Genomic DNA, 57,671 nt, shown 5'->3' on the forward strand with positions numbered 1-57,671 from the left:
CAAGAGCAAGACCACCATGATCAGGTCGGATAGCTCCGCTTGGCCAGTGCTGAAGCGATACAAGATAAACGCAGCCGATGCGAGAACGACGAGCGTACCCACGATAGAAACCAGACTTTCCGCGATGGATTTGCGCCGTTCAATGGTGAGATAGTCTTTGCGAACAGCCTTGCGGATATTCAAATATTGGGCGCGCAGATACGCTCCGATATCCCAGAGGCGGATCTCTTTTGCGAAAGGTTGTGATGTCATCACATAGTCCGCGTAGGATGCATGACGTTCCTTTTGCACAAGCTGACGCTGCAAGTGAAACCGCTCCCTGGTGAAACGGACTTGTACAACCAACATCATTGCAACCGCGATCAAACTTATCGGCAGCAGACGCCACTCAACGAAAAACAGCACGATAGCGATACCAAAAAGCATCATACCGCCCCGGAAAACGTTCAATGCGTTAGCAATCACCTGAGCAGGTCGCTGTGCGCCGGCCTGTCGTGCGCGTTCCAGACTGTCATAGTAAAGGGAACTATCATAGAAACTCAGATCCGCAGCAACGGCCCGTTCTTGTATGGCGCGGTTCACGTAGTCACTGACCACAAATCCCTGGGCAGCACGATAATAGTTTGCCACCGAATGCATGATACGTCCGCCAAGGAAAAGGCCGAGGACAACCACAACAGACCATAAAACACGACCCAGATCGACGGAACCGTCAGCGCTTGCGGCCTGTGCAATATCTTCTACAGCCAGCTTGACCGCAAAAAGCGCACCAAGTGTCAGAACGATTTCGAGCACTGAAGCCGCGAGCACGAAAACGCCGAGCTTCTTGTTGCTGAACTTCAACAGCTCGATCACTTTGCGCCACAAAACAAAAGAACGCGATAGCTTGCTGGTGAATGAGGAAGTTTTGGATAACATCGGGAGTGTGCCTTTCAGCAGCCTATTTAAGGCTGTGCTACCGGCAATACTACCGTCAATATTATGAGGGTTTGGCAAGTCTGAGCGACGGCGAATCCTATTGAAGCAGCAGTCGCAAAGGCGTTGTCGTGCTTCGGAATGGTATTACCGACCAGTTGCGCCCACGATTGACAGACCCGTCATCGCAATCAGGCGAATATCGGTAAACAGAGACACATCATTCGAGTAGTCGACGTCGAATTGCACCCGCTCCGAGTAGGATACGTCATTGCGACCGGATACTTGCCAAAGACCTGTGATCCCAGGCGTCATAGATAGATAAACAGGCCGATGAATCCCGTACTTGTGTAGTTCTACGCGCACAATTGGCCTAGGCCCCACAAAACTCATCTCGCCGCGGAAGACATTCCAAATTTGCGGTAGCTCATCCAGGCTTGTTTTGCGCATAAAACGGCCCAAACGAGTGATTCGCGGGTCATTTGCGAGTTTGTGATCTGTTGCCCACTCCGCTGCAGCCTCCGGATTCTCCTCCAGATGGGCGTGTAGCTTGGATTCCGCGTCCACAACCATGGTGCGGAGTTTCCAGCACCGAAACACTTTGCCATCCCGACCAACACGCCGATGCCCAAAAAATCCGCTTCCACCATCGCGGGTCGTCGCGAGCCATAAAATACCGATAATCGGCAGTAGCAAAGGGGTGATTAAGGCAGCCAGAAGCAGGTCAAAAAGCCGTTTTCCCGCGCGGCGATAGAGCGCAACACCACCGTCTAGTTTGGGGAAGGATTTGGAATTTTCCGTTTCTTCTAAGTGAAACACAGCCATAGTCACAAACTCCTAAAGATGATTCTCGCGCGCTTAATCATTCGTTAACTATATCTCGGCAAGTTCTCCCGTCAATGAAAGCAAAAAAACACTGATCTCGGAGAATCACGCAATTCGCGTTAAAGTGGTGACTAATTTTTAGGCACACTATTCGTGGCAACCCAGCCAGCGCTACCCGGTTACCGCGCCCGTATTCCCGAGGCTTTGAGCGCAAGCGGGGGCTGGTGGCGTTGGATTGCGTGTTAGGCCGCGCCAGATTTTTTGCCGGGCATAGGTAGTCTCCGCAAAACCGCTGCAGCCATCAGGAATCCCAAAAGCGCGCCAGAAGCTGGTACGGACACAGGTGCTAGCCCAGTGCCGGCAGGTTGGACGGATAGGATCGTCGCCTCTACGGACTGAATCACATCGGTTTCGTCAAGAAAATAAGCCGAGATAAAAGCACTGTTGAAGGTTTGAGGGAAAAGAGCCGGTAAATCTGTATTGCCCCAAGCCACGCTGTCGCGCTCATCTCAAACACCATATTCCAACCGTTCGGGTCCTCGGACACGAAACTCTGTGCAATGAAAGTGTCATTGTCATTGATGCTGGATATCGACGTTACCTGATTGTCGAGCACGAGAGAAAAACCCGCATCCGTCGAAATGCTCAGGGTCTCAAGTCCCGGTGCATAAATGTAGTCGCCGCCAAATTGCTGCGAGGGCGGAAAACTGTAGGTCATACGCGCCCTTAGCATACCGCCGACTGGCGTTTTCACAGTGTCTTCGGCAGGGCGCAAAAACGCGCTTTCAATCCGGGCAACAATATCGAAATCAAAAGTCGCAGACCAAGCAGAGTTCGCCATACAGACACTGCTGACAATTATACAAAACAAGCGGTTCATGTAACTCTTCCGAATATCAATAGCTTAACGAATAGCGCAATACAGGGGACTAATCCAAAGTTTTCACTTTCCAGCTTGGGTTCCGCTATGTGTATCATCGTCCAAACGCTGTCATCCAAACGGCATTCTAATCACTTTGCTGGCAATTGTGCTTCGATCTAGAATTGGTTTTGAGGCAACCTAGAATGCATCTTTTGCTTAGTGGACCGCTGCATGAACCTGACTTGCGGTTTAGTTTCAAAGACGCTTCTCTTTCTGGAACGCTCCTTTTTCAAGACAGTTTGCTTTTAAGATTTGGCATAGTTCTGCGAAGTGAGGCCCGACACGAAATTGCTGAACTAGGTCAACAGGAGTCAGACGCCTGCGCATTTTGAGGTTCTTGAAGCAAGTGGTTCCGCGCGAGAAACTTGAAGCACGACCCAATCAAGCCGGTAGCAGCGTTGGGGCACCCTCGAAGATCGTTCTGCCCTTGGGATCGTGGTGATCCCCATGGTAGGCGAATCATTATTTCATGGTGATGAGCCATCAGTCCTAGCCGCAACGCGAATCGACATTTTGACATACTTTTGATAGACGACTGCGGTTCTCAAGCCTCTCTCATCCCAACACCACCATCTGTGGCGCGCATCCAACCTGAGCAACTGCAATAGAAACTTTAGTACAGCTTTGCGCCCTCCCCAAAAAGCCCCGCTTCAACATGTTTCCAAAATAGACAAAAGCGAGGTTGGCGAAGTGGCGATACCGAGCCAGATCGTGATCACTTGCGAAATTGAAAATTGGAAGGTTGGATATTTCAATGCGACCTTCGGACGGAAAGTTCGGTGAGTCACCGCGCGTGACTATTCATCAGTCCACTCAGGCATAGCCGCCTTTTTCAGAAAAGCTTGGATGCCGTGTTCAGTGTCGCGGGCCATCATGTTTTCCGCCATCGTTTTGCCCGTGTATGCATAGGCCGCAGCAAGATCCATGTCCGCTTGTTCATAGAAAGCTTCCTTGCCCGTCCTAATCGCAACTGGTGCTTTGGCGACGATATTCTCTGCCATGGCGCGGGTGTGTTCACCCAGCGCATTCTCTGGAACGCTTCGGTTAATCAACCCGATCTCGACCGCGTGACTGGCAGTCTGGAATTCGCCAAGAAGCAACATCTCCATCGCCTGTTTGCGCGACACATTCCGTGACAATGCGACCATCGGTGTCGAGCAAAACAAACCGATATTTACGCCAGATGTGGCAAATGTGGCAGTCTCTGCGGCGATCGCCAGATCGCAAGTCGCAACCAACTGGCATCCTGCTGCTGTTGCAATGCCCTGAACCTCGGCAATCACCGGTTGCGGCAACTTCACGATGGACATCATCATTTTCGAACAGGTGGCAAAAAGCGTGTTGAAATAGGCGTGACCTCCATCGGCATCCTGTCGCCGCGCGGTCATTTCCTTCAGATTATGCCCGGCACAAAAATGTGCGCCTTGCCCGCGCAAAATTACTGCTTTCACTGAGCGGTCCTGAGAGACACGATCGAGTGAGGCCTGTAACGCCGCCAGCATTTCCTCGGAGAGTGCGTTCAGCGTCTGTGGCCGGTTCAAAGTTATTGTTGCTATGCCATCTGCGCGCTCCATGAGCACCGGCGCATTAGTATCCTGCATGATCGAAACTCCAAAGTTGATCAATCCTTTGGTTTACCAAAGCTGGAAACACGGGACGGCTGCAAGGAAAATCACAGATGTTCAATCAAGTATGCGGTTCTGAAACTGGATGCTCTGGCACTTTCAAAGCAGTACTGTTCCATAGGTTATGCGGCACGGGATCTTTTGCAGCCACCAGATAAAGACGCATAATTTGCAGATAGGACCGATAGGAATAGCCGCCGTTGCGCGCCAGAAATCCAGCCCGGTTTTCAGCGTAGAATTGCTGTAGTCTGTACCATGGCATCCCGGGATGTGCATGGTGTACCGCATGCAGGTTATTTCGCAAAAACAGGAATGACAGAATACCGCGATCTTCAATAATCACACTGCGACAGCGCGCTTTTTCATGTGCTCTATGCTCAAGAAATGTCCGGATTTTTAGGATCGAAAGGCTGCCATATGCGCAGATTAGATACACCCACACCGACATTTCTGACACCATCGCCCACCACATGCATACTGGTATCAAACCCAGAAAGTGAAAAAGGTATGCGTCTCTGACTTGGCTATTTTGCCTCCATATGTCGCTCCAGTCCTGACGATAAAAGGACCAAAGTGTGATCACCGGTCCAATCAGGATACGTCCCAAAAGCGTGTTGTTGAACTGATAGGTTAATCGCCGTGCAAAGCTCCAATGAGACCACACCGCAGGGTCGATAAAATTACTTTCCGGATCGTCATAGGGGTCTGTCAGGGACGGATCATGGTGATGTGCCAAATGCGTATCCCTGAACCGCATATAGGGGATAAAAAGACCAAGCGCCGGGAAGATCAACGCGGTATTCAGTCTGTCATTCTTGAACGGGTGACCGTGCAGAACTTCGTGATTGAGCGATGAATACAACGTCAACGAAAAGATCAAAACGGCGGAACTTACCCAAGGTCCGAAGAGGTGGTAAGCACCCGTGCTCACACCAAAACCGACGTAACAGATTGTCGCAATTACAATAGTGGGCCACTCTATGGACGGCCGTGGAAATGAATTGGGGATCTTCAAAACAGCGCTTTCGAACAACATATTTGGGTTTTTTAGGTCGCCTCTTAGTGTGACGGTTCGGCATGTTGTCGCAAGAGCGTGAATTTGTTATGATTACGTTACTTTTGTAATTATCCATCAAATCTGTAGTATATATACAATAATCGTGTAATTATACCACATGGATAAAAGAGAGCTATCTGCAGAGTTCAAAAACCGCCTTGAGACAATTGTATCGTCACATCCGGCGGGCAAGGGCCACTTTCTGCGTGAGGTCGGCATGGACCGCTCCGCTTTGAGCCAGTTTCTGAACCCTGATCTTGACCGATTGCCGCGTGCAGAAATGTTGAGGCGCATTGCCCGTGTCAGCGGTGTATCGGTGGACTGGTTGCTCTGTCTCGAAAACGCACCGGAAGGCCGTCAGCAAGTCGCGCAAAGTGTTCAGATCGAAAAAGCCGTGCAGCCTGATGGATCGACCCCGCTCGATCAATGGCGCCGCGCCGCGGCCGGTTTCAAATTGCGCTATGTGCCGTCGACACTGCCGGATATGGTAAGCCTTTCCTCCGAAACCGAAACGCAGATTTCTGATGCGCGCGGTGGCGGGGTGGAAAACGTCCTTGGTCGGATTTCGCTGGACGATATGGATGTGGAAATTGCGATGCCCGTTCAGACATTGCGCGACTTATCAGCCCGGACCGGGCTCTGGCGTGGCGTGGATGCAGACCAGTGCCGCGCCCAATTGCGTTATATGGCGCAGGTCTGCCAAGACAATTATCCAGCCCTGCGTCTGCACCTTTATGACGGGACCAAAACGTTTTCTGCACCCTTTACGGTTTTTGGAAAACAACGCGTCGCCCTCTACATTGGTGATGCCTACCTTGTGGTCAGTAGCCCCGATCAGATCAAAGGATTCGCCAAGCAGTTCGACCGGTTGGTACGGCGCGCAATTATTGGGGCAGACCAGGTACATGAAATGTTGAGTGAACTTGCTGACAAGGTACGCGGTTAATCCTGGTCTGCCAGAACGGCACGAGCGATGACGACTTTCTGGACGTCTGATGCGCCCTCATAGATCCGCAAAGCTCTGATCTCCCGGTACAGTTTCTCTGTTGTGCTGCCAACGCGTACACCTTCTCCACCGTGCAACTGCACTGCCTTATCGATAACTTGTTGTGCCTGATCCGTTGAGAAAAGCTTTGCCATGGCTGCTTCACGGCTGACCCGGGACGCCCCCATATCCTTGACCCAAGCCGCGCGGTAAACGAGCAATGCTGCGGCGTCCACGTCCAGCGCCATTTCCGCAATATGTCCCTGTACCATTTGAAGTTCCGACAGCGGGGCTCCGAACAATTCGCGCTCTTTTACTCTTGTTAGAGACACTTCCAGTGCTCGTCTCGCAAACCCAAGGGCCGCGGCCGCCACCGTTGAGCGAAAGACATCCAATACTGACATCGCTATTTTGAAACCGTCTCCCGGTGAACCTATCAAGGCGTCTGCATCCAGTTTTACGTCTTCAAAGGACAGGCGCGCCAACGGATGTGGTGCCATCACTTCAAGACGCTCAACCACTTTGAGTCCCGATGCGTCTGCAGGAACGAGGAAGGCAGATAACCCTTTGGCCCCCGGCGCCTCGCCGGTCCGGGCAAACACAGTGTAGATGTCTGCGATACCTCCGTTTGAAATCCACGTCTTTTCACCATTCAAACGATACCCACTGCCCGATTTCACCGCCGTCAGGGCCATGTTTGCGACATCTGAACCTGACTGTGGCTCGGATAAGGCAAAGGCTGAAAGCGCTTTTCCAGCCCGTGTTCTGGCCAACCATTTCTGTTGCGCCGCACTGCCAAACAGGGATACAGCACCTGTCCCCAAGCCCTGCATTGCAAAAGCAAAATCCGCAAGGCCATGATGCCGCGCAAGTGTTTCGCGAATCAAACAGAGGCTGCGCACGTCCAGCTTTCCCGGAGACATTGGATCAATCGCAGAGTAGTTGAGCCAACCCGCATCTCCCAGCAACGCCACCAAAGAAACACAAGCCCGGTCCGTGTCCGAATGGTCAACGCCGGTCAAATGATCCTTGCACCACGCATCCAGATCGCGCGCCAAAGCACGGTGGTGATCTTCAAAAAACGGCCAGCTTAAAAAGGATCTATCCGCCACGGTCTAATCCCCCTCAAAAACCGGCTTTTCCTTGGACACAAACGCATCATAGGCACGGCGGAAATCCTGCGTTTGCATACAAATCGCCTGCGCCTGTGCTTCCGCCTCTATCGCCTGATCCAACGTCATTGACCATTCCTGATTGAGCATTGTCTTGGTCATCATATGAGCGAAATTCGGGCCTTCAGAGATTTTTTGCGCTAAGGTCAGAGCCTCAGGGAGTAATTTTTCAACGGGCACAAGTCGGTTGAAGAAGCCCCAGCGCTCCCCTTCATCAGCGCTCATAACGCGCCCCGTAAAAAGAAGTTCCGCCGCGCGCCCTTGGCCAATGATCCGCGGCAGCATCGCACAGGCCCCCATATCACACCCGGCCAGTCCGACGCGGGAGAATAGAAAAGCGGTTTTTGCCTCCGCTGTCCCCAAACGCATATCGGACGCCATGGCGATGATTGCGCCTGCACCCACACAAACACCATCGACAGCTGAAATTATCGGTTTCCCGCAATGCAGCATCGCTTTGACAAGATCACCGGTCATGCGCGTAAAACGCAACAACCCTTTCATTTCCATGCTGACCAATGGGCCGATGATGTCATGCACGTCGCCGCCTGACGAAAAATTACCGCCATTTGACGCGATGACAACAGCCGTGGTGTCATCGTCATACTGTAGATCACGGAACCAATCACGCAATTCGGCGTAGCTTTCGAACGTCAGTGGATTTTTTCGTTCAGGCCTGTTTAAGGAAACAACTGTTACCGTGCCTTTGCGCTCAAGGTTGAAATGCTCAGGCATCATACGTTCCCCTCAAGCTTGTCCGAGATACGCGTCAATCGGGTTTGTACCGTATTGAGGCCCTGCGCACCGATCGGTGAAAACAACTCGTCGACCCAAAGCTCATGCACAGAGGCCATTTCATCAAACTTCCGGCGCCCGTCGGGTGTGAGCAGCACATGCATCGCGCGTCTGTCCCCCTTGACGCTTTTGCGGGCAACCAACCCGTCCGCCTCCAAGCGGTCAACAATACCGGTGACGTTCCCGTTGGAAACGCGCAGGACACCGGACAGATCACTCATTTTCATACCATCCTCTGCACGCCGGAGCGCGGCCATGACGTCAAACCGGGGTAGGGTAATATCCCAAGCCTGGCGCATGCGTTCACGCAACTCAGCCTCGATCATCCGTGTAACTTTCAGCATTCTAAGCCAAACACGCAGTCGGTCTTTGCTCAGATCAGACGGGATATCGCTTGTTTCACTCACATGACTTCTCCGCCGGAAATGGAAATAGATTGACCCGTGATCGCCCCAGCACCTGAACCTGCGAGCCATAACACCGTGTCGGCGACCTCAGCGGGTTGTACAAACCGACCCTGCGGGTTGGCTGCGCTCAAAGCCCGTTCGGCTTCTATTTGAGCACGGCCGGTTTTGACCATGATATTTTCAATCGAAGCGCGCAGCATCGGCGTTTCGGTAAATCCCGGACAGACAGTGTTTACGGTGATGTCTGTTTCTGCCAGCTCCAGGGCAAGGGATCGCGTTAATCCGATGACTGCGTGTTTGGCGGCACAATATGCGCTTACATAGGCATATCCTTTTAATCCCGCAGTGGAGGCCACAGATATCAACCGCCCTGCCCCCTTGGATTTCATCGGGGAAAGAGCGGCAGAAAAGATATTGAACACACCAAACAGATTGACAGACATCATCGCCTGCACATCCTCAGGTGTCATCTTGTGGAAAGGTTTGGACATCGAGGTGCCCGCGTTTGCAACCACGATGTCGGGGTCCGCCGCCGCGTCGATCATCGCCTTGCAATCCTGAGGCTGAGTAACATCTCCGACAACCATACGAATATGCGGGTTCTGCGATGCGATTGCTTCTAAGGGTGCGGCACGTCGTCCCGAAATCCAGACCCGTGCACCTTGATCGGCCAACATCTTTGCGATTACCGCGCCCACACCTGTACCGCCGCCAGTAACCAATGCGCGTTTTCCTGACAAATCGTTCATACTTTAATCTCTGATGCGAGGGCGTCTTTTTCCGCCAAACGCCAGGCCTGATCCCGGCCAGCATGGTAAGGGTCAGGCCATTTTTCGTGGCGATCCCCTAACTGCGTAGCCGCATGTAGGGTCCAATACGGATCCGCCAAATGCGGTCGCGCCAGACACACCAGATCAGCCCGGCCCGCCATCAGGATGGAGTTAACATGATCTGGTTCAAAGATATTCCCGACGGCCATTGTCGCCACGCCAGCTTCGTTGCGAATTCGATCCGAGAAAGGTGTCTGGAACATACGCCCATAGACAGGTCGCGCGTCAATTGACGTTTGGCCTGCGGAAACATCGCAGATGTCCACGCCATGCTCACGAAATGCACCGGCAATTTGAACCGCCTCTTGCGGGGTGATACCCAGATCGCCGACCCAGTCATTGGCAGAAATGCGTACAGCCATTGGACGGTCCTCAGGCCACACGGCACGCATGGCGTCAAACACCTCAAGCGGGTAACGCAGGCGGTTTTCAAGAGACCCCCCGTAGATGTCGTCTCGTTTGTTTTGCAGCGGCGTAATGAAGCTTGATATCAGATACCCATGGGCTGCATGCAACTCAATCATATCAAATCCTGCGCGCGCACCACGGCGGGTAGCCTCCACAAATTGTGCCTTCACCGCGTCCATGTCCTGTCGTGTCATCGCACGTGGTGTCGCGTTTCTAGGGGACCAGGCCACATCAGAGGCAGCAATCAAAGGCCAGTTTCCATCAGAAAGCGGCGCGTCCATTTCCTCCCACCCTACCTGCGTCGACCCTTTTGGGCCCGAATGACCCAGTTGAAGGCAGATCTTGGCAGAAGTTTCGTTATGCACGAACTCAACGACCCGCTTCCATGCGGCTTCCTGGCTGTCTGAATAGATCCCCGGGCACCCCGGCGTGATGCGCCCCGTCTCACTCACACATGTCATTTCTGTATAGACAAGACCGGCGCCCCCTTTGGCCCGCTCCGCGTAATGGATCAGATGCCAATCGGTGGGATCACCCTCCACGGCCTTGTATTGCGCCATGGGGGAAACCACGATCCGATTTTTCAGGCGCATGTTGCGCATGGCATAAGGTGCAAACATGGGATGGCGCACAGGATCGTTGCCCCCGGCGCCCGCCTGCGTCTGAAACCACTTTTCGGCCGATCCAAGCCATTCTGAATCCCGATCGCGCAGGTTTTCATGGCTAATCCGTTGCGAGCGCGTCAGCAGCGAATAATTGAACTGCACCGGGTCGAGGTCAAGATAACGCTCAACCTCCTCAAACCACTCAAGCGAATTTCGGGCGGCCGATTGCAATTTCAGGACTTCGACACGGCGTTCATCTTCATATTTCTCAAAGGCGTCCTGCAGGGTCGTTTCGCTGGTGACATAATCGGCCAAGGCAATCGCGGATTCGAGCGCCAGTTTGGTACCGGATCCAATGGAAAAATGGGCCGTGGCCGCGGCATCCCCCATCAGAACGATATTCTGATGATGCCATTTTTCACAAAGCACCCTGGGGAATTTGATCCACGCAGAGCCACGCACGTGATTGGCATTCGACATCAAAACATGACCATCCAGGTATTTGGCGAATATCTCTTCACAAGCAGAGATGCTTGCTGCCTTGGACATTTGCGCAAAGCCCCATTTGTCATAGGTGTCTTGTGAACACTCCACGATGAATGTCGCCGTATCAGGGTCGAATTGATAGGCGTGAGCCCAGACCCAGCCATGTTTTGTTTTCTCAAAAATAAACGTAAACGCGTCGTCGAATTTTTGCTGCGTGCCGAGCCATGTGAACTGGCATTTTCGCATGTCTACATCTGGCTTGAACTGGTCTTGAAACTCCATCCGTGTGCGGGAGTTCAACCCGTCTGAGGCGACGATCAGATCATAGCTTGTGGCCAGATCGGCGGCACTTTCGACTTTGGCTTCAAACCGCATGTCGACACCCAGTTCCCGGGCACGCTCCTGCAGAAGCAATAGCAGTTTTTTCCGGCCGATCCCGCAGAATCCATGCCCGGAGGAGACTGTGTGGTGCCCATCGTGAATCACCGCGATATCGTCCCAATAAGCAAAGTGCGCGCGGATCATTTCCGCGCTCTTTGGGTCGTTTTCCGCAAGGTTAGAGAGTGTTTCATCAGACAGCACAACGCCCCAGCCGAACGTGTCATCAGGTTTGTTCTGCTCCAAAATCACGACATCATGATCCGGGTTGCGCAGTTTCATGGATATCGCAAAATAGAGGCCCGCCGGACCGCCGCCCAAACACGCGATTTTCATTGGACACACCTATGATCTCTTCAGTTGTCCAAACCGTAGCGGAATGAAAATTTGTTTCAAGCTTAAAATTTTTAGGTATGAATTATTTGAGAGCGATCAAATATGTTTCCATGCGCGCGCGGATGGCGTCTGACCATGGCACCGGACGTCCTGTGGCCATGTGCACCGACACAAGAACCGGAGTCGCCGTCATGCGCAATTGTTCCGCACACATCGCCACAATTTTCAAATGGGCCGACGTGCGACCCAGTTTGGTTACCTCCAGCGACCATGTCAGAACGTCCCCCATGTGGCTGGGCGCGGTGAACTCTGCGCCGATGGATACCGTCGGGACGCCGTAACCAGATTCGAGATGCATTTGCGAGAATGAATGCTGCAGTCCCACCTCGTGCCATTCCTCAACAGTCTGATTTACCATCTCAAAATATCGCGGATAGAAAACGATGCCTGCGGGATCGCAGTGCTGAAACAGAACCTTGATCTTGTGTTGAAATCTTTGAGCCATGCGGGTGAAGGTGACACGTCTGACCCGCGCGTCAAGGGCAGGCGGCGTTAGGTCTCCGATGCAAGGTCGGCAAGAATGGGACAGTCTGGACGATCATTCCCCGCGCAAGCGTCGATCAGATGAGACAGCGTTTTGCGCATTTCCTCGAGTTCGGTTATCTTCTGATCAATCTCATTCAAATGTTCCTGCGCCAATGCTTTTACATCAGAGCTTGCTCTTGTTTGATCGTTGTAAAGCCTCAACAAGCCGCGGCAGGCTTCGATCCCAAACCCTAAAGACCGTGCGCGTCCCAAGAACGCCAACTTATGCAGATCAGAGTCTGAAAAATGCCTGTACCCATTTCCCGCACGTGCCGGGGCGATCAACCCGATATCTTCATAGTAACGGATGGTTTTCACCGGCAGCCCGATGCGTCTGGACACGTCTGAAATATTCATGTCGCCGTCCTGTTCAAGCCGCGCAACCGCAAAGCGTTGCTGAGTACGAAGAGGCTGGATAGGGCCATCGCCCCCGCCGCCAGTTCCGGAGACAACAAGAGGCCATAGCTTGCATATAAAACACCCGCCGCCACCGGAATCAGGGCAGTGTTATACCCAAAGGCCCAGAACAGGTTCTGTTTGATGTTCCGCATTGTGGCCCTGGACAGTTTCAATGCCGTCGATACTCCGCTCAGGTCCCCCGACATCAACACCACGTCAGCCGCGCCAATCGCGATGTCCGTTCCTGTACCAATTGCGATACCGACATCAGCCGAAGCAAGCACAGGCGCGTCGTTGATCCCGTCGCCGACAAACGCGACCTTTGGGTGTGTTGCCCGCAGGCGATCCATTGCTGCCACCTTGCCCGCGGGCATGACACCCGAAATGATGTGATTGACACCTATTTCCCGGCCAACCGCCTGTGCGGTTTCTTCCCTGTCTCCGGTGATCATGGCAACGTCGATGCCTTGCGACCTGAGTGCATCAATGGTGGCCGCGGCATTCGGTTTGATCTGATCGGAGACCGCGATCAGCCCCGCCAGCTGTTCATCAATCGCGGCAAAAAACACTGTCGCTCCGGATCGCGCCATCAACTCAGCCTGAGCGTTGAAACCTGCCACGTCAACGCTGTGTTTTTGCATCAGGCGCGCTGTTCCGACGATCACTTGGCGTCCGCAAACCTGCCCTGTAACGCCCATTCCACCCAGCGCCGAAACCTCAGTCGCGTTCTCCAATTTGATGCCTTCTGTTTCGGCAGCGTCCAAAATTGCATTTGCAATCGGGTGTTCGGCGCGGGCTTCGACACTGGCAATCAACCGCAAGAGATCCGTATTATTCCATCCGTCAACCGTCTCAAGCATGCTCAATTCCGGCTTGCCACGGGTCAGGGTTCCGGTCTTGTCAAAAGCAATCAGATCGACTGCGGCCAGGGATTGCAAAGCGTCACCCTTGCGAAACAACACGCCCAGTTCGGCTGCACGACCTGTAGCCACCATAATAGAAGTCGGCGTTGCCAATCCCATCGCGCAGGGGCAGGCGATGATCAAGACCGCAACGCCAGCAACCAGCGCATGGGAGAAAACCGGCGCAGGTCCAAAAACAAGCCACAGCAAAACAGTGGACGCGGCCAGCAATAGAACAACCGGCACAAACCAGAGTGTCACCCGGTCCACCAGAGCCTGTATCGGGAGTTTTGCGCCCTGCGCGTCCTGAACCATGCGCACAATTCCAGAGAGAATAGTATCCTCACCCACGCGCGTGGCCACAAGTATCAGGCTGCCCGTACCATTGATTGTCCCGGCAGTTACGGCACCGCCCAGCGATTTTTCAACCGGAAGCGGTTCACCTGTGATCATGCTTTCATCGACATGGCTTGTGCCCTCGGTCACGTCTGCGTCCACAGGTATGCGTTCTCCCGGCCGCAGCAGAATAAAGTCTCCCACGGCGATGTCCTCGACGGGGACGGTTTTCTCTTTGCCGTCGCATATGACGCGCGCTGTTTTCGGCCGTAGACCCAGAAGTGACTTGATCGCAGCACCCGTGCGCCCCTTGGCGCGCGCTTCCAGCCATCTGCCCAAAAGGATGAAAACCACAATGACCGCTGCCGCCTCGAAATAGACAGCTTGGGCATCTGCTGGAAGGAGATGCGGCAGAAACAGTACACAGACCGAAAAGCCATAGGCCGCAGAAGTTCCCAAGGCCACAAGACTATTCATATCCGGCGCGCGCTTGAAAAGCGCTGCGAAGCCTGTGGCGTAGAAATGTCGCCCCGGACCCGCAAGGAGGACCGTTGTCAGTACGAATTGAATCCACCAGCTGGTTTCGATTCCAATGGTTTGCATGATGAGGTGGTGAAATCCGGCGATCATATGCGCACCCATCTCAAGCACCACAACCGGTGCGGCCAAGAGCGCGGCAATCAAGGTTTGCTTGCCCAGATCGTGCGCCATGGTTTCACGCTTTTCGTTGGTCTTCTTTAGATCACGCGTATGAACGAGCGTTGCCGGATATCCCGCTTTTGTCACAGCAGAGATCAGGGACTGCGCATCCGTATGGGCGCCGTCAAGCGATACGGTGGCCTCTTCCGTGGCAAGATTGACCGAGACGTCCATCACGCCCGGCACAGCCGCCAAAGCCCTGTCGACGCGCCCAACACAGGACGCGCACGACATCTTTTCAACGCTTAGCGTTACTGTATGTGAATCAAGCACACCCGAAGCCTCCGAAAATCGGATCCAAGTGTAGATATAAGGGTTCCAGCTACTGGAAGGTCAAGAGCCTAGGCTTGTTTCGCTGTTTCCTGATTTTCCGAGTCAGGGGGTAGAATTTCCGCGTCCTCGATGCTGTCACTGATGGAAACATCCGCGTTGTTTGCGGGCGCATCACTGTCCTTCTCAAGCGCACCAACGATTAGAGGCAGCATTTGCACGCCTCCGGGCATAACCACTTCGGACGTGGGCGGATTTTTCCAGGCCAGCGTATCAAAGCTGTCACAGTTTTCACACATGGGGGCCCATTCGCCGTGGATGTGCTGGCAATTGTCGCAAATCCATTGAGGCCCGCGCGGGACGGACAAGGCACGCGCCAGCCAACCGCGCACAACCGAGTCTTCTGCACCTGCGCCACGTTCTATAGCCGCCATCAAGGTCACAGACCGCGCCGTCGGATCCGTCTCCACTAGATTGCCCAGCGCACGACGCGCTTCGGGGAAATCCTCGTTGGCGATATGCAATTCCGCCAGCAGCATACGCGTTTCCGGATCATCTATGTTCATGCGCGTTAACCCCACAAATCGCTTGATCCGTTGCGGCGGCGTTTCGTCCGGGGCAATGGCCGCAAAGGCCGCTGCCAGATCAGGGTGCGGTGAGGTCTCCCATGCCTTCGTCAGAAGCCGCGTTGCCAACCTGGGTTTGCCCTTCTCGATGTAGCTTTGGGCCGCCATCACCGCCGCCGGAATAAGATCGGGCGAAAGCTTGTTGGCCTCGATTGCCTTTTCCTGCGTCTCGATGGAATTGCCATCGTCGATGATGTCCTTTGCCTCTGACAATGCAAGCACCGCATCCCGGCGTTTATGAACATCGCGCGGCAGACTGCCGTGCTTGAGTTTGGCACTGAGCGTCTCGCGGGCACCAGACCAATCTTCGTTCTGGGCCTGCAATTTCAACAGGACATCTTGTACTTCTTCATGCTTGGGTTTGATCGCAAAAGCACGCTCCGCCAATTGCAATGCAGTCTCTGTGTCACCATCTGCCAGCTTTTGTTTCATGATGCCGCGCACACCAACAAACCGGGTTGCATCGTCGGCCACGAGCTTCTTGTAGGTTTCTTCCGCCTTGCGCCGATCGCCCGCCATCTCGGCCGCTTGAGCGGTCAAAAGATTCGTCAAACTGGGTTTATTAAGGTATTTGTCCGCCTTGGCCGCTTTGGCCATTGCCACGCGACCCTCTCCACTTGCCAAAGCCATCAACCCCTCAGACAAGGCATCAAAACCTTTGCGCTCGCGGTTTCGATCGAAATACCGCGACAGGGCTGTCTCATCGCCCGCCAGAAACCGCCATGTTGCCAAGAGCAGTGACAGTAATTTCAAAAGAATCCAGACGCCAACGACCAATACAATTACCGCGATCACGGACTGGATCGGACTGAATGTGTATTCACTGCCCATCACGGTGACCTGAACACCGCCTTCGCTTTCCAACAGGTATCCTGCCCCAAGCGCCAGCGCTGCAACAGCGACAACAAAAAGGACTATTTTAATCAAGGACCAAAGCATAATAGGTGTCTTTCTTAATTGACCGTCAGGCTATCCGCCAAATTCTGAGCAGCTTCGCGCGCGCTTTGACGCGCGTTGGCGTCCTCCAACCAGCTTTGCATGGCAGCTTTGGCTGGATCTGGCAGCGCATCAAGTTCCGTCAGCGCTTCTTGAAGGTTTCCACCGTTCACAGCTGCTTCTGCGCGCGACAGAACCGCGTCCGGGTCGCTGCCTTCACGCGGCGTCACAGAACGCACATTCAACTGACGGCGGAAGAAACCACCGATACCGGAAACCTCTGTTTCCGGCACCTCAGCCCGCGCGGCCGCCAGCGCTGCCCGCGCCGCATCGGGGAAATTTTCCCGCAACACAGACATACTGGGAACACCCTCGCTCGCAGCGGCCCTCAGTGCATCCGGAACCTCCACCGGGGCAACCTCTTGCAGCGCGCCCAAAGCCGGTTCAAAGGTCTCTCCGCTGTCAACAGCCGTTACCACGCGCGTCAGTGCGGCCTGCGCCAAAATGCGCTGGGCGTCGGATTTTGCCAGCGCCTCGTCGGCACTGATCTGTTCCTGCAGCGCCTGAACAGCTGCCTGCAACACTTCGATTTCTTCGCTGTTGTCGGGCGCTTCAACTGGCTGTTGTACGATGGTTTCGACGGTCTCAACGGGCCGGGCTTCAACGGTATCAACCCGCTGCGTCAGTTCCGACACGACTGCCGTCAGGCGATCAATTTCGGACATCGCCGATTGCATTGCCGCATCAGACGCCAGACCCGTCAAATCCGGAGGCGTTGTTTCTGGTACCTCGACAGTTTCGAGTGCCTCAATCCGTTCATTCAGTGCCGATGCCTGCGCCACCAAAGGCGCCAGATCGGTGGCTTCACGCTGCATAGATGCAGGCAAGTATGCATCTAACTGATCTGCACGGCCCGCAATGAACCCCAACATCGCGGCCACTACGCCGCCAAAAACGGCCGGCCAGACTGAACTTTTCTCCTGAACAGGCGGCGGCGGGGAAGGTTTTTCTTCGATGACCTCTTCTGCGACTTCGTCGGAAACTTCGTCTTTTGTCTCAACTACCGCTTCGGTGGCGTCGTCCAGTTGATCGTCCTTTTCATCCTCTTTCAGTTCTGGATCTTGTTCCAGATCATGTTCTAATACGTCTGCAATAGGATCTTGTTCAGATTGAAGATGCTCTTCAACAGGACCATAGGGCTCTGGATCTTCAGAAACATTTTCCACCGCGGCATCCGTTGCCTCGTCGATCAAGGTACCTTCAAGGATTTGATTTTCGTCCAGGGGCGAACTGGCAGAGTCTAGCAGCTTTTCTGACGTTTCCAGTTCGGTCTCACCGTCAGACAATTTGGCAGGGTCATCTGCCTTTTGTTTCTTTTCTTTCGCCAAATCACTCACCCTTTTCGAATCTGCCCATGGGGCACCCTCGATCAACCTTACTCGCGCATACCTCTCCCCTCAACCCAAGCTGACTCGCGCGAGTAGTTTTTCAAGACCATCCAACATCGCCCGTGCGTTTGGGGATGCTGCGACATCAAGTGATCTACTGTTCAGGATATGAAGCGGTTCAGCCACTGCATCGCTCAAGCAAAGCAGATTTGGCGTCGCTTTCTTTGGGCAATTCTGAGCGAACTGATGCGCCGTACGAGGAGAGAACAGCGGAACAATCACGCGCTGATCTGCCTGCAAAACCGCAAGTGCGTCGCGATTGAGCGGTAACAGCCTCTGATCATAAAGCGGTACTCGGCGCGCGGTCAGGCCCGCCGCAGCAAGCTTTTCAACAATCGCGCCGCGTGTGTGGAGGCCGGACAAGTGCCACAATTTTGCGTCCGGCGGCTGTGCAATCAACGCATCAACCAATCCCGCAGAGGTCTCGCCAAGACAACGACCGCTCCAGCCCATTCGTGCGGCAGCCTGCCGTGTTGCATCCCCGACGCAATAAGCATCCCTGCCCAAACCCTCAGGCGCAAACCGGACACCGTTTGCGGATGTGAAAATCACGGCATCGCGCGCGCCAATGTTCGGAACTGCGTCATGTTGCACGATCTCAATCAGTGGGCTGAGCACCGCATGGACGCACCGCCGCATATCAACGGGCATCGCATCAAGGAACCGAGCATTGGATCCCTCCGGGCGAGTCATGATCACTGGTATCCGGGCAACGCTCATCAATGACCCTCAGGATTGTTTGCAACCATTTACGGTGTTACCTCCCGCCTCAGGCGCATGCAACGGGATCTCAACTTGGCACATTCATTTACAGTTCTTGGTTTGGAAAGCAGCTGCGATGATACTGCCGCGGCGCTTTTGCGGTGCGATGCGAAAGGCAAGGCGACGATTCTGTCGAGCATTGTGCATGGTCAATCAAGCCTGCATGCCCGGTTTGGCGGCGTCGTGCCGGAGATTGCCGCGCGTGCGCATGCTGAAATGCTTGATTTCTGCGTTGAAGAGGCTTTGAGCGAGGCCAACGTCTCTTTGAACGACATCAATGCCATCGCCGTGACGGCAGGTCCGGGACTTATCGGTGGGGTTGTGTCTGGCGTGATGTGCGCCAAAGGATTATCCATGGCTACAGGCGCGCCGCTTTACGGAATAAACCACCTCGCCGGTCACGCTCTGACCCCGCGCATGACAGATGACGTTGCGTATCCCTACTTAATGCTCTTGGTGTCAGGTGGGCATTGCCAGTTCCTGATCGTTCATGGGCCGCATCATTTCGAACGTTTGGGCGGCACCATTGACGATGCGCCCGGGGAAGCTTTTGACAAAGTCGCAAGGCTTGTGGGTTTACCACAACCCGGTGGGCCCTCTGTGGAGCAGGAATCGCTGCAAGGTGATGCGACGATTTACAGTTTGCCGCGGCCCCTTTTGGATAGGCCGGGTTGTGATCTGTCCTTTTCCGGGCTGAAAACAGCCGTATTGCGCACGCGCAACAAGATCATGGAAGAGCACGGCGGTCTTCCGCGACAGGCACGCTCAGATCTTTGTGCCGGGTTTCAGGCCGCAGTCGTCGACGTTCTTGCGGAAAAAACGGAGCGCGCCTTGGAGCTTTATTTGCAGAGCAAACCAACAAGACCCGCTTTATGTGTGGCAGGTGGCGTGGCTGCAAACAGCGCCATTCGGTCTAGGTTAGAGATTGTTTCACAGCAGTTGGGATCAGAGTTCATTGCGCCACCTCTCGTGCTTTGTACCGACAATGCAGCAATGATCGCCTTTGCAGCGCTGGAACAAATGGGGAGTCGCGAGGCGGACGATCTGACGCTTTCGGCACGGCCCCGATGGCCATTGGATGAAAAAAGCCCGGCAATGCTTGGCAGCGGCAAGAAAGGCGCCAAGGCGTGAGCGTTACGGTTTTGGGGGCGGGTGCTTTTGGCACCGCATTGGCGATTTGCTTGTCTAAAACCACACCAGTCACACTGTGGTGTCGGAACAACGAGCATGCAAAGGCGATGACTGAGCAGAAGCAGAACCGCGCGCGTCTGCCAGATTGTGCCTTTCCGGATCAACTGAGCGTCACCGCTTCATTGGCACAGGCTTGCAAGGCCGACGTTGTTTTGCTGGCCGTGCCTATGCAACAACTGCGCAGCTTCGTGGCGGCCAATGCCGAACACCTGCAACAAAAAACATTGGTCGCCTGCTGCAAAGGGATCGACCTTGAATCCGGCCTGGGTCCGTTGGAAATCCTGTCAAAAAGCCTGCGCGATACCACGAGCGCCCTGCTCACAGGCCCGAGTTTTGCACGCGATATCGCCAATGGCCTGCCCACAGGCCTGACACTCGCATGTGCAAACGACGAGGCAGGTCACAGATTGCAACACATGCTGTCCACACCAACCCTGCGCTTGTATCGAACACAAGATACTGTCGGCGCGGCACTTGGCGGCGCTCTGAAAAACGTCATCGCCATTGCCTGTGGCGCGGCAATTGGTGCGGGTTTGGGCGAAAGCGCACGGGCTGCCGTTCTGACCCGCGGATTTGCTGAAATGCAGCGCCTGGCCTTAAAGCGAGGTGCTGAACCAAACACGCTGTCGGGATTGTCCGGTTTTGGGGATCTGGTGCTGACCTGCACGTCTCTCCAATCCCGCAATTACAGACTGGGTGTTTCGTTGGGTGAGGGCGCCAAATTTGACCCCGAGACAACAGTCGAAGGCGCTGCAACCGCCCTTGCGGCACATAGGATGGCCGAAAAAGAAGGTCTCGACATGCCCATCACATCGGCAGTTGCGGGTTTGATCGAAAAGCGTTTGGATGTGAAGGAGGCCATGCATGGCCTTTTGTCTCGTAGCCTGAAGGAAGAATAAATGCTTGTTGCTCTCATCGCTCACGACAAACCTGGCGCTTTGCCGATCCGTCAGGAAAATCGCCCCGCGCATGTTGCCTATCTGAAATCGGGCGATGCGGTTCAACAAGCCGGACCTTTGCTGGACGATCAGGGCGAAATGGCTGGATCACTGATCATTCTGGATGTTGCTGATATGGAGTCTGCTCAGGCTTGGGTCGACGGAGATCCCTATGGCAAAGCAGGATTGTTCGCCTCCGTCCGGCTTGTCCAATGGAACCGGGTGATCGGCTGATGGCTTATTGGCTTTTCAAATCGGAACCCTCGACATGGAGTTGGGAAGATCAAATCGCCAAAGGAGACATTGGCGAGGAATGGGATGGAGTTCGCAACTATCAGGCGCGCAATTTCATGCGAGATATGAAAGTCGGGGATCTGGGCTTCTTTTACCATTCACAAAAAGAGCGCGCGATCGTCGGCATTGTCGAGGTCAGTACTGAGGCGCATGCAGACAGCACAACCGACGACCCCCGGTGGGAATGTGTGGATATCAAGGCGGTGACGTCTGTGAAAACACCTATAACGCTCGATGATGTAAAAGCAGACGAGCGCCTGTCCGATATGGTGCTGGTCCGAAATTCAAGATTGTCTGTGCAGCCCGTCACAGCACGGGAATGGCAGATCATTTGCGAGATGGCCGGCGTGCCGCAATAACGCGGCTGGCGCATCAAAGGCAGCTTACAACCCATAAAGGAGAGATCGTCATGGAATTTCTGAGCGTCGCAATCGCCGGAGTCGCTGGTTTTGTCTTTGGCGCTGTGTGGTACACTGGTTTTGCCCACAAATGGATGGTTGCCTCCGGAGTACCCCTAAACGAGGAGGGCGTTCCCGCAAACAGGTCAGACCCCGTACCTTACATCACCAGCTTGCTGGGCGCGATATTGGTGGCCGGCATGATGCGGCACGTGTTTGAGTTGAGCGGTATTGATACCATCGGCAAGGGGCTGGTATCCGGTTTCGGAATCGGACTGTTTTTGGTAAGTCCTTGGATCGCAACTTTTTACAGCTTTGGCGCGCGTCCGAAAACGCTGATCCTGATAGATGGTGGATACGCAACTTTCGGATGCACCGTGATTGGCACAGTCCTCATGCTGTTCTAAGCGCGCTTTTTTGTCGTAGAAAAAGATGAAGGGTCCCGACAATATGCCAGAACCCTTCTTCACCCCACGTGCACTTCACCCACTGCACGAGATCAAAACTGGTCCTGGCCATGCTGGCCGGATGAGTTAGTGATACATGCAAAGGCTTGGAAGCACAAACTTTCAATAGTTTAAAAGCCCGACAAAAATGAAACGCTTCCTTAGGAAGAGGAAGCGTTTCCAGGTAAATTCAGCTGTTGTCAGCCGTATACGGTTTCTTTGCCAAAGTGCTTTGTCAGCATATAATACACGACTGCCCGATACTTGTTACGCTCGGATTTGCCGTAAGTTTCAATGGTTTTTTCAATCGCCGCAGAAAGCTCCGGACCGTCGGACAATCCAAGCTTCTTAATCAGGAAATTGTTTTTTACCGTCTCTATTTCGCTGGCTTGGCTGCTTGCAACTGTCGCCGCATCTGCATCATAAATCGACGGACCACACCCAATGGTCACTTTGGTCAACAAATCCATATCCGGTGTCATCCCGCATTTTTTCGTCAGATCGTCTGCATATTGCGCGATCAAATCGTCTCTCTTACCCATAAATAGTCCCCGTCATTTAAAAATATGGCCGTTTTGGGCCTTCACAGAAAAAAGCGTAGCAATCAAAGTGTTTTGGAAAAAGGGGGAAATTTTTCCCGGACGCCTCTCGGCGGAATTGACCCATCAACAGGAGATACGCCGCTGAAAGCTGATCAGCAGCAGCACCTCCCGTCGCCGACCACGTGCCCTCGACTACACCGGTGTGGCAATCAGTTGATTGCCAATTGTGACAAGCTCGCAAGCGCGGGCGTTTATCGGAATTCAATCCACAGATTCACGAAATTTCTATCTTGCATTGCAAGTGGCAAAGTCATGTGTAAGGTCGCATTTCAGTGTCCGCCAGAAGCGCATAAATCATAGGCCGCATGTTCTGTTTTCGCGGCCTTCATTTCAATCGGCACCGAACCCGCCTCAAATTCCAAGTTAAATGACGATCAGATCTGAAACGCAAAGCTGCTCGAAGGCTATTTGTCAAACCTGCGAAACTGCCCGGAATCATTGAAAGCCCGTCCGGAAAAGATGACAGCGACTGCTTGGAGACAAGCAATTAGGTTTCCTCCCAATGCCCAGAAGCCAGCAGCTTAACCAACGCAGACCAAAGGGTTTTGGGAGGAAAAAATGCTGTGATCAGTAGCGATAATGCTCCGGCTTGAACGGGCCTTCTGGGGCAACGCCGATGTAGGCCGCTTGATCAGCATCCAGTTTGCTCAACTTCACACCGATCCGATCAAGGTGCAGCCGCGCAACTTTTTCATCCAGATGCTTGGGCAAGATGTAGACATCATTCTTATACTCATCGCCTTTGGTCCACAGCTCGATCTGAGCCAGAACCTGATTGGTGAAGGATGCAGACATCACAAAAGATGGGTGACCTGTTGCGTTCCCAAGGTTCAGCAAACGCCCTTCGGAAAGCAGAATCAAGCGATTGCCATTTGGCATCTCGATCATGTCTACTTGTTCTTTGATATTGGTCCATTTGTGATTTTTCAGGGCGGCAACCTGAATTTCGTTGTCAAAGTGTCCAATGTTGCCGACGATGGCCATGTCTTTCATCTCGCGCATATGCTCGATACGGATAACGTCTTTGTTGCCCGTGGTCGTGATGAAAATATCGGCCGATCCCACCACATCTTCTAGCAACACAACCTCAAAACCATCCATGGCGGCCTGAAGCGCGCAAATCGGATCAACCTCGGTCACCTTGACGCGCGCGCCAGCCCCGCGCAATGAGGCCGCAGAGCCTTTGCCCACATCACCGTAGCCCATTACCACGGCGACTTTGCCTGCCATCATTGTGTCCGTCGCGCGGCGAATGCCGTCGACCAGCGACTCTTTACAACCGTATTTATTGTCGAACTTTGATTTGGTGACAGAATCGTTCACGTTGATCGCCGGGAAGGGCAACTGGCCATCTCGCACCAATTCATAAAGGCGGTGCACACCAGTCGTTGTTTCCTCGGAAACGCCTACAATCTGGTTGCGCATTTTGGTGAACCAACCAGGACTGGCCTCAAGACGCTTTTTGATCTGTGCCTTAATGGCGACTTCTTCTTCAGAGCCTGGCACCGGAATGACTTCCTCACCCGCCTCAGCACGAGCACCCAAAAGAATATAGAGCGTGGCGTCACCCCCATCATCAAGGATCAGGTTGGGGCCTTCCTCGAACATGAAGGATTTGTCCAGGTAGTCCCAATGCTCCTCCAAAGTCTGACCTTTGATCGCGAAAACAGGAGTACCGCCCGCTGCGATCGCCGCTGCGGCGTGATCCTGGGTAGAAAAAATATTACAGGACGCCCAGCGCACATCCGCGCCCAACGCAACCAGTGTTTCAATCAGAACTGCAGTCTGGATAGTCATGTGCAAAGAGCCAACGATGCGTGAACCCTTGAGCGGCTTGCTCTCACCATATTCATCGCGCAGAGCCATCAACCCCGGCATTTCAGTTTCCGCAATGTTAAGCTCTTTGCGCCCGTATTCAGCAAGTGCTATGTCTTTTACAATATAGTCGTTAGTCATGAGATCAGATTCCTATCTGCGCGATTTGCAGCGCAGATAGCACCCGCGATAGCATGAAACAATCCTTCAGGTTGAATCTCTATGAACTCATCGTTTATTTTTGCGCGTTGAAGCAATTTCGCCCCGCAGAACAGCCTATCCAAAACACGAAGTCAGAGCGTTTTAATCCCCACCCGAATGGTCCATTTTGACCGCCTGACATGTCAGTAACGGGTGGCGATCCAACATCAGATGCGTTTAGTTGCAGATCTGACGTATGACGAAGAAATCGAGCGGTTAGAATATGGCAAAACCGAAACGCGCGTGGCAGCGAATGTTATCGGGTCGCAGGCTTGATCTGCTGGATCCGACACCTGTCGATATTGAAATCGAAGATATTGCGCATGGGCTGGCCTTTGTGGCGCGTTGGAATGGTCAAACAAGTGGGGACTACGCATATTCTGTAGCTGAGCATTCCTTATTGGTGGAAACCCTTTTCAGCCGGATTTCGCCAAAGGCGCCCGCCAAATGGCGACTTGCAGCGCTGCTTCATGATGCACCCGAATATGTGATCGGTGACATGATTTCTCCGGTTAAGGCAGCCGTTGGCCCGGGATACGGCGCATTGGATGACCGTCTCACTGCGGCTGTGCACATCCGCTTTGGCTTACCGGCTGCAGTACCGGCACCGGTCAAGAAGCAGGTCAAAAAGGCAGATAGGATTAGTGCCTGGATGGAGGCGACACAAATTGCGGGATTCTCCGTCACCGAAGCAAACAGATTATTTGGCGCACCCGATACGGCGATTGTCGACGGTTTGAAAATTGTGCTGCGACCGCCTTTGGAGACCAGAAATGCGTTTACTCATCGGCACGATGAACTTTTGAAGGCCATCGGATGATTCAGGTTCGACCGGCAATGGCATTGGACAGCGGATCAATGGCCAAGCTCCTCAATGCCATTATTGAAAGGGGCGGAACAACAGCCCTCACCCGCCCGGTCACCGCAACAGACATCACAGAATGGATGAACGCTGCACCGGGCCGGTCAGCCTGGCATGTGGCGGTCAATGAACGAGAAGAGGTTGTCGGATTTCAATGGATCGCACCGCATGTCTTGTTACCGCCCCAGGCCGTTGATGTCGCCACATTCGTTCAGATTGGACAGTCCGGCCTTGGCATAGGCTCGGCGCTGTTTGAAGCGACGTCGAAGGCGGCCAAAGCGCTGGGTTACGACTGGATCAACGCGACGATTCGCGCGGACAATGAGGGCGGATTGACATATTATCAAAGCCGTGGGTTCAGAGACTGGCATTTCGACGAAGGCGTTGTGCTCGACAGCGGCCAGGTCGTGAACAAGATCAGCAAACGATTTGATGTCTAGTTGGTCAAGATGGCCAGAAGCCGTTCTTGGATAAGACATTAACGTGGTGAACGCTTAGCCAAAATGCGCTGTAAAGTCCGGCGATGCATGTTGAGCCGCCGCGCCGTTTCGCTGACATTTCGATCACATAGCTCGAACACGCGTTGAATATGCTCCCAACGCACGCGATCAGCGCTCATCGGGTTTTCAGGAGGCGGCGGAAGATCATCACCGCGCGCCAACAGAGCATTCACGATGTCCGCCGCATCCGCTGGTTTTGACAAATAATCCGTCGCCCCGATTTTTACGGCCGCAACAGCGGTTGCAATAGCACCGTATCCAGTCAGAACCACCACCCTTACATCCGGGCGATGCTCGCGCAGAACTTCCACAACGTCGAGACCATTTCCATCTTCAAGTCGCAGATCTATGACCGCGAACGCCGGTGGCCGGGCTGTCGCAATTGCCTTACCAGCAGCGACGGAATCCGCCATCTCGACCGAAAAACCACGTTTTTCCATTGCTTTTGCAAGACGACGCAAAAATGGTTCGTCATCATCCACCAATAACAGGCTGGTGTCATCTCCAAGTTTCAGTTCTGCTGCATCCTGCATCGGAAGCCTTCCTTAGCGCACTCAATATGATCACTTATATGTTTCAGTAAGGGGGCTTCGTCAAATTTCCCGGACATACGCAGGAAGAATCACGCGTTTTCAGCAAAGCAGGATACGGTTTTCACCATATCATCTACAGAGGTCTCTCGGCGGAAAAACTCCACGAACCCATGTTCAGGTAACACCAGATAACTAAAGGTGGAGTGATCGACGAGGTAGTATTCATCATCGTCGTCATGTGCCTTGTAATACGTGCGATATGCCTCGCTGGCAGCTTTCACCTGCTCGGGTGATCCAGTCAGGCCAATCATACGTTCATGCAGGTTTTCAGCAAAATCCCCGACAACTTCTGGCGTGTCTCTTTTGGGATCGATTGAGATAAATACTGGCGTGACGGAGATGTTATTCTCTGCCAGAACATCCACAGCTTCCGCGTTGCGCGCCGTATCGATCGGGCAGACGTCAGGACAAAAAGTGTACCCAAAGTACACAATAGAAGGCTCAGTGATCACATCCGTGTCCGTTACAGTTTCTCCCCGGCTGTTGACCAATTCGAATGGACCACCAATGGACCCGGCGCCACCGGCCACCTGGCTTGCGCGACATTGGGCAAACTGATCGTTTCCCTGCGACGATTGAGAGGCATACCAGATACCGCCAAGAAGTCCGGCAATTGCGAGGGCAGAAATCGAGGCAATATAGCGCATGGGTTTCGCTTCTCCTGAAGTGCGTTAGGGTATCATTATCAAATTGAAGACCTAACGTCCTGCGACATCTATGCAACTCAACAAGCGGTGAGCAGAATGCCCCAAACCGACCTCAGACCTCTGAGCGGCGACACCCGCGCAAACTGGATCCGGCTTCGGACCATGATTTTACTGCGCTGGTTCGCCATTGGGGGTCAGTTAACGGCGATTGTTGTTGCGCAATACTGGTACGGCTTACAGCTTGAAATCGGCCTGTGTTATTTCGTTGTTGGTGCGTCAGTCATTGCCAATCTCGTCGCCATTTTCGTGTTTCCAGAAAACAAACGTCTGAGCGAAGTTGAAAACATGCTGATGGTCATGTTCGATTTGTTGCAATTGAGCGCTCTTTTGTTCCTGACAGGCGGACTTCACAACCCGTTTGCGCTTCTGATGTTGGGGCCGGTTACCATTTCAGCCGCCGTGTTGACGTTAAGATCGACGGTCGTGCTCGGCAGTACAGCGATCATCATGGTGTCATTGCTGTCTCGACTCTACTTGCCGCTTCAAACAGAAAACGGGACCGTCCTTGAATTCCCTCAGCTTTTTGTGTTCGGGAACTGGATCGCCTTGATCATTGCAATTGTTTTCATCAGCGCCTATTCGGTCCGTGTCACATCAGAAATACACTCAATGTCAGACGCTTTGGCGGCGACACAAATGGCGCTGGCGCGTGAACAGAAACTGACGGACCTTGGGGGCGTGGTTGCAGCCGCCGCACATGAGCTTGGCACCCCTCTTGCGACCATCAAGCTGGCAAGTGGTGAACTCTACGAGGAGCTTTCCGACAGCCCTGACTTACGCGAAGATGCAGCTTTGATCCGCGAGCAGGCGGACCGTTGCAGGGACATCTTGCGTGATATGGGGCGCGCCGGGAAAGACGATCTTCATCTGCGCCGTGCGCCTTTGATGGCTTTGGTCGAAGAGGCGGCAGAACCGCATATGGAGCGCGGTAAGCCGGTGCATTTCATCCACCTCGATGATCCGGTTCTTCAGCCCGTTATTCACAGAGAACCCGAAATAATCCACGGGTTGCGAAATTTGATCCAGAATGCAGTCGACTTTGCCGCAAGCGAAGTCTGGATTGAAGCGGGCTGGAACGAAGATACTGTTTCCCTTCGAATCATGGATGACGGCTGTGGATTCCCAGCCCACTTGTTAGGCAGGATCGGGGATCCTTTTATGCGGCGCAGACCATCAGTATCGCATAATGACCTGCGTCCTGAATATGAAGGTATGGGTCTGGGCTTGTTCATCGCCAAGACACTTCTGGAACGTTCAGGTGCCGAGTTGCAGTTTGCCAATGGGCGCGACCCGATCGGTCGACCGGTCGAAACTTCGCTCAGCTTGGGCGCGGTTGTCAAAGTTACCTGGCCCCGGAGCAGAATCGAAGTACGTAAAGACTTTGACTCAGTTGGATTGGGTGAAAACCGCCCCATAACCGCCTGATCAGAGCTCAAAGTTAACCTGGAATTAACTAAGCTGAGTGAACAGTAAACTTAACTTCAATCAGGATAGGAAATTAAGGCTTATGCCTTTGTGGGACATTGCTGCCATTTTGGGAGCTGCTGGGTTGAGCGCCGCAGCCGGGTTGCTTTGGATCAGCCGGTCTTCGCAAAAACCAATGAATGTCGCGCCGTCAAACCTTTCCGGAAAAAAACCGGATGGCATCTCCTTTCTGTTTGATCAGGAAGATTTGCACCACGCTTCTGAAACCGCTCAACAGTTGTATCAGGTCTCCCCGGGAGAAGACGACTGGCAGACATGGCGTGACCGGATGTTGAACCGATTTCCCGCTTTGCCGGAAAAACCTCATCTAAATCAAATCGATGGCATGACGATCGAAGCGCGCCATGCCGAAGACATTGCCACCCTGAAACTCACGCACAAGGGCCAGTTCACACAGGTTCAGATGAACGACGACCGGATGGTCAATGCGGCGCAATCGCAGAAACTGCGTACCATTCACCGTGAGCTTGCCGATCTGCGGCGCGCCAGTGACACGACTCCACATGCGGTTTGGCAAATCGACGCACAGGGTCAAGTAACATGGTTCAACCTCGCTTACGAAGACCTGTATGACAAGCTGCACAGGTCAGCACCACAGCCCGAAAAGCCAGTTTTTGAAGTCGCAAACTCAAAGACCGCAAAGGTCGGCCGGCAACGAGTGTCCACTCAGTCGAGCATAGACGGCAACAAGGACTGGTACGATGTAAGCGCCGTGACGGTCGGCGACATCACGATTTTCCACGCGGTTGACGTAAATGCGGTGGTCAAATCTGAGGCTGCCCAGCGCAATTTCGTCCAGACATTGGCCAAGACTTTTGCGCAGCTCGCAATCGGGTTGGCCATTTTTGACCGAAACGGTCAGTTAGTGCTGTTTAATCCAGCCCTGATTGACCTGACGGACCTGCCTGCTGAATTCCTGAGCGGCCGGCCGACGCTTTTGTCGTTCTTTGATCGGATGCGCGAAAATCGTCGCATGCCGGAGCCAAAGAACTACCACTCCTGGCGCCAGGAAATTTCCGAGGTGATAGCCGCTGCGACTGACGGCCGCTATCAGGAAACATGGACCCTTGAAACCGGTCAAACTTACCGCGTCCGTGGACGGCCCCATCCAGACGGAGCCATTGCTTTTTTAATTGAGGACATCAGCGCGGAAGTCTCTCTGACGCGCAATTTCCGTGCGGAACTGGAACTTGGCCAATCCCTGATGGACACCTTCGATGAAGGCCTCGTTGTGTTTTCCTCGACCGGGGTACTCACGTTTTGCAACCTTGCCTACCGGGAACTCTGGGGTCTGGACCCCGACAACTCCTTCGCAGACGTCACAGTTTTGGACTCAGTCGAGGCATGGAAACAGCAATGCAAATCGGGTGCGCGCTGGGCGGCTCTGACCGATTTTGTCCGAAACATAAGCGAGCGCACATCCTGGGAAATGCCCGTCACATTGCATGACGGCGCGCTATTGTCCTGCACCGTCTCGCGCATAGCGTCCGGGGCGACCGTCATTCGCTTTATCAAAACCGAAACCCCCATTGCAAAGCTTGAAGCACCCAAACTGGATTCGCGCACCCTATAGGTCGGGTTAAACCTTGCAGCCACAGCCCTGCGCGGTAAGCATGGGTTATGGCGGAAAACTCCCTTTCTCTGGTGTTACGGTCTGGTGACGCAACGGCATCTGCGGCAGCGCTTTTGGCCAGCCAGCTTCGGTCCGGTGATACGATCCTGCTCCACGGTACGATAGGTGCGGGGAAAACGCATTTCGCCCGTGCGATTGTACAGTCGCTTCTGACCGCCCCAGAAGACGTGCCATCGCCAACGTTTACTCTTGTGCAAACCTATCAGACCCGATTTGGCCCACTTTGGCATTCCGACCTCTACCGCATTGGAGCAATGGATGAAATTGAGGAGCTTGGTCTGCTGGATGCTTTCGATGTTGCGATTTGTCTGGTTGAATGGCCGGATCGTCTGGGAACCTTATGCCCGGCCTCTGCCTTGAACATTTGGCTGGAAGATGGAACCAACGAGGACGAAAGAAAACTGACCGCGACCTGGGTCGATACGCGCTGGGACCCAAAAATGACATGTTGGACTAAGCTATGAGTCGCGAAAACGACCTAAAGGACTTCGTGGAATGCGCCGGATGGGGGCATGCAAAAATCACACCGCTCGCCGGAGATGCGTCCAATCGCAGGTATGACCGATTACATCTGCCAGACGGGCAAAGCGCGGTGCTGATGGACGCTTCGCCTTTCAAAGGCGAAGACACGCGCCCTTTTGTCCACATTGCGACCTACCTGCACGAGATCGGCCTGAGTGCGCCGCAGATCCATTATTCGGATTTAGAAAACGGGTTCTTATTGATTGAGGATCTGGGAGATGACCTCTTTGCGCGTATCATTTCTGTCAATCCTAAACTGGAACTTCCGCTATATGAGTGCGCGGTCGATGTTCTTTCGCACCTGCACCGGTCGCCTCCGCCCGATCTGAAACCCTACAATGCAGCCATAATGACACCATTGGCAGCTCTGGCTTTTGACTGGTATCAATTCGGTGCCCAAGGTCGCATGGATGTGCCCGCGCGCGACATATTTTCAGACGTTTTTGCAAAGCTGCTCGCACCGCTGGACGCCCAGCCACAGGTGTTGATCCAAAGAGACTATCATGCGGAAAACCTTCTCTGGCTACCGCATCGCAAAAGTGTCGCGCGGGTGGGTTTGTTGGACTTCCAGGACGCAATGCTGGGCCACACTGCCTATGATCTGGTCTCGGTGCTACAAGATGCCCGCAGGGACGTCCCGGCGCAGCTCGAGAAAGCCATGATTGACCGGTTTCTGGAGCAAAATCCGCAAGACGGCGATCAGTTTCTGTCGGCTTACGCCATTCTTGGCACACAACGTAACCTGCGTATTCTGGGTGTTTTCTCGCGCTTGTGCCTGAAGGCAGGCAAAACGCATTACATTGATCTCATTCCTCGTGTCTGGGGTCATATCCAGACAAATCTGAAACATCCCGACCTGCATGACATCGCCAGGCTGGTAAACCAATTACTGCCACCACCAACGCCCGATATACTGGACAGACTGAGATCAAAATGCGCGACTTTCCCGGATCGTTGATGCTGTTTGCCGCCGGCTTTGGCGCTCGCATGAAACCACTTACAAACAATCAGCCCAAACCAATGGTCAATGTCGCAGGCAAGCCCTTGATTGAACACGCTTTGGATCAGGCGACCGGGGTCGCGATTGATCACATCGTTGCCAATGTGCACTACAAACCTGAGCCGCTTGTCCGACACCTTGAAGGTACCGCCGTACAAACCGTTCTGGAAGCACCTGAGATTCTCGATACTGGCGGTGGTTTGCGAAATGCCTTGCCGCTGCTGGGACCGGATCCGGTTTTCACACTGAACACCGATGCTGTATGGGTCGGACCAAGCCCGCTTGGACTGTTGCGTGATGCATGGAAGCCTAACGATATGGATGCTTTGCTGATGTGCATCCCCGTCTCCAACGCCCATGCTTATCAGGGACAGGGCGATTTCGCGATCGGCGATCAAGCGCAACTCGCGCGCGGGCCGGGGTATGTCTATGGTGGTGCCCAAATCATTAAAACGGATCAGTTGAAAGACATCGACGAGTCAAAATTCTCCCTCAATGTTTTGTGGGACCGGATGCTCAAGGGAAACCGGCTTTTTGGGCTAAGCTATCCCGGCCAGTGGTGTGACGTCGGTCATCCGGCAGGCATCAGTATTGCGGAAGACCTTTTGGCAAACTCAGATGTTTGACGACGCGACCACGCACAGGCTTTTTGGCATCGCGCCAGGGATTGATTTTCCGCGTGAGCTTGCAAATGGTCTGGCGTCGCGATTGGCCGGGCATCCCCCAGAAGCAATGGCGCGGGTACAGCTGATCGTGAACACCCGCCGGATGCAGCGCAGGCTGCACAATCTTTTTGCCGAAGGCCCGGCGCTGCTGCTGCCGCAAATCAGGTTGATTACCGAACTTGACGGAATAGACCCTGGCGTTGGCGTGCCGCAAGCCGTGCACCCTTTGCGGCGCCGTTTGGAATTGATCGCCTTGGTCTCTCAACTCCTGAACCAGCAAAAAGATCTCGCGCCGCGCTCTTCGCTCTATGACCTTACCGATAGTCTGGCCTCCTTGATGGACGAAATGCAGGGAGAAGGTGTCACGGCTGATGTCATCGCAAATCTTGATGTCACAGACCAATCTGGTCACTGGCAACGCGCCTTGCGTTTCATTCAAATCGCACAAGAATACCTCAATAATGCCAGCACTTTACCTGATAACGAGGCGCGTCAGCGTTCCATCGTGACGGCACTTGCGGCAAAATGGGATCTCGAGCCCCCAGAAAACCCGGTGATCATTGCGGGTTCGACAGGATCGCGCGGCACCACGATGTTGCTGATGAAAGCCGTCGCGCGTTTGCCGCAGGGCGCGCTGGTCATGCCGGGGTTTGACTTTGAGATGCCCGCTGCAATCTGGTCGCACCTTGAGGATGCGCTGTTGTCCGAGGATCATCCGCAATTTCGCTTTCACAAGCTGATGTCAGAACTTGGCGCGTCCCGCGGCGATGTCAAAAATTGGCACCACACCCAGCCGCCGTCACGCGCGCGCAATGCGCTTGTTTCACTGTCACTGCGCCCGGCACCTGTAACGGATGCATGGCTGACCGAAGGTACAGATCTGAAGGATGTCCGGGGGGCGACGGGCGATGTAACCCTTTTGGAAGCACCAAGCCCGCGAGATGAAGCATTGGCAATTGCCCTGCGGCTCCGTCAGGCGGCAGAATTTGGTGAAACCGCGGCGTTGATTACCCCAGATCGGGTTTTGACCCGGCAGGTCAGTGCCGCACTTGATCAATGGACGATCCTGCCAGATGATTCCGCCGGGACGCCGTTGCATCTGTCGCCACCGGGCCGTTTTCTGCGTCACATTGCAGGTCTGTTTGTGCGACGCCTTGACGCCGAGGCTTTACTGACACTCCTCAAGCATCCGCTTTCACACAGTGGATCAGGTCGTGGGCCGCATGTACTGAATACGCAACGGCTGGAACTGAGGGTGCGTCGGAAAGGTCTGCCGTATCCTGATGCAAGTGGCATTGCTCAATTGCTGCAAAAAGCCGTGACAAAATCAGAGGATCAAGCGAAAATTGATGCATGGGCGCAGTGGGTTGGTGCCGTTTTTTGCGGCCATCTGAGTGATGAAATACGCCCTTTGTCAGAGTGGGTCGAGAGGCATATCGCCCTTGCAGAAGCTATTTCAGCGGGTGGGGATAGCGATGATCCCGGGGAGTTGTGGCAAAAGAAAGCGGGCCAGAAAGCGCAGGAGGTCATGCGTAATCTGACGCAACAGGCGGGTTTTAGCACGATCATGACCGCGTCTGATTACAGCGATCTGGTTGGTGCACTGCTGTCTGGCGAAGAGATCCGCGACCGGGATGCACCGCACCCCAACATCATGATCTGGGGTACGTTGGAAGCCCGCGTTCAGGGCGCGGATCTTGTGATTTTGGCCGGTCTCAATGATGGTACCTGGCCCGAAGCGCCACCCCCGGACCCTTGGCTCAACAGGGCGTTGCGACATCAGGCGGGTCTGTTATTGCCCGAACGACGCATTGGGTTGTCCGCGCATGACTACCAACAGGCTATCGGTGCGAAAGAGGTTTGGCTGACACGCTCGATCCGATCTGATGATGCCGAAACAGTGGCCTCGCGCTGGGTGAACAGATTGCGGAATTTGCTTGCGGGGTTGCGCGATCAAGGTGGTCCACAGGCCTTGAGCGACATGCTCGCGCGCGGTGATTTATGGCTCGCAAAGGTTCGCGCGTTTGAGCAGGTAGAGCGAACCGAGCCTGCCAAACGACCCTCTCCACGGCCCCCAATTGGTGCCCGTCCGCGCGATCTTTCTGTTACTGAAATCAAACGCCTGATCCGCGATCCCTACGCAGTTTATGCCAGACATGTGTTGAAACTAAATCGCCTTGGCCCGCTGGTACAAAGTCCGGACGCGCTTATGCGAGGAACCGTGGCCCATGACATTATGGAACGCTTCGTCAAAGAGACACTGGCGGATCCTACCCTGTTGAGCGCAAAGCATCTAAGCCATGTCGCCCAAACAGTCATGACCCAAGAAGTCCCATGGCCCGCCGCCCGCGCGATGTGGTTGGCCCGCATCGACAGAATCGCCCAATGGTTTGTGGATCGTGAACAAGACAGGCGCACCTATTCCACTCCGGTCGCCTTTGAAGGTCAGGCGAAGGGCAAGCTGGTCTGGCCAGAAATTGGATTTACGCTGACCGCCCGTGCGGATCGGATAGATCAATCTACAGACGGTGATGCGCTGCTTTACGATTATAAGACCGGAAAGCCACCAAGTGCCAAACAGCAAGGCACTTTTGACAAACAGCTCTTGATTGAAGCCGCCATGATCGAAGAGGGAGCCTTTGAAACACTTGGCGTACACCACGTTGCAATGGCCATATTCATTGGATTAGGGTCGAATCCAGAGGAAATCCCAGCGCCATTGGACAACGAGCCCCCGCGTGAAGTTCTCACAAACCTACGCAAATTGATCGACACCTATCTGAGTGCGGAGCAAGGCTTTACCGCCCGTCGCATGATGCAGGAAGATAAAATTGCGGGCGATTACGATTTGCTCGCCCGATTTGGGGAATGGGACGCCACCGATGATCCGATCCCAGAGGATCTGAAATGATGCAGCGCGATGAGGCAAGTGAAGCGCAGGTCAGGGCGGCACGACCCGATGCCTCGACGTGGCTGGCGGCAAATGCAGGATCCGGCAAGACGCGCGTACTGACCGACCGCGTCGCGCGACTGCTGCTTGATGGCGTACAACCACAACACATTCTATGTTTGACCTACACCAAAGCCGCCGCGTCAGAGATGCAAAACCGGTTGTTCAAGCGTCTTGGAGCCTGGGCAATGTTGCCAGCAGAGGAGCTCGCAGCATCATTGCAGGATCTAGGTATTGAAGGACAGATCAGCACGGACCGGCTGCGTGATGCCAGAACGCTTTTTGCCCGTGCTATTGAGACCCCTGGCGGTTTGAAAATCCAAACGATCCACTCGTTTTGCGCGTCTTTGTTGCGACGGTTTCCCCTGGAAGCCCAGGTCAGCCCGCAGTTCACAGAAATCGAAGACCGGGCCGCGGAGTTATTGCGCGCCGAGATTGTCGACCAAATGGCGGACGGGCCTGATGCCGCGCTGATCGATGGCATCGCGCAGCATTACACCGGCGAGGATTTCAGCAAATTGACGCGGACGGTGATCACTCACCGCGAAGCGCTACGTGAACCCTTGAATTTGCCTAAGGTCCTAGGGATTTTCGATCAGCCACCAGATTTGACACAGCAAGGTGTCGCGAATTCTGTCTTTCTGGGCGGAGAAGAAAACCTTATCGCCAACATCATTCCAGCGCTGCTTGAGAAAGGCGGCAACGACGCGAAAGCGGGCGAAAAACTTACGAACTTGGGCGTTTTGGGTTTTGACGCTTTATCCAGGCTGGAAGGTGTTTTTCTGACTGGCGGATCGGCCAAATTACCTTTTTCTGCTAAGATCGGGAGCTTTCCAACCAAACCCACACAGACGATCCTGACTGATCACATGGACGCGCTCAATGCGTTTATGTCTCGGGTTGAGACCGCGCGCGACGCACGCTTGTCGCTGAATGCAGCGGTGAAAACGCAAGCGCTCTATGAGTTTGCGGCACGATTTATCAAACACTACGAGGGTCAAAAACTGCAACGTGGCTGGCTGGATTTCGATGACCTGATCCTGAAGGCGCGCGATCTTTTGAACGACCCCGCCGTGGCAGCATGGGTGTTGTTCCGGATCGACGGAGGGATCGATCACATATTGGTAGATGAGGCGCAGGATACCAGCCCGGCACAATGGGATGTCATCCGAAAACTAGCCGCCGAATTTTCCAGCGGTGAAGGTGCGCATAAAGACACCGCGAGAACCCTTTTCGTCGTTGGGGACAAAAAACAATCGATCTATTCCTTTCAAGGGGCCGACCCAAAAGAATTCGACCGGATGCAAGCGGAATTCAAATCGAAATTGGAAGCCGCGACGCAGGAATTTCAGAGCCTAACACTGGCCTATTCCTTCCGATCTTCCGACGCCATTCTCAAAGTAGTTGACGCCGCCTTTGAACATCAAAGTGAAGCGGGCTTTGCGCAGGACGCAAAACACATTGCGTTCAAGAACGACCTCCCCGGACGGGTCGATATTTGGCCCTTCGTTGAAAAACAAAAAGACGAGGATGATCGGCTCTGGTACGAACCGCTGGATCGACGCGGCGCGCGGCATCATGCAGTCATCCTTGCGCAACAGATTGCGAGCCAAATCAAGCAAATGATCGCGGATAAACAAACGATCCCGGTGGATGTCCCAAATAGCATTTCGCAAGCAAAACGGCCGGTGACACCGGGTGATTTTTTGATCCTGGTCCAGCGACGATCTGAATTGTTTGCTGAGATCATCCGAGCTTGTAAAGCGCACGACCTGCCAATCGCTGGCGCAGACAGGCTCAAGGTCGGTGGCGAATTGGCAGTGCGCGACCTAGCTGCGCTTTTGTCCTTTCTGGCGGTGGCAGAAGATTCCCTCTCGCTCGCCACAGCGCTCAAATCGCCGTTGTTTGCGTGGTCAGAGCAGGACCTTTATAAGTTGGCACAAGGGCGTAGCGAAGAACATCTATGGCAGACTCTGCGCAATCAGGCAGAGGCCTATCCGCAAACCATGGCGGTTCTGAACGACCTGCGGGCGAACGTCGATTTTTTACGTCCCTACGACCTGATTGAACGTATTCTGACACGCCATCGAGGACGTCGAAATCTTCTGTCACGCTTGGGGAACGAGGCGGAGGATGGGATCAACGCGCTGCTCTCGCAGGCCTTGGCGTATGAGCGCAATGCAATTCCCAGCCTCACCGGTTTTCTGGTCTGGATGGAAACCGATGATCTTGAAATCAAACGCCAGATCGACAGCGCCTCTGATCAGATCCGCGTCATGACCGTGCATGGCGCCAAAGGGTTGGAAGCGCCCATCGTCATCTTACCGGATACCGGTAAACGCGATATCCAAATCAAGGATGATATCGTGAAAATGAACGGGCATGCGGTTTGGAAAACCAATTCGGCCGACATGCCGAGCGTCATGTCCAACACAATTGACGCATTGAAGGCAACCCAGTTTGAAGAACGTCTCAGGCTGCTGTATGTGGCTCTAACGCGGGCTGAAAAGTGGCTTATCATCGCCGCAGGCGGTGAGCTATCCAAGAAATACGACAGTTGGTATCAGATCGTGGACGCCGCGCTGGAACAGTCGGGCGCGCGCGAAATCCAGTTTCAGGGTCTGGGCATCAAACGCCATTCTTACGCAGATTGGGATGCACTTCCATTTGCACAGGACGTTTCCCAAATAGACGAAACCGTCATGTTGGATGAGTTTTACAAAACCCTGCCACCAGCCATTCCAGAAAGTTTGGAAACCCTGTCCCCGTCTGATCTTGGCGGCGCAAAGGCCTTATCAGGCGAACAAGGTCGAAGCGAAGAAGCCGCGAAAGCCTATGGCACCTTGGTCCATAAGTATCTTGAACTTCTGAGCACAGTGCCAAGCCAAAAGTGGCCTGACATGATAACTTCGCTGCGCGCCGCTGATCCGGATAATGCTGATCACGACGACGCCGAAACCGAAGCATGTCGGGTATTGAAAGCGGATGCTCTTGCGGCCCTTTTTGCTGATAATTCACTTGGCGAGGTCACTGTATCCGCGCCGTTTGGGAATGCACATCTGTCAGGTGTCATTGACCGGTTGGTTGTAACCAACGACCGGGTTCTCGCCTTAGATTTTAAAACAAACCAAACCGTGCCCTCCCGCCCGGAGGATTGCCCCGAAGGAATTTTGCGTCAGATGGGCGCCTATGCCCACGCATTGGGCCAAATCTATCCAACACATCACATCGAAACCGCAATTGTTTGGACGAACTCGGCGACGCTCATGTATCTGCCGCACGAAACTGTGACGAGAGCGTTACAAAGCACGCTACATCTTGACGTGGGAGAGGCGGCTACATAGGTTCACGGTCCAAGCATAGCCTGTCAGGAGAGCACGATGGCCACCCTTGCTGTAACCGACGAAACCTTCGACACCGAAGTGAAGAATTCAGACATCCCCGTCGTGGTGGATTTCTGGGCCGAGTGGTGTGGCCCTTGCAAGCAGATTGGACCATCACTTGAAGAGTTGTCCAATGAGATGGACGGCAAAGTGAAGATCGTCAAAGTCAATGTTGACGACAACCCGAATTCGCCTGCGCAAATGGGCGTACGCGGAATTCCAGCGCTGTTCATCTTCAAAGACGGCCAGGTCGTTTCCAACATGGCCGGCGCCAAGCCTAAAGCTGCCCTGCAAAGCTGGATCGAAGAGTCGATCTAAGGTACGCGACTGTCTGAGACCCGGGGCGTTCCAATGGAGCGCCCTTTCTTTTTGCCTTCCTCTTTTGACAGAACTTGCGATGTGTGGGCGCCAGGCGGGCTTGTACCCTCAATGACGGCGCGCCATATAGAGGATCACCAATAAGGAGGCCAAAATGGCACGAGAAGAGTTCCCCGGCTGGCATGGCACCACCATCATCGGCGTAAAGAAGGCAGGCGAGGTGGTCATAGCAGGCGATGGGCAGGTTTCTCTGGGTCAGACCGTCATCAAGGGCACCGCGCGAAAAGTGCGCCGACTGAGCCCGGGTGGATTTGACGTCGTAGCCGGATTTGCCGGGTCTACGGCGGATGCCTTCACTTTGCTGGAACGGTTGGAAACCAAACTCGAAGCCACGCCAGGCCAATTGGCCCGCGCCAGTGTTGAATTGGCCAAAGATTGGCGCACTGACAAATACCTCCAAAAGCTGGAAGCAATGCTGATTGTGTCTGATGGCAAGGATATCTTTGTGATAACGGGTGCTGGCGATGTGCTGGAACCCGAACATGACGTTGCCGCGATCGGGTCAGGCGGGAATTATGCATTAGCCGCCGCGCGCGGGTTGATGGACAGTGACCGTTCCGCCGAAGATGTCGCGCGCGATGCCATGGCAATTGCCGCGGATATTTGCGTTTATACCAATGGCAATCTGACCGTGGAAAAGATCACCGCATGATTGGCCAGGACGATCTGCGCGCCTCCGTCAGCGCCGGGATCGTGACCGAGGCGCAGGCCGCCGCCCTGATGAGCCTTGCGCACAGTCGCAGCGGTGCCCGCGAAAACCTGGACCCCGGAGATGAACCTTTTGAGCTGTTCAAGGGGTTCAATGAAATCTTCATTGTCGTAGGCATGGTTATTCTTGCCATGGGGTGGGTCGGCGTTGTGACGTTTGCTGTGACAAATGATCCTTTGAATCTGAAGAATACACTTATTTTCTCCAGCCTTTTTGCAGCCGCCGCACTCTGGGCTCTGTCTGAGTATTTCATTCGCCGCCGCCGCATGGTGGCGCCCGCCATCGCGCTTGCGGTGATGTTTGCAATCAATGCCGCCTATGGATTCGCGGGTGCCTTTTCAGAACTTTTCATGGTCGCGCAGGGCGATAACAGCAGCTTGCCAATACCCTTCGCTCTCGCGACCCTTATCCTCTTTGTCTATTGGTTTCGCTTCCGTGTACCATTTGTTTTGGCGCTCATCGCGCTTGCGGCATTTGGCGTTGCCATCCTGATTGCTGCCAACAGCAGCGGATCACCGGGATCGACAGAGGAGCTTTTCCTTTTGTCGGCTGGAGGTCCCTTCGCATGGATCACACTTGCTCTTGGGCTAATCGTGTTCGGCGTCGCCATGATGTTTGACATGTCCGATCCGCACCGTGTCACCCGACGCTCCGCCAACGGGTTCTGGCTGCATGTTGTCGCTGCGCCCGCTTTGGTCAACACCATCGCACTTTCCTTGCTGGATAGTGATCAGGATTGGTCCAATTCCTTGCTGGTGGCCGTTCTGACCCTGTTTGCTTTGGTCGCGATCATCATTGATCGACGATCCTTTCTGATCGCTGCAATCGGCTACACCGTGATTCTGACAGCGACGATTTTCGATGGGGATGGCGCCGTGTTTACCGTCTTCTTCCTTGGCATCGTTTTACTTTTCCTAGGTGCGCGCTGGGAACACATCCGCGCCCGCCTTCTGGCAATGATGCCCCGGTTCATCCCGCTGCACAAATTGCCGCCCTCCCATGTTACAAAGGCTACTTCATGACCGACCTGACCCCCCGCGAAATTGTCTCCGAGCTTGACCGGTTCATCATTGGCCAGAAAGATGCCAAACGCGCGGTTGCGGTAGCCCTGCGCAATCGCTGGCGGCGTAAACAGCTCAGTGATGACTTGCGCGATGAGGTCTACCCAAAAAACATCCTGATGATCGGACCCACAGGTGTTGGCAAAACCGAGATCAGCCGACGTCTGGCGAAACTGGCGCGCGCACCATTCCTGAAAGTCGAAGCTACCAAATTTACGGAAGTCGGTTATGTCGGCCGTGATGTGGAGCAGATCATCCGCGACCTCGTGGACAGCGCCATTGCCATGACCCGCGATCATATGCGCGAAGACGTCAAGACCAACGCACGCCATGCCGCCGAAGAGCGTGTAATTGATGCGATTGCTGGTGCAGATGCCCGCGAAGGCACACGCGACATGTTTCGCAAAAAGCTCAAGGCCGGCGAGCTGGATGACGAAATGATTGATCTGGAGGTCGCCGATACCTCCAATCCGTTTCCAACAATGGATATTCCAGGCCAGCAGGGCGGTATGGGCATGATGAATCTCGGCGATCTGTTCGGCAAAGCGCTCGGAGGGCGCACAACCAGAAAAAGGCTGTCAGTTTCAGAAAGCTATGATGTGCTGATCTCCGAAGAGGCGGACAAGCTGCTGGATGATGAAACTGTCACCCGCGCCGCCATTGATGCGGTGGAGCAAAACGGCATCGTTTTTCTGGACGAGATCGACAAGGTTTGCGCACGATCAGATGCGCGCGGCGGGGATGTGAGCCGCGAAGGGGTGCAGCGCGATTTACTGCCGCTGATCGAAGGCACCACGGTCAGCACCAAACACGGGCCAGTCAAAACAGACCACGTGCTATTCATTGCATCAGGCGCTTTTCACATCGCAAAACCGTCGGATTTATTGCCGGAGCTTCAGGGCCGCCTGCCGATCCGCGTGGAGTTGCGGGCCCTCACCGAAGAGGATTTCGTCCGTATTCTGACAGAAACCGACAACGCGCTGACCCTGCAATACACCGCCTTGATGGGTACCGAGAAAGTCACCGTCAGTTTTGAACCCGATGGCATCGCCGCCCTCGCAAAGATCGCAGCAGACGTCAATCAATCGGTGGAAAACATCGGTGCCCGGCGCTTGTACACGGTCATGGAACGGGTGTTTGAAGAACTGTCCTTCGATGCGCCGGATCAGGCGGGCATAGAGGTGGTCGTGAATGCAGAGTTTGTTGAGAAAAACCTCGGTGAATTGACGCGTTCCACAGATATCAGCCGTTACGTGCTTTAAGGCTTTCAATCCAGCCACACGCCTGTAACACCGGGCACATGGGATATCTTCGCTTCCTGATCGAAAACCGGCTGTTTCTGATCGCCGGGTTTTTGCTCACCTTTACCTCGTCCTTCGGGCAGACCTATTTCATTTCGCTCTTCGCGGGTGAAATCAAGACAGCGTTTGCACTCAGCGATGGCGGCTGGGGTGGTGTCTATACGGTTGGTACAACGCTGTCAGCAGTCGCAATGATATGGGCTGGCGCGCTGACGGATAGATTTCGTGTCAAACAGCTGTCGCTTGGTGTCATGGTTTTACTCGCGGCTTCCTGCGTCGCGATGGCCGCAGTTCATCATTGGCTGTTGCTGATCCTTGTGGTTCTTGCGCTGCGCCTGACCGGGCAGGGGATGATGTCACAACTTGGCGCAGTCGCGATGTCGCGCTGGTTTGTGGCCACCCGTGGACGTGCGATTTCCATCTCCTCAATGGGTTTCGCCGCAGGTCAGGCTTTACTGCCCATCGCCGCAGTAGCATTGCTTGCGGTTTTTGACTGGCGGTTTCTTTGGGTTCTGGCAGCGGTTTGCGTCCTTGCTTTCATTCCGATCATGCAATTCCTGCTGCGACAGGAACGCACACCGCAATCGATGGCCGATAGCACCCAGCGTTTTGGCATGGGCGCAAAACACTGGACTCGCCAGGAGCTATTGAGGCATCCGTTGTTTTACATTCTGATACCTCTGATCCTTGGTCCCGCCGCTTTTGGAACGGCACTGTTTTTTCATCAGGTCCATTTGACGGAAATCAAGGGTTGGACCCTCGCGTCCTATGTTGCGCTGATGCCGATCTACACGGTGGCGGCGATTGCTTTTACCTTTGTCACAGGGTGGGCCATCGATCGCTTTGGCGTGAAATGGATCGTTCCGTTTCAGCTGCTTCCCTTTGGGTTATCCTTTCTGGTGCTGGCCTCTGCCGATACCATTTTTGCGGCCGGTACCGGACTGGTGATCTTTGGCATCGGACAAGGAATACAAGGCCCGGCAATTACTGCATTCTGGGCTGTTTTTTACGGCACAAAACACCTGGGCGCGATCAAGGCGGCGGCGGCCGCTCTTATGGTCTTTGGCTCTGCGATTGGACCCGGCCTGACAGGCGCGCTAATTGATATTGGAATTGATTTTCCTGATCAAATGTTTCCAATCGCTTTCTTCTATTTCCTGGGCGCGGGTCTCGCCAGTCTGGGCATCCTGCGCTACCAACGTGACCTGCCTAGCGACGCCGCCTGAGATAGACGTAGTAGGCTCCGCCACCCCCATGGCTAATATGTGCTTCGCTTACTTGCATCACAGCAGATGCCAAGGGCGGTGCGCTCAGCCATTGTGGCACCTGATGGCGCAACACGCCAAACCGGACGGGGATGGGCCCCCCTTCGTTCCGGTTTTTACCTTTTCCCGTAATGACCAGAACGAGGCGCTTGCCAGAACCACTCGCGCTCAGAATGAATTTGCTTAACGCCGAATGCGCGCGATCCAGTGTCATGCCGTGCAAATCTATACGGCCTTCCGGCTTGATCTTGCCCCGGTTCATTTTGCCAAAGGTCTTGCGGTCCATTTGAACCGGCGCGTGGCGCAATTGATCCGGCAAAGAGGGAGCGAGATTTATGGTGTTTTTGCGGGGCTGAGGTTTTGGTGGAAAACCTTCGTTCAACTTTGTGAAGTCAACTTTTTGCCTCAAATTGGCTGGTCCCGCAGATTGCGGGGCGTAGGCTTCCGGATCAAATGTGCTGCGATTGCTCAGAGCTTCGGTTCGCTCTGTCACCTTGCGCCAAAGGGCCACTTCGTCCTCGGACAAGTTTCGCCGTTTCACAGCGCATCCTCGGGCGCCATTGCATAAGCGCGCTGGATTGGCAGCAGTAGAATCATGCGCCCGGGATCTTTCAGCTTTCCGGCTGCGCGGCCTGCCTCGTCGCCGGTCCCAAAGAAAATGTCGGCGCGCTGCGCGCCCTTGATGGCGGATCCTGTATCCTGTGCCATCATCAATCGACGAAGCGGGTTTGCGCCATCCTTTTCAATCCAGACCGGCGCGCCCAACGGCGTATAAGCGGGATCCACTGCAATCGTACGCATTTCAGTAACGGATCGGTTCATCGCCCCGAGCGGGCCCAGATGAGCCGGGACTTCACTCACTTCGCGGAAAAAGACATAGGATGGATTGTGAAACAGCAACTCGCGCCCCTCGACAGGGTTGCGCCGTACCCAGTTTTTGATGACTTCGGCGCTGACCTGATGGCTCTCATAGGTCCCACGGCGCACCAATTCCGCCCCAATCGAACGATATGTATGGCCATTCGCACCAGCATATCCAACGCGCAGTTTTTTTCCGTTCGGAAGGTTCACTCGCCCCGAACCTTGAATCTGTAAAAAGAAAAGCTCAACTGGATCATCGACCCAGGCTATTTCCAATCCACGACCTTCCAGAACACCGCCATCCAAAATCTGGCGACGCGAATACCACAACTCCGTGCTTTTGGCCTCCGCCGGCATTGCGTGAATCGGATATTTGAACCGGGTGGTTTTATACCGCGAACCGGTAAGTTCTGGTTCAAAATACCCGGTAAACAACATCGGGTTGCCATCTTCGATCAGGACGGGGCGAAACAGCAGCTCAAAAAACGCCTTGGGATCTGGTTTGGAGGTCGCATAGGCGCACACAGCGCGCCAATCCGGGTCGTCCATGTCCAGACAGGTGTTTTGAAAAACGTCAAAGGCGGCCGCGTGGTCATCTTTGTGCCACCCGTCCAAGTCCTCAAAGGAAAGTACTTTTACTTGCGTGTCGGCTCCTGCAGGGCTGATCATACTGAGCGCCCCCGCCAGAACCGCCACCACAACGCCCGGTTTCATGCGTCCGTGGAAACCAGCAACCAATTCGGGTCATCCGACCCCATATCACGCGCGAAGGTCCATGTATCTTTCTGACGTTTCAACTCGGTTGTGCTGCCGTCTACGATCTCACCCTCGCTGTCACGTACGGCAGAAGTCAGTTCCGCAACAAACCGAATGGTCAATTCGGCTTCCTGGGTGTCGTCATCGAATGTCGCATCCATCAGTTTCAGTTCACTTACGCCGATGAAGTTTGCCTCAACTGTCAGGCCCTGATCTTCGCGCGCGGCAATGCCGTCAACAAACGATTCATAGATATCTTCGGCTAGAAAGGGCTGGATTTCGGATAGCTCGCCGCTCTCGTATCCCATCACAATCATTTCATACGCACCGCGCGCACCGCCCAGAAAATCGGTCACGCTGAAGGAAGGTTCCACACGTTTCATAGAGGCCAGCGCTGTTGCCGCGTCGCTGTTTTCATCCACGTGATCCACGATATCGAGATCCGGCCCACCTTCGATTACTTCAAAATCGTGCTTTTTCTCATTTTGGCTGGGCGGTAATTTGGCGGGAGGCCCTTCGAACCCATCCCGCGTTCCCAGCACGTTTTTCAGACGTAGAATCAGAAAAACAGCAATGCCGGCCAGCACCAAAAGCTGTATCAGGGGCGAATTCATAGGAACCTCATATGGGGTAAATCATGGAAACAGGTGTATAGTACTCTTATGTAGGTGTCAGATGGGCTCAAGTCCACTGCAGGCTCGACGAAAGGAAGTACCAAAATGTGGCTATTTATCGCTTTTCTTGCGGTACCACTGATTGAAATAGCGTTATTTATCCAGATTGGTGGCGCAATCGGCTTGGGCTGGACGCTGTTTACTGTGGTTTTGACCGCAATCATCGGAACGTGGTTGGTGCGGAATCAGGGCCTGATGGCGATGAATCAGGTCAAATCATCCTTTTCGGACCTGCGTGATCCTACCGAACCTCTGGCCCATGGTGCGATGATCCTTTTTTCCGGTGCTTTGCTGCTAACGCCAGGCTTTTTTACAGATGCCGTTGGGTTTTTACTGCTTGTGCCCGGCTTTAGGACGGCGGTGTACAAAGCCATCCGCGCGCGGGTCAACATACAGTCCTTTGAGGCCGGCCCAAGACAACCCAGGCAGAGCGGCGATGTCATTGATGGTGAGTTTTCGGAGGTCAAGCAGGAGCATAATGAAAACAAGGGCCCTTCAAAGTGGTCAGACCATTGAGTACCCAAACCCAAACTGTTAAGGCTCGCGCGATTTAATTTTGCTCATAAGGGAGGCACTGATGGCCGAAGCCGAAGCACAACCACAAGGGCCGCAAATGCGTGTCCTCGGACAATTTATTCGTGATATGTCTTTTGAAAACATCATGGCCCAGAAAGGCGCGCCGGCTGATGTAACGCCCGATGTGCAGGTTCAGGTCAATCTGGATGCGAAAAAGCGCAGCGCAGACAACCAGTATGAAACGTCGATCAAGCTGAATGTGACATCCAAAGCGAAAGACGGCGATACGACGCTGTTTGTTCTCGAAATAGACTATGCCGGTATTTTCCACATCGACAACGTTCCCGAGGATCAGCTGCACCCGTTCTTGTTGATCGAATGCCCACGGATGATCTTTCCATTCCTGCGACGCGTGGTCAGTGACATAACACGTGATGGCGGCTTCCCGCCCCTCAATCTGGAGAACATCGACTTCCTGTCGCTCTACCGCAATGAGCTGGCCCGTCGCCAGACCGAAGAAGCACCACGCGCGGACGCGTGACCCTCAGGATTTAAGCCACAATGCGCCGTCGCCCAGCTTTGCCACAAATTCGGCATGGGCGGCGGCCTCTTTTTGCGTGATGCGTGATTTTAGTGGTGTGGCGCGCGGGCGCGGCGTCCATTCCTGCCCATCGGCTCCGTTTTTGTTCTGGGATTTCATGGAAAGCCCGAAATTCGGCTGTCGACCCCCGATCAGCTCTAAATAGACTTCAGCCAGAATTTCACTGTCCAACAGCGCGCCGTGCAAGGTGCGCGATGCATTGTCGATATTGAAACGTCGGCACAAAGCGTCGAGAGACGCAGGCGAACCGGGAAACCTTTTTCGTGCCATGTCGAGCGTGTCGATCGCTTGCTCCCAGGGGATCTGCGGCAGCCCCATCCATTTAAGTTCCGCGTTCAGGAATTTGATATCAAAGGATGCGTTGTGAATGACCAGTTTCGCATCGCCAATGAAGTCCAGAAACGCTTGCCCCACTTGCGCGAATTTTGGTTTGTCACGCAGGAAATCATCCCCCAGACCATGCACCTGAAACGCCTCTTCCGGCATGGCACGTTCGGGGTTGATATATTGATGATACGTCTTTCCCGTGGCCATATGCCCCATCAGTTCAACGGCGCCAATCTCGACGATCCGGTCCCCCGATTGAGGGTCAAAACCCGTTGTTTCCGTATCAAGCACAACTTCACGCATCGCGAATTCTCTCTTTGACCTGCCTGATCACATTCTGAACCTGAGCGCGCGCATGTTCAACCGTGTCCGTCGTGATGACAAAATCAGACCGCGCACATTTTTCATCATTCGACATCTGTTTCGCGCGGATCTGTTCAAAGGCTTCTCGCGACATTGTGCCCCGAGCCAGAACGCGCTTTTCCTGCTCTTCAGCGGAGACTGTAACGCACGCGACGGCGTCCATTGCGGCCTGACCGTCCGTTTCAAACAACAGCGGAATATCCAGAACGGCAATGTCCGAAAAAGCCGAGGCCAGAAACGCTTCACGGTCTCGCGCGACAAGAGGATGCACAATTTTTTCAATTCTTGCCAATGCATCACTTTGAGTCTGCACGATGCGACGCAGGTCCGTACGTGATACCTTCCCTGCATGAACAGCGTCGGGGAAGGCATCACCAATCGGCCCGACGGCTGCGCCCCCCTTGGCGTAAAGGCGCTCGACAGCCGCATCAGCATCCCAGACCGTGCAGCCTTCATCAGCAAACATTTGGGCGGTCGTCGATTTCCCCATGCCGATCGTCCCGGTCAAGCCCAACTTGAACATCAGCCCAATACAGCCACGCGGGTTTCATCATCTACTTCCGGACGCGGTCCAAACCAACGCTCAAACCCTGGCACCGCCTGATGTAATAGCATTCCAAGCCCATCAACGGTGACGCATCCTTTTTCCTCGGCAATGCGCAGCAGCTGCGTTTTCAACGGTGTGTAGACCAGATCTGTGACGACTGTTGATTGCTTCAACCCGTCCAGAGGAACGCGCAACTCTGGCTTACCCACCATGCCGAGCGACGTCGTATTCACAACCAGACTGGCATCTTCCAACATATTTCCAGCCTGTACCCATTCTATGACTTGCACCCGATTTCCAAAATCGGATTTTAACTTATCCGCACGCGCACGGGTTCTGTTGGATAGTAGAATTTCTGGAACCCCTGACTCCAATAAAGAGGCAATCACCGCACGGGACGCACCGCCCGCTCCAAGCACTACTGCCGCACCCTCCGCGGGTCGCCAGTCTGGCGCTCCTGCCTTCAGGTTTTCCAGGAAACCATACCCATCCGTATTGTCAGCGTGAATTGTTCCGTCCTTGCGAAAAATGAGGGTATTGGCCGCACCTATCAAAGTTGCGCGATCCGTGATCAGGTCCGCAATGCCCAGCACAGCCTCTTTATGCGGGATCGTTATATTGACGCCGACGAACCCTGCCTTGGGCAATGTCATTAAAACATCGCGCAGATCACGCGCCGCGACATCCATCGGGACATAGAAACCTTTAACGCCATATTTTTTTAGCCAGTGGCGGTGAACCTGCGGGGACCTTGAGTGGGCAATCGGGGACCCGATAACGCCGGCCAAAGGGATGGTCGCAACGGGTTTTGACGTATCGGTCATCTTTCAAGGTCTCCGCGCAAAGTCAGATAGGCGAGAAGTTCCAATAAAGGTAAACCGAGGATATTGAAATAATCGCCATCAATTCGTGTGAACAACCGCACACCTTCTTCTTCGATCTTATAGGCACCGACAGAATCGCGGATGCTGTCCCAGTTCCGCGTCACATAGTCCTTGATGTAAGCATCTGTAGCATCACGCATTCTCAGGCGAACCTGCCCGATATGACGCCAGATTGGCTTGCCATCCTCGCAGATCACGGCGGCCGACAAAAGACTATGACGGTCATTTCGAAGCTGACACAACTGGGTCTCGGCCATCTCTGGCGTTTCGGGTTTTGAAAACAGCTTCCCACCATGATCCAACACCTGATCACACCCAAGTACGAGTGCACCGGGATGTTTTTCACTGATCTTGCGCGCCTTTATTTCCGCCAGCGTGTCGGCCACGTCGCGCGGGGGTGCAGCCTCTGCCAACAAAGCATCGCGCACCATGTCTTCATCGACGCGGGCCGGATCAACCGAAAACGAAACGCAAGACTGCCGTAGCAATTTCGCTCTGATTTCGGAGCCAGAGGCCAAAATAAGCTGTTGCGGCATGTGTATAACCCTGTGAGCGGAGTTAAGGATTTCTTAATATGTTCTTCTGGGCAAAACCGCAGCCTCACGCAAGAGGAAGATTGATTGTGCTGAAAACGACCTTTTTCAAAAATACTACCTATGCGGACAATGATAAGTAGGGTGCTGTGTATAAGGGCATTTTTTCCATTTTACCCACAGATTTACACAAAATCCTGTTTGGATTTTTACTTTTTAACTATTTGATTTTGATATATTTTAAATTAGTCTACAGGGAGTGTTTTGAAAATCTGACAGTTTTTTCCCCATCAGAATAACTGATCTGACAAAACCTTAATCCACAGAAGTCTTGCGCCCTACTAAATCATCCTCCTTTTATCTTTCTTTATATATTTATAAGAGAGCGAGATGGATCGGAGAGAAAGATGACGGACATACTTGTGCTTGGATATCCCTGGATCAAGGCATTCCATATCATGTCGGTCATTGCTTGGATGGCGGGTTTGTTTTATCTCCCCAGACTTTACGTTTACCATGTTGAACAAGTTGGGCAAAGCGGCGATACACATGTTCTCTTCCAGACCATGGAAGTGAAATTACTTCGTGTCATCATGAACCCTGCAATGATTGCAACATGGGTATTCGGCTTGTGTCTGGTTTTCACACCAGGTGTGGTAGACTGGTCAGACATCTGGCCCTGGACAAAAGCGGCGGGTGTTTTGGCAATGACCACTTTTCACCATTGGCTGGGTTTGCGCCGCAAGGATTTCCTGAACGGGGCAAACAGATTTACCGGTCGTCAGTACAGGATGATGAATGAGGTTCCGACATTACTTATGGTGTTGATCGTTTTGTCTGTCGTTGTTCGGTTCTGAAGGAATTGACTCCGAGCTAGCCGCGGCTTAAACAGCGCTCATCACCCCGTCCGGGGATGAAGCAGACGTAAAATTCTACTCTCACAATTCAGCGGGCGTTACAGCCGTCGCTGAACACAGGTATTTCCATGACATCTGACATGACCGACACACCCTCCGTACCGGAGACGCTTGAGACCCTGAACCTCGCAGATCTCAAACGTAAAAGCCCCAAAGATCTTTTGTCGATGGCAGAAGATCTTGAGATCGAGAACGCTTCCACCATGCGTAAAGGTGAAATGATGTTCCAGATCCTGCGCGAGCGGGCGGACGAAGGATGGGAGATATACGGCGATGGGGTGCTGGAAGTGCTCCAGGACGGATTCGGTTTCCTGCGTTCGCCGGAAGCCAATTACCTTCCTGGCCCGGATGACATCTATGTGTCACCCGAGATGATCCGCAAACACTCCCTGCGAACGGGTGATACCATCGAAGGGGTGATCAAGGCACCTGATGACAACGAGCGCTATTTTGCCCTGATCAATGTGACAAAGATCAATTTTGAAGAGCCCGAAAAAGCACGTCACAAGGTTGCTTTTGAAAACCTGACTCCGCTCTATCCTGATGAGCGCATGACGATGGAAGTCGAGGACCCGACGGTCAAGGATCGCTCCTCGCGGATCATTGACCTTGTGGCACCCATTGGTAAAGGTCAGCGGTCTTTGATTGTAGCGCCTCCGAGGACGGGTAAAACAGTCCTGTTGCAGAATATCGCAAATTCAATCGAGAAAAATCATCCGGAATGCTATTTGATTGTATTGCTTATCGACGAGCGTCCGGAAGAAGTTACGGATATGCAACGGTCGGTGAAGGGAGAGGTTGTCTCTTCGACTTTTGATGAGCCAGCAACACGGCACGTGGCGGTTTCCGATATGGTGATCGAAAAAGCGAAACGCCTGGTCGAACACAAGAGGGATGTCGTAATCCTTCTCGATTCCATTACCCGTCTTGGTCGCGCATTCAACACGGTTGTGCCGTCCTCGGGTAAGGTTCTGACGGGTGGTGTGGATGCCAATGCGCTTCAACGCCCCAAACGCTTCTTTGGTGCCGCGCGTAACATCGAAGAAGGCGGGTCACTGACGATTATTGCAACTGCGCTAATCGACACGGGCAGCCGTATGGATGAAGTTATCTTTGAAGAGTTCAAAGGTACGGGTAATTCGGAAATTGTACTTGACCGGAAGATCGCGGATAAACGTGTTTTCCCAGCGATGGATATATTGAAATCAGGAACTCGCAAAGAAGATCTGCTGGTTGATAAAATTGATCTCCAGAAGACCTTTGTCTTGCGCCGTATTCTGAACCCGATGGGGACCACCGATGCCATTGAATTCCTGATCTCCAAGCTTAAACAAACAAAGACAAATTCGGACTTCTTCGACTCTATGAATACGTAACTTATTGTTTAAAAACAGTGGGTTAAATAAATGGATACGATTTTTGCACTGGCGTCTGCTCAAGGTAAAGCCGGGGTTTCTGTTATTCGTGTTTCCGGGCCTAAAGCCTGGGCGTCGGCCGAGCTGCTGTGTGGAAGGTTACCTGATCCACGTGTCGCAGCGGTAAGGACACTGGCGGATTCTGATGGCAATCTTCTCGATCACGCCCTTGTAGTATGTTTTCAAGCGCCCAAAAGTTTTACGGGCGAAGATGTGGTTGAATTGCACGTTCACGGCAGCCTGTCGGTCGTGCGCGCCGTATTGGCTAATCTTTCAAAGCAGGCTGAAGTGCGTATGGCAGATCCGGGAGAATTCACTCGGAGAGCTTTAGAAAACGAAAAGCTGGACCTTGTTCAAGTCGAGGGTATGGCCGATCTGATTGACGCGGAAACTGAAGCGCAACGGCAGCAGGCTGTTCGCGTATTGTCTGGATTATTGGGACATCGCGTGGAAGGGTGGCGCAAAAAGCTGATCAGAGCGGCAGCCCTGCTGGAAGCTACGATAGATTTCGTGGATGAAGATGTACCTTTAGATGTCAGCCCAGAGGTGATTTCCTTACTGGATGTAGTAACCGGTGATATTTCAGATGAAATAGCTGGAACTTTTGTCGCGGAGCGTATTCGGACTGGGTTTGAGGTTGCGATTGTCGGTCCTCCTAATGCTGGCAAGTCAACGCTCTTAAATCGTTTGGCGGGGCGAGAGGCTGCAATCACGTCAGAAATTGCAGGAACGACGCGTGACGTAATTGAGGTCCGAATGGACCTGAAGGGACTGCCGGTTACTTTTCTTGATACTGCGGGATTGAGATTAACTGATGATCAGGTCGAAAGCATTGGTGTTTCCCGAGCAGTAAAGCGCGCAAAAGAGGCGGACTTACGCGTCTTCCTGGTTGGGCCGGATGAGAAATTAATCCTGTCTCCCTTGGATAATGATATTGTATTACTGCCAAAAATGGATGTTAGCGATCCTACAAAACGTGGAGTTTCTGGTCAGACAGGAGCCGGTGTGGCTGAAATGTTGTCTGTAGTAGAAGATGTATTGTCGGAAAGATCGGCTAAAGTAGGCGTGGCAACCCATGAGCGGCATCGTATTACAATGCAGGATGCGTTCGAAGGACTAAATATTGCTAAGAAAGTCGTTGGCGAGGGGCCAGACCGTTATGATATAGCGGCGGAGGAATTGCGGGCTTCGATTCGACAGTTGGAAACGCTGGTGGGGCGGGTTGATGTAGAAAACCTGCTGGATGAAATCTTTTCAAGTTTTTGTCTTGGAAAATAGTGGAGTGTTTCACGTGAAACATTTTGATGTTCTTGTAATAGGCGGCGGTCATGCCGGCGTTGAGGCGGCGCATGCGTCTGCACGACTAGGCGCTTCCACTGGCCTCGTGACACTGTCTGAAGCTGGAATAGGGGTTATGTCTTGCAATCCGGCGATTGGCGGACTTGGTAAAGGGCATTTGGTTCGGGAAATTGATGCTTTGGATGGCGTCATGGGGCGGGTTGCAGATAAAGCTGGTATTCAATTTCGACTTTTGAACCGTCGTAAAGGTCCTGCGGTTCAAGGACCCCGTGCTCAATCTGATCGTCAAATCTACCGGTCAGAGATACTGGCTGAAACCAGAAGCCAAAAAGATCTAACTGTAGTGTTGGGGGAAGTTGTCGATTTTCTGATGTCTGGGGACGGCGTTTGCGGAGTGGTGCTGAAAGACGGGAGCGAGATCAAAGCGTCTTGTGTTGTTCTAACTACAGGCACCTTTTTGCGCGGTGTCATTCACATCGGTGATGACTCCTATTCGGGGGGACGCATGGGTGACAAGGCGTCAATAAGACTGGCTGAGCGCATTGATTCCTTTGATTTACCTCTGGGTCGGTTAAAAACAGGCACGCCGCCCCGACTTGATGGTACAACTATTAATTGGGATGTTCTGGAAAAACAGCCTGGCGATGAAAATCCAACGTTCTTTTCATTCATGTCTTCTGAAGTCGATGCGAAGCAGATTTCGTGTGGTATCACACACACAAATAACCAGACTCACGACATTATTCGGAAGAATCTGGATCTGTCGGCGATGTATGGTGGTCGGATAGACGGAATTGGCCCGCGCTACTGCCCCTCAATCGAAGACAAGGTTGTTCGGTTTGAAGATAAGGACTCGCACCTCATTTTCCTGGAGCCTGAAAGCCATTCAAACACAACAGTTTACCCAAACGGTATATCAACCTCCTTGCCTGAAGTGGTGCAAAAACAATACGTAAACTCCATTTTCGGGCTGGAGAGGGCCGCTATTCTCCAGCCTGGGTATGCGATTGAGTATGATTATGTAGATCCCCGGGTGTTGGATGCTGGCTTGGCTTTGCCAAAGGTGCCCGGTTTGTATCTGGCTGGTCAGATCAACGGAACAACCGGGTATGAAGAGGCGGCTGCGCAGGGGATGGTCGCGGGGTTGAATGCGGCTCTCGCGGTGCAGGGCAAAGATCCGGTTCATTTTTCGCGCTCCAATAGTTATATCGGTGTCATGGTGGATGATCTCACGACCCGCGGGGTTACGGAGCCTTATCGTATGTTTACGTCTCGGGCAGAGTTTCGGCTGTCACTGCGTGCCGATAATGCGGATCAACGGCTTACGCCCATGGGAATTGAGCTCGGATGCGTTGGTAACCAACGACGCACCCTTTTTCTAGAGAAAGCTGGAAAACTCGAAGATGCGCGGCATATTCTGCAGAAAAATTCTTATACGCCCGCGGAGGCTGCGCGGGTCGGAATAAGCATCAACCAAGACGGCGCTCGCCGGACAGCAATCCAGTTACTGTCTTTTCCGGAGGTTTCGTTTTCGGACATCAAGCCTCTCAACTTAGAACTTGCTTCAATCGATGCTGATATTGCCGAGCAAATGAAGCGGGAGGCGATCTACGCTAATTACTTGCAGCGACAACAACGGGATATTGAGTCGCTGCAAAAGGATGAAGAACTAAAAATACCAATGGTTTTTCAATATGATGATCTGGATGGTCTTTCGAACGAACTCAAAGCAAAATTAAAAGTAGCGCGTCCGGCTAGTTTGGCGCAAATGTCCCGTATTGACGGTATGACGCCAGCAGCATTGACCTTGGTGATGGTGAAGCTTCGACAAGAACAACGAAAGAAGTCAGCGTGATTTTGTCAGATTTGGATGTTTCACGTGAAACATTGGGGCGACTAGAGCACTATCAGCTGCTCATAGAAAAGTGGAACCCGACGATTAATCTGATATCTAAATCTAGTATAAGACATCTATGGGATAGGCATATATGGGATTCTGCCCAAATCTACAGGTATGCAGGCGAGCGTCCGAATTGGATGGACATCGGAAGCGGGGGCGGACTTCCCGGCGTAGTTGTCGCAATTTTGGCTAAGCAAGGGGATCCTCAACGCCATGTTACCATGGTGGAAAGCGATGTTCGCAAATCTGTATTTCTGAAAACCGTTATTCGTGAGCTGGACTTACCGGCTTCTGTAGTTGTGGGTCGTATCGAGAAAATCGCTCCTGCAGATTGCGACATACTGACGGCGCGCGCACTCGCGGATTTGCATCAATTATTGCACTTTGTTGACCGGCACTTGAAACCATCTGGTCGCGCGATTTTCCTTAAAGGTGAGTCTTGGGAAGAAGAAGTGGCCGCGGCCCGAAAAGCATGGTCTTTTGATCTTAGGATCCATAAAAGCATAACAAACCCAAAAGCCGCTATTTTAGAGGTAAAGGATATTCAGGTTGCCTGACTTATCGCGCCCGGAAGGACCGAAAATAATATCGGTCGCAAATCAAAAGGGAGGAGTTGGTAAAACGACAACAACCATTAACCTTGCCGCGGCACTCGCAGAAGCTGGCAAAAAGGTTCTAGTGGTTGATCTTGATCCGCAGGGCAATGCATCCACAGGCTTGGGTATCGACACGGAAGACCGCGCTTTAACGACATATGACTTGCTCTTGGATGATATCGATCTTGCAGAAATCGTTTTACCAACTGTAGCACCGGGGCTTTTCATCATTCCAGCGACTGTTGATCTGAGTTCAGCGGATATCGAATTGATTTCAAATGAAAAACGCAGTTTTCTTTTGCATGATGCGCTACGTCAAACGGCGATGGATGCGTTCGGCTTTGACTATATTTTGATCGATTGCCCACCTTCGCTTAATCTTTTAACGGTGAATGCAATGATTGCGTCACATTCTATCCTTGTGCCGTTGCAAAGCGAGTTTTTTGCTTTGGAAGGGCTGTCGCAGTTAATGTTAACAATCCGTGAAGTGAGGCAGAGTGGCAATAAGGACCTGCGTATCGAAGGTGTTGTCTTAACAATGTATGACCAGCGCAACAATTTGTCTTTGCAGGTCGAACAGGATGCCCGCGACAATTTGGGCGAGTTGGTCTTTGAGACCAGAATTCCAAGGAATGTTCGGGTCAGTGAGGCGCCTTCTTTTGCTATGCCAGTTCTAAGTTATGACACGGCATCCAAGGGCGCCCGGGCGTATCGGGCGTTGGCGCAGGAAGTACTTTTCAGAAATACCGAAATCGAGACATAAGGGGGCCGAAATGGCAGGTGGAGCAGATCGCAAACGTGGCCTAGGACGTGGCCTATCCGCATTGATGTCTGACGTGGCGGAGACCGAACGAGTCACCAGCGCGGGACCGTCGACAGCGGAACGATTGATACCCATTGAGCAAATATCGCCAAACCCTGACCAGCCGCGAAAGCGGTTTGAAGAAGGGCAACTTGAAGATCTCGCGGCGTCTATCAAGGAAAAGGGCATCATTCAGCCGTTGATTGTTCGCGCCTTGCATAGCGGGCGATACGAAATTGTGGCAGGTGAGCGACGTTGGCGCGCGGCCCAAATGGCGAAACTACACGAAATTCCTGCTGTTATCCGGTCATTCACGGATGTTGAAGTGCTCGAAGTGGCCATCATCGAAAACATCCAGCGAGCGGATTTAAACCCGATCGAGGAGGCGGTGGGTTACCGCCAACTGATGGATCGCTTCGGGCATACACAGGAGAAAATGGCTGAAGCTCTGGGGAAAAGTCGAAGTCATATTGCCAATCTTCTGCGGCTTTTGAATCTCCCTGACGAGGTGGTTGAGATGGTGCGGCAAGGTGACCTCACCGCTGGACACGCCCGTGCTTTGATTACCGCAAATGACCCGCTGGAGATTGCGCGTCAGATCATCAAGAGCGGGCTTTCTGTCCGCGCGGTTGAGGCATTGGTGAAAAAACAGCTCGCGTCGGAAACTGGCAGGATTTCGGAAGGTGCGAAGATATCAAAAACAGAGGTCAAAGATGCGGATACAAAGGCATTGGAGGGCGATCTGTCCGCTGCCTTAGGGATGAAAGTTGTTCTTGATCATAAGCCGGGTAAAGAGTCAGGCCAGATGGTTCTTCACTACAAAACCCTTGAAGAGCTTGACGAACTTTGCCGCGTTTTGAGTGGAAATTAGTCTTCGAGGAGTTTTCCGACTACGGCATTTAAAATTATAACACCTTGATTTAAAACAGATAATTGTGTGTCTTGGACGCTTATCATCCCAAGTTCTTGCAATTCGTCCATTTTGGTCCGGCACAATGGCTTGCCTGCCAATGCCTCGTACCTTGAAAGGTTCACGCCTTCCTTAAGGCGAAGGCCCATAAGTAAAAACTCA

The 57,671-nt window shown here is 53.4% G+C and carries 57 protein-coding genes (2 of these 57 cut by a window edge); 29 read left to right on the forward strand and 28 right to left on the reverse strand.

Features of this window, described 5'->3' with window-relative positions:
• The 5 genes from R8G34_12295 to R8G34_12315 form a co-directional block, all read right to left on the reverse strand.
• Positions 1-918, reverse strand: partial view of an ABC transporter ATP-binding protein gene (locus R8G34_12295; protein ID MDW3223642.1) — the 5' portion only. 906 nt of this gene lie to the left of the window's left edge; 918 of the gene's 1,824 nt are visible here — the first part of the coding sequence; it begins with the start codon at positions 916-918; its stop codon lies off the left edge, out of view.
• A gap of 144 nt (positions 919-1,062) precedes the next feature.
• Positions 1,063-1,740: a sugar transferase gene (locus R8G34_12300; protein MDW3223643.1), complete on the reverse strand. Its 678-nt coding sequence runs from the start codon at positions 1,738-1,740 to the stop codon at positions 1,063-1,065.
• Between the two features lie 400 nt (positions 1,741-2,140).
• A complete protein-coding gene (locus R8G34_12305; GenBank protein MDW3223644.1) occupies positions 2,141-2,581 on the reverse strand; it encodes a hypothetical protein in 441 nt (146 codons plus the stop codon).
• Positions 2,582-3,459: 878 nt separating this feature from the next.
• Positions 3,460-4,263, reverse strand: a complete 804-nt coding sequence (locus R8G34_12310) for an enoyl-CoA hydratase (protein MDW3223645.1) — start codon at positions 4,261-4,263, stop codon at positions 3,460-3,462.
• 85 nt (positions 4,264-4,348) lie between these two features.
• Positions 4,349-5,218 (reverse strand): fatty acid desaturase, encoded by an 870-nt coding sequence (locus R8G34_12315; GenBank protein ID MDW3223646.1) that lies wholly within the window; start codon positions 5,216-5,218, stop codon positions 4,349-4,351.
• 244 nt (positions 5,219-5,462) lie between these two features.
• Between R8G34_12315 and R8G34_12320 the strand changes: the two genes are divergently transcribed.
• Positions 5,463-6,290, forward strand: a complete 828-nt coding sequence (locus R8G34_12320; protein MDW3223647.1) for a helix-turn-helix transcriptional regulator — start codon at positions 5,463-5,465, stop codon at positions 6,288-6,290.
• Here the strand turns inward: R8G34_12320 and R8G34_12325 are convergent.
• The 11 genes from R8G34_12325 to R8G34_12375 form a co-directional block, all read right to left on the reverse strand.
• A complete protein-coding gene (locus R8G34_12325) occupies positions 6,287-7,441 on the reverse strand; it encodes an acyl-CoA dehydrogenase family protein (protein ID MDW3223648.1) in 1,155 nt (384 codons plus the stop codon). The genes R8G34_12320 and R8G34_12325 overlap by 4 nt on opposite strands.
• Before the next feature lie 3 nt (positions 7,442-7,444).
• Complete coding sequence (locus tag R8G34_12330; GenBank protein MDW3223649.1) at positions 7,445-8,236, reverse strand: enoyl-CoA hydratase family protein; 792 nt, start codon at positions 8,234-8,236, stop codon at positions 7,445-7,447.
• Entirely contained in the window at positions 8,236-8,703 is a 468-nt protein-coding gene (locus R8G34_12335) for a MarR family transcriptional regulator (GenBank protein ID MDW3223650.1), read from the reverse strand. The genes R8G34_12330 and R8G34_12335 overlap by 1 nt, the downstream gene beginning before the upstream one ends.
• Positions 8,700-9,452 (reverse strand): SDR family NAD(P)-dependent oxidoreductase, encoded by a 753-nt coding sequence (locus tag R8G34_12340; GenBank protein MDW3223651.1) that lies wholly within the window; start codon positions 9,450-9,452, stop codon positions 8,700-8,702. The genes R8G34_12335 and R8G34_12340 overlap by 4 nt, the downstream gene beginning before the upstream one ends.
• A complete protein-coding gene (locus R8G34_12345) occupies positions 9,449-11,746 on the reverse strand; it encodes a bifunctional salicylyl-CoA 5-hydroxylase/oxidoreductase (protein ID MDW3223652.1) in 2,298 nt (765 codons plus the stop codon). The genes R8G34_12340 and R8G34_12345 overlap by 4 nt, the downstream gene beginning before the upstream one ends.
• An 82-nt stretch (positions 11,747-11,828) precedes the next feature.
• Positions 11,829-12,251, reverse strand: coding sequence for a thioesterase family protein (locus R8G34_12350; GenBank protein ID MDW3223653.1), 423 nt, complete (start codon positions 12,249-12,251; stop codon positions 11,829-11,831).
• 47 nt (positions 12,252-12,298) lie between these two features.
• The gene (gene cueR / locus R8G34_12355; GenBank protein MDW3223654.1) at positions 12,299-12,688 is read right to left on the reverse strand and encodes a Cu(I)-responsive transcriptional regulator; all 390 of its coding nucleotides are present in this window, start codon (positions 12,686-12,688) and stop codon (positions 12,299-12,301) included.
• Positions 12,685-14,940, reverse strand: coding sequence for a heavy metal translocating P-type ATPase (locus R8G34_12360; GenBank protein ID MDW3223655.1), 2,256 nt, complete (start codon positions 14,938-14,940; stop codon positions 12,685-12,687). The genes cueR and R8G34_12360 overlap by 4 nt, the downstream gene beginning before the upstream one ends.
• Before the next feature lie 68 nt (positions 14,941-15,008).
• On the reverse strand, positions 15,009-16,502 hold the full coding sequence (locus tag R8G34_12365; protein MDW3223656.1) for a heme biosynthesis HemY N-terminal domain-containing protein: 1,494 nt from the start codon (positions 16,500-16,502) through the stop codon (positions 15,009-15,011).
• 14 nt (positions 16,503-16,516) lie between these two features.
• Positions 16,517-17,887, reverse strand: a complete 1,371-nt coding sequence (locus R8G34_12370) for a hypothetical protein (protein MDW3223657.1) — start codon at positions 17,885-17,887, stop codon at positions 16,517-16,519.
• A gap of 69 nt (positions 17,888-17,956) precedes the next feature.
• Positions 17,957-18,640, reverse strand: coding sequence for a uroporphyrinogen-III synthase (locus R8G34_12375; GenBank protein ID MDW3223658.1), 684 nt, complete (start codon positions 18,638-18,640; stop codon positions 17,957-17,959).
• Positions 18,641-18,742: 102 nt separating this feature from the next.
• Between R8G34_12375 and tsaD the strand changes: the two genes are divergently transcribed.
• The 5 genes from tsaD to R8G34_12400 are packed head-to-tail and all read left to right on the forward strand — an operon-like array spanning position 18,743 to position 21,937.
• Positions 18,743-19,840: a tRNA (adenosine(37)-N6)-threonylcarbamoyltransferase complex transferase subunit TsaD gene (gene tsaD / locus R8G34_12380; protein MDW3223659.1), complete on the forward strand. Its 1,098-nt coding sequence runs from the start codon at positions 18,743-18,745 to the stop codon at positions 19,838-19,840.
• Complete coding sequence (locus tag R8G34_12385) at positions 19,837-20,799, forward strand: NAD(P)H-dependent glycerol-3-phosphate dehydrogenase (GenBank protein MDW3223660.1); 963 nt, start codon at positions 19,837-19,839, stop codon at positions 20,797-20,799. Before tsaD ends, R8G34_12385 begins: the two co-directional genes overlap by 4 nt.
• A complete protein-coding gene (locus R8G34_12390; GenBank protein MDW3223661.1) occupies positions 20,800-21,072 on the forward strand; it encodes a YciI family protein in 273 nt (90 codons plus the stop codon).
• On the forward strand, positions 21,072-21,491 hold the full coding sequence (locus R8G34_12395) for an EVE domain-containing protein (GenBank protein ID MDW3223662.1): 420 nt from the start codon (positions 21,072-21,074) through the stop codon (positions 21,489-21,491). Before R8G34_12390 ends, R8G34_12395 begins: the two co-directional genes overlap by 1 nt.
• Before the next feature lie 50 nt (positions 21,492-21,541).
• Positions 21,542-21,937 (forward strand): DUF1761 domain-containing protein, encoded by a 396-nt coding sequence (locus R8G34_12400; protein ID MDW3223663.1) that lies wholly within the window; start codon positions 21,542-21,544, stop codon positions 21,935-21,937.
• 239 nt (positions 21,938-22,176) lie between these two features.
• Here the strand turns inward: R8G34_12400 and R8G34_12405 are convergent, their stop codons facing one another.
• Together R8G34_12405 and ahcY are read right to left on the reverse strand one after the other, a co-directional pair.
• Entirely contained in the window at positions 22,177-22,518 is a 342-nt protein-coding gene (locus R8G34_12405) for a DUF2853 family protein (protein ID MDW3223664.1), read from the reverse strand.
• A 627-nt stretch (positions 22,519-23,145) separates the two neighbouring features.
• The gene (gene ahcY, locus R8G34_12410; protein ID MDW3223665.1) at positions 23,146-24,534 is read right to left on the reverse strand and encodes an adenosylhomocysteinase; all 1,389 of its coding nucleotides are present in this window, start codon (positions 24,532-24,534) and stop codon (positions 23,146-23,148) included.
• Positions 24,535-24,817: 283 nt separating this feature from the next.
• On the opposite strand from ahcY, the gene R8G34_12415 reads away from it, so the two are divergent.
• Both R8G34_12415 and R8G34_12420 read left to right on the forward strand, forming a co-directional pair.
• Positions 24,818-25,414 (forward strand): HD family hydrolase, encoded by a 597-nt coding sequence (locus R8G34_12415; GenBank protein ID MDW3223666.1) that lies wholly within the window; start codon positions 24,818-24,820, stop codon positions 25,412-25,414.
• Positions 25,411-25,896, forward strand: a complete 486-nt coding sequence (locus R8G34_12420; GenBank protein MDW3223667.1) for a GNAT family N-acetyltransferase — start codon at positions 25,411-25,413, stop codon at positions 25,894-25,896. Before R8G34_12415 ends, R8G34_12420 begins: the two co-directional genes overlap by 4 nt.
• Positions 25,897-25,934: 38 nt before the next feature.
• Here the strand turns inward: R8G34_12420 and R8G34_12425 are convergent, their stop codons facing one another.
• Positions 25,935-26,489 (reverse strand): ActR/PrrA/RegA family redox response regulator transcription factor, encoded by a 555-nt coding sequence (locus R8G34_12425; protein ID MDW3223668.1) that lies wholly within the window; start codon positions 26,487-26,489, stop codon positions 25,935-25,937.
• Between the two features lie 89 nt (positions 26,490-26,578).
• Positions 26,579-27,196 (reverse strand): SCO family protein, encoded by a 618-nt coding sequence (locus R8G34_12430; protein MDW3223669.1) that lies wholly within the window; start codon positions 27,194-27,196, stop codon positions 26,579-26,581.
• 96 nt (positions 27,197-27,292) lie between these two features.
• Here R8G34_12430 and R8G34_12435 point away from each other — a divergent pair, with 96 nt between their 5' ends.
• The 12 genes from R8G34_12435 (at position 27,293) to R8G34_12490 (ending at position 43,569) form a co-directional block, all read left to right on the forward strand.
• The gene (locus tag R8G34_12435) at positions 27,293-28,681 is read left to right on the forward strand and encodes an ActS/PrrB/RegB family redox-sensitive histidine kinase (protein MDW3223670.1); all 1,389 of its coding nucleotides are present in this window, start codon (positions 27,293-27,295) and stop codon (positions 28,679-28,681) included.
• Positions 28,682-28,763: 82 nt separating this feature from the next.
• Positions 28,764-30,314 carry a PAS-domain containing protein gene (locus tag R8G34_12440; GenBank protein MDW3223671.1) on the forward strand — a complete coding sequence of 517 codons (1,551 nt, stop codon included), beginning with the start codon at positions 28,764-28,766 and terminating at the stop codon, positions 30,312-30,314.
• A 47-nt stretch (positions 30,315-30,361) separates the two neighbouring features.
• Complete coding sequence (tsaE, locus tag R8G34_12445) at positions 30,362-30,838, forward strand: tRNA (adenosine(37)-N6)-threonylcarbamoyltransferase complex ATPase subunit type 1 TsaE (GenBank protein MDW3223672.1); 477 nt, start codon at positions 30,362-30,364, stop codon at positions 30,836-30,838.
• Positions 30,835-31,854 carry a phosphotransferase gene (locus tag R8G34_12450; GenBank protein MDW3223673.1) on the forward strand — a complete coding sequence of 340 codons (1,020 nt, stop codon included), beginning with the start codon at positions 30,835-30,837 and terminating at the stop codon, positions 31,852-31,854. Before tsaE ends, R8G34_12450 begins: the two co-directional genes overlap by 4 nt.
• Positions 31,830-32,522, forward strand: a complete 693-nt coding sequence (locus R8G34_12455) for a nucleotidyltransferase family protein (protein MDW3223674.1) — start codon at positions 31,830-31,832, stop codon at positions 32,520-32,522. Before R8G34_12450 ends, R8G34_12455 begins: the two co-directional genes overlap by 25 nt.
• On the forward strand, positions 32,515-35,472 hold the full coding sequence (gene addB / locus R8G34_12460) for a double-strand break repair protein AddB (GenBank protein ID MDW3223675.1): 2,958 nt from the start codon (positions 32,515-32,517) through the stop codon (positions 35,470-35,472). Before R8G34_12455 ends, addB begins: the two co-directional genes overlap by 8 nt.
• Positions 35,469-38,855, forward strand: a complete 3,387-nt coding sequence (addA, locus tag R8G34_12465) for a double-strand break repair helicase AddA (GenBank protein MDW3223676.1) — start codon at positions 35,469-35,471, stop codon at positions 38,853-38,855. The genes addB and addA overlap by 4 nt, the downstream gene beginning before the upstream one ends.
• 36 nt (positions 38,856-38,891) lie before the next feature.
• Positions 38,892-39,212, forward strand: coding sequence for a thioredoxin (gene trxA, locus R8G34_12470; protein MDW3223677.1), 321 nt, complete (start codon positions 38,892-38,894; stop codon positions 39,210-39,212).
• A gap of 154 nt (positions 39,213-39,366) precedes the next feature.
• Positions 39,367-39,924, forward strand: coding sequence for an ATP-dependent protease subunit HslV (gene hslV / locus R8G34_12475; protein MDW3223678.1), 558 nt, complete (start codon positions 39,367-39,369; stop codon positions 39,922-39,924).
• Complete coding sequence (locus tag R8G34_12480; GenBank protein ID MDW3223679.1) at positions 39,921-41,003, forward strand: hypothetical protein; 1,083 nt, start codon at positions 39,921-39,923, stop codon at positions 41,001-41,003. Before hslV ends, R8G34_12480 begins: the two co-directional genes overlap by 4 nt.
• Positions 41,000-42,304 (forward strand): ATP-dependent protease ATPase subunit HslU, encoded by a 1,305-nt coding sequence (gene hslU / locus R8G34_12485; protein ID MDW3223680.1) that lies wholly within the window; start codon positions 41,000-41,002, stop codon positions 42,302-42,304. The genes R8G34_12480 and hslU overlap by 4 nt, the downstream gene beginning before the upstream one ends.
• A 38-nt stretch (positions 42,305-42,342) precedes the next feature.
• Positions 42,343-43,569 carry an MFS transporter gene (locus R8G34_12490; GenBank protein MDW3223681.1) on the forward strand — a complete coding sequence of 409 codons (1,227 nt, stop codon included), beginning with the start codon at positions 42,343-42,345 and terminating at the stop codon, positions 43,567-43,569.
• Here R8G34_12490 and R8G34_12495 read toward each other — a convergent pair.
• The 3 genes from R8G34_12495 to R8G34_12505 are packed head-to-tail and all read right to left on the reverse strand — an operon-like array spanning position 43,553 to position 45,839.
• Positions 43,553-44,149 carry a Smr/MutS family protein gene (locus R8G34_12495; GenBank protein MDW3223682.1) on the reverse strand — a complete coding sequence of 199 codons (597 nt, stop codon included), beginning with the start codon at positions 44,147-44,149 and terminating at the stop codon, positions 43,553-43,555. The genes R8G34_12490 and R8G34_12495 overlap by 17 nt on opposite strands.
• Positions 44,146-45,183 carry an MltA domain-containing protein gene (locus R8G34_12500; protein ID MDW3223683.1) on the reverse strand — a complete coding sequence of 346 codons (1,038 nt, stop codon included), beginning with the start codon at positions 45,181-45,183 and terminating at the stop codon, positions 44,146-44,148. Before R8G34_12500 ends, R8G34_12495 begins: the two co-directional genes overlap by 4 nt.
• Positions 45,180-45,839 carry a Tim44/TimA family putative adaptor protein gene (locus tag R8G34_12505; protein MDW3223684.1) on the reverse strand — a complete coding sequence of 220 codons (660 nt, stop codon included), beginning with the start codon at positions 45,837-45,839 and terminating at the stop codon, positions 45,180-45,182. The genes R8G34_12500 and R8G34_12505 overlap by 4 nt, the downstream gene beginning before the upstream one ends.
• Before the next feature lie 105 nt (positions 45,840-45,944).
• Here R8G34_12505 and R8G34_12510 point away from each other — a divergent pair, with 105 nt between their 5' ends.
• Positions 45,945-46,415: an FxsA family protein gene (locus R8G34_12510; GenBank protein MDW3223685.1), complete on the forward strand. Its 471-nt coding sequence runs from the start codon at positions 45,945-45,947 to the stop codon at positions 46,413-46,415.
• A 61-nt stretch (positions 46,416-46,476) separates the two neighbouring features.
• Positions 46,477-46,956 (forward strand): protein-export chaperone SecB, encoded by a 480-nt coding sequence (secB, locus tag R8G34_12515; protein MDW3223686.1) that lies wholly within the window; start codon positions 46,477-46,479, stop codon positions 46,954-46,956.
• Positions 46,957-46,959: 3 nt separating this feature from the next.
• Here secB and dnaQ read toward each other — a convergent pair whose 3' ends face one another.
• From dnaQ to R8G34_12535, 4 genes are read right to left on the reverse strand one after another with little or no spacing between them, the layout of a single operon-like run.
• A complete protein-coding gene (gene dnaQ, locus R8G34_12520) occupies positions 46,960-47,646 on the reverse strand; it encodes a DNA polymerase III subunit epsilon (protein MDW3223687.1) in 687 nt (228 codons plus the stop codon).
• Positions 47,639-48,232 (reverse strand): dephospho-CoA kinase, encoded by a 594-nt coding sequence (gene coaE, locus R8G34_12525; GenBank protein ID MDW3223688.1) that lies wholly within the window; start codon positions 48,230-48,232, stop codon positions 47,639-47,641. Before coaE ends, dnaQ begins: the two co-directional genes overlap by 8 nt.
• The gene (locus tag R8G34_12530; GenBank protein ID MDW3223689.1) at positions 48,229-49,077 is read right to left on the reverse strand and encodes a shikimate dehydrogenase; all 849 of its coding nucleotides are present in this window, start codon (positions 49,075-49,077) and stop codon (positions 48,229-48,231) included. The genes coaE and R8G34_12530 overlap by 4 nt, the downstream gene beginning before the upstream one ends.
• Positions 49,074-49,673 (reverse strand): Maf family protein, encoded by a 600-nt coding sequence (locus tag R8G34_12535; GenBank protein MDW3223690.1) that lies wholly within the window; start codon positions 49,671-49,673, stop codon positions 49,074-49,076. The genes R8G34_12530 and R8G34_12535 overlap by 4 nt, the downstream gene beginning before the upstream one ends.
• Positions 49,674-50,077: 404 nt before the next feature.
• Here R8G34_12535 and hemJ point away from each other — a divergent pair, with 404 nt between their 5' ends.
• From hemJ to R8G34_12570, 7 genes are all read left to right on the forward strand, one after another.
• Complete coding sequence (hemJ, locus tag R8G34_12540) at positions 50,078-50,527, forward strand: protoporphyrinogen oxidase HemJ (GenBank protein ID MDW3223691.1); 450 nt, start codon at positions 50,078-50,080, stop codon at positions 50,525-50,527.
• 140 nt (positions 50,528-50,667) lie between these two features.
• Positions 50,668-51,963 carry a transcription termination factor Rho gene (gene rho / locus R8G34_12545; GenBank protein MDW3223692.1) on the forward strand — a complete coding sequence of 432 codons (1,296 nt, stop codon included), beginning with the start codon at positions 50,668-50,670 and terminating at the stop codon, positions 51,961-51,963.
• Between the two features lie 30 nt (positions 51,964-51,993).
• The gene (gene mnmE / locus R8G34_12550) at positions 51,994-53,280 is read left to right on the forward strand and encodes a tRNA uridine-5-carboxymethylaminomethyl(34) synthesis GTPase MnmE (GenBank protein ID MDW3223693.1); all 1,287 of its coding nucleotides are present in this window, start codon (positions 51,994-51,996) and stop codon (positions 53,278-53,280) included.
• A gap of 4 nt (positions 53,281-53,284) precedes the next feature.
• Positions 53,285-55,156 carry a tRNA uridine-5-carboxymethylaminomethyl(34) synthesis enzyme MnmG gene (gene mnmG, locus R8G34_12555; GenBank protein ID MDW3223694.1) on the forward strand — a complete coding sequence of 624 codons (1,872 nt, stop codon included), beginning with the start codon at positions 53,285-53,287 and terminating at the stop codon, positions 55,154-55,156.
• Positions 55,153-55,758, forward strand: a complete 606-nt coding sequence (gene rsmG / locus R8G34_12560) for a 16S rRNA (guanine(527)-N(7))-methyltransferase RsmG (GenBank protein MDW3223695.1) — start codon at positions 55,153-55,155, stop codon at positions 55,756-55,758. Before mnmG ends, rsmG begins: the two co-directional genes overlap by 4 nt.
• Positions 55,751-56,560 carry a ParA family protein gene (locus tag R8G34_12565; protein MDW3223696.1) on the forward strand — a complete coding sequence of 270 codons (810 nt, stop codon included), beginning with the start codon at positions 55,751-55,753 and terminating at the stop codon, positions 56,558-56,560. The genes rsmG and R8G34_12565 overlap by 8 nt, the downstream gene beginning before the upstream one ends.
• Positions 56,561-56,570: 10 nt before the next feature.
• The gene (locus R8G34_12570) at positions 56,571-57,470 is read left to right on the forward strand and encodes a ParB/RepB/Spo0J family partition protein (protein ID MDW3223697.1); all 900 of its coding nucleotides are present in this window, start codon (positions 56,571-56,573) and stop codon (positions 57,468-57,470) included.
• Here R8G34_12570 and hemW read toward each other — a convergent pair.
• Positions 57,467-57,671: the 3' end of a radical SAM family heme chaperone HemW gene (gene hemW / locus R8G34_12575; protein MDW3223698.1), read on the reverse strand. Its footprint extends 953 nt past the window's final position; the window shows 205 of its 1,158 coding nt (coding positions 954-1,158); its start codon lies off the right edge, out of view; it ends in the stop codon at positions 57,467-57,469. The genes R8G34_12570 and hemW overlap by 4 nt on opposite strands.

Source organism: Paracoccaceae bacterium (assembly GCA_033344815.1).
Lineage (GTDB): Bacteria > Pseudomonadota > Alphaproteobacteria > Rhodobacterales > Rhodobacteraceae > Roseobacter.

Excerpts from the sequence above, each read along its gene's own strand:
- R8G34_12300 (MDW3223643.1), bottom strand. The coding sequence starts at position 1,740 with ATGGCTGTGTTTCACTTAGAAGAAACGGAAAATTCCAAATCCTTCCCC.
- R8G34_12305 (MDW3223644.1), bottom strand. The coding sequence starts at position 2,581 with ATGGCGAACTCTGCTTGGTCTGCGACTTTTGATTTCGATATTGTTGCC.
- R8G34_12310 (MDW3223645.1), bottom strand. The coding sequence starts at position 4,263 with ATGCAGGATACTAATGCGCCGGTGCTCATGGAGCGCGCAGATGGCATA.
- R8G34_12320 (MDW3223647.1), top strand. The coding sequence starts at position 5,463 with ATGGATAAAAGAGAGCTATCTGCAGAGTTCAAAAACCGCCTTGAGACA.
- R8G34_12330 (MDW3223649.1), bottom strand. The coding sequence starts at position 8,236 with ATGCCTGAGCATTTCAACCTTGAGCGCAAAGGCACGGTAACAGTTGTT.
- R8G34_12340 (MDW3223651.1), bottom strand. The coding sequence starts at position 9,452 with ATGAACGATTTGTCAGGAAAACGCGCATTGGTTACTGGCGGCGGTACA.
- R8G34_12345 (MDW3223652.1), bottom strand. The coding sequence starts at position 11,746 with ATGAAAATCGCGTGTTTGGGCGGCGGTCCGGCGGGCCTCTATTTTGCG.
- R8G34_12350 (MDW3223653.1), bottom strand. The coding sequence starts at position 12,251 with ATGGCTCAAAGATTTCAACACAAGATCAAGGTTCTGTTTCAGCACTGC.
- cueR (MDW3223654.1), bottom strand. The coding sequence starts at position 12,688 with ATGAATATTTCAGACGTGTCCAGACGCATCGGGCTGCCGGTGAAAACC.
- R8G34_12365 (MDW3223656.1), bottom strand. The coding sequence starts at position 16,502 with ATGCTTTGGTCCTTGATTAAAATAGTCCTTTTTGTTGTCGCTGTTGCA.
- R8G34_12375 (MDW3223658.1), bottom strand. The coding sequence starts at position 18,640 with ATGACTCGCCCGGAGGGATCCAATGCTCGGTTCCTTGATGCGATGCCC.
- R8G34_12390 (MDW3223661.1), top strand. The coding sequence starts at position 20,800 with ATGCTTGTTGCTCTCATCGCTCACGACAAACCTGGCGCTTTGCCGATC.
- R8G34_12395 (MDW3223662.1), top strand. The coding sequence starts at position 21,072 with ATGGCTTATTGGCTTTTCAAATCGGAACCCTCGACATGGAGTTGGGAA.
- R8G34_12400 (MDW3223663.1), top strand. The coding sequence starts at position 21,542 with ATGGAATTTCTGAGCGTCGCAATCGCCGGAGTCGCTGGTTTTGTCTTT.
- R8G34_12405 (MDW3223664.1), bottom strand. The coding sequence starts at position 22,518 with ATGGGTAAGAGAGACGATTTGATCGCGCAATATGCAGACGATCTGACG.
- ahcY (MDW3223665.1), bottom strand. The coding sequence starts at position 24,534 with ATGACTAACGACTATATTGTAAAAGACATAGCACTTGCTGAATACGGG.
- R8G34_12415 (MDW3223666.1), top strand. The coding sequence starts at position 24,818 with ATGGCAAAACCGAAACGCGCGTGGCAGCGAATGTTATCGGGTCGCAGG.
- R8G34_12420 (MDW3223667.1), top strand. The coding sequence starts at position 25,411 with ATGATTCAGGTTCGACCGGCAATGGCATTGGACAGCGGATCAATGGCC.
- R8G34_12425 (MDW3223668.1), bottom strand. The coding sequence starts at position 26,489 with ATGCAGGATGCAGCAGAACTGAAACTTGGAGATGACACCAGCCTGTTA.
- R8G34_12430 (MDW3223669.1), bottom strand. The coding sequence starts at position 27,196 with ATGCGCTATATTGCCTCGATTTCTGCCCTCGCAATTGCCGGACTTCTT.
- R8G34_12435 (MDW3223670.1), top strand. The coding sequence starts at position 27,293 with ATGCCCCAAACCGACCTCAGACCTCTGAGCGGCGACACCCGCGCAAAC.
- R8G34_12440 (MDW3223671.1), top strand. The coding sequence starts at position 28,764 with ATGCCTTTGTGGGACATTGCTGCCATTTTGGGAGCTGCTGGGTTGAGC.
- tsaE (MDW3223672.1), top strand. The coding sequence starts at position 30,362 with ATGGCGGAAAACTCCCTTTCTCTGGTGTTACGGTCTGGTGACGCAACG.
- R8G34_12450 (MDW3223673.1), top strand. The coding sequence starts at position 30,835 with ATGAGTCGCGAAAACGACCTAAAGGACTTCGTGGAATGCGCCGGATGG.
- R8G34_12455 (MDW3223674.1), top strand. The coding sequence starts at position 31,830 with ATGCGCGACTTTCCCGGATCGTTGATGCTGTTTGCCGCCGGCTTTGGC.
- addB (MDW3223675.1), top strand. The coding sequence starts at position 32,515 with ATGTTTGACGACGCGACCACGCACAGGCTTTTTGGCATCGCGCCAGGG.
- addA (MDW3223676.1), top strand. The coding sequence starts at position 35,469 with ATGATGCAGCGCGATGAGGCAAGTGAAGCGCAGGTCAGGGCGGCACGA.
- trxA (MDW3223677.1), top strand. The coding sequence starts at position 38,892 with ATGGCCACCCTTGCTGTAACCGACGAAACCTTCGACACCGAAGTGAAG.
- hslV (MDW3223678.1), top strand. The coding sequence starts at position 39,367 with ATGGCACGAGAAGAGTTCCCCGGCTGGCATGGCACCACCATCATCGGC.
- R8G34_12480 (MDW3223679.1), top strand. The coding sequence starts at position 39,921 with ATGATTGGCCAGGACGATCTGCGCGCCTCCGTCAGCGCCGGGATCGTG.
- hslU (MDW3223680.1), top strand. The coding sequence starts at position 41,000 with ATGACCGACCTGACCCCCCGCGAAATTGTCTCCGAGCTTGACCGGTTC.
- R8G34_12490 (MDW3223681.1), top strand. The coding sequence starts at position 42,343 with ATGGGATATCTTCGCTTCCTGATCGAAAACCGGCTGTTTCTGATCGCC.
- R8G34_12500 (MDW3223683.1), bottom strand. The coding sequence starts at position 45,183 with ATGAAACCGGGCGTTGTGGTGGCGGTTCTGGCGGGGGCGCTCAGTATG.
- R8G34_12505 (MDW3223684.1), bottom strand. The coding sequence starts at position 45,839 with ATGAATTCGCCCCTGATACAGCTTTTGGTGCTGGCCGGCATTGCTGTT.
- R8G34_12510 (MDW3223685.1), top strand. The coding sequence starts at position 45,945 with ATGTGGCTATTTATCGCTTTTCTTGCGGTACCACTGATTGAAATAGCG.
- secB (MDW3223686.1), top strand. The coding sequence starts at position 46,477 with ATGGCCGAAGCCGAAGCACAACCACAAGGGCCGCAAATGCGTGTCCTC.
- dnaQ (MDW3223687.1), bottom strand. The coding sequence starts at position 47,646 with ATGCGTGAAGTTGTGCTTGATACGGAAACAACGGGTTTTGACCCTCAA.
- R8G34_12530 (MDW3223689.1), bottom strand. The coding sequence starts at position 49,077 with ATGACCGATACGTCAAAACCCGTTGCGACCATCCCTTTGGCCGGCGTT.
- R8G34_12535 (MDW3223690.1), bottom strand. The coding sequence starts at position 49,673 with ATGCCGCAACAGCTTATTTTGGCCTCTGGCTCCGAAATCAGAGCGAAA.
- hemJ (MDW3223691.1), top strand. The coding sequence starts at position 50,078 with ATGACGGACATACTTGTGCTTGGATATCCCTGGATCAAGGCATTCCAT.
- rho (MDW3223692.1), top strand. The coding sequence starts at position 50,668 with ATGACCGACACACCCTCCGTACCGGAGACGCTTGAGACCCTGAACCTC.
- mnmE (MDW3223693.1), top strand. The coding sequence starts at position 51,994 with ATGGATACGATTTTTGCACTGGCGTCTGCTCAAGGTAAAGCCGGGGTT.
- R8G34_12570 (MDW3223697.1), top strand. The coding sequence starts at position 56,571 with ATGGCAGGTGGAGCAGATCGCAAACGTGGCCTAGGACGTGGCCTATCC.